Here is a 56,471-nt window from a genome sequence, read left to right on the forward strand (position 1 = left end):
CCAAACCCAGGGTGGTAGTCTGCCAGATCAGAGGTGGCTGGTTATTGGACGCCGATCACCCCTGAAACTGGCCCAGTGTTGCAAGCCGATGCACAGCCAGGGCGCTCGGCATCAAGCAGGAGGTCGCGTACCACTGGGTCCGCCGCGGCTGGTTGCCGACCGTTGAAGTGCCAGGAACGACGGCCGAACGGGGTGGACGGATCACGGAGGAGGCGCTCGTTTTGTTCCGCCGGGAATACGTTACCGCCCCCGATCTGCGCGGCACTAGGGGGTTGGGCACATCGAAGAAGCTGGCGCTCCAGTTGATCGATATGGGCGCGCGGCCGGTGTCGGGGCCCTCGGTGGACGGCGGGCGCCAGTTCCTGTTCCGACGCACCGAGATCGACGCCCTGCTCGCGCGGCGCCGGAGCGCGGGCCACGGAGCCGAGGACACGGACCAGCGGAAGGGCCGATGACGCGGATACGGAAAAGTGAGGACGACGATGCGCTTGAAAGACATCCCCTATGAGCGACTCCCGCTCAACGCCGACATCCACGGCGAGCTTCGCGACCGTATCGACGTGATGGCGATAGCCTTCGACCGGCTCGGCCACACGGACCTCGCCCGCGAGATGGATGCGGTCCGCGCCGCCCTGTACCGCGCCTGGAACGCCGTCGAGGCCAAGCGGCGGGCTGAAGCCGCATCCGGCGTGTGATGCGGACGAGTGCTGCTGATACCTGAAGATCCCGAATGGAGGCGACAATGACGGCAGAACGGCACGGGGACTTCCTGGTGATGCGCGATCTGGCAGGCTGCCGACGCGCCCTGCGCGTCACCGACATCTCCGAGGTGCGGGACCACGACGACACGTGCATGGAAGCCGCCGTCGTGACCCGCCGCGGGGAGGCCGTCATCCTGCCCGACGACTTCGATGAGGTGTTCCCGCTTGTGCTGGCACGATGGGATCGGCGGTGATCCGACGGCGGACCACACCCTGCTGAAGGCGCATATCCTGGACAAGAACGATACGGACAATCTGGCGTTGGCCTTTGCGATCACCTGCCACAAGGCCCAGGGCAGTTCGGTTGGGACCGTCGTGATCCCCGTGTACGACTCCAGAATCCGGCGCCTAGCCCGGTGTGCCTGTTGATGGGGTGAGGATCTCGCCGAGACGATACCGAGGATCCCAAACGTCGACGGGATGGCCGACGCGGACACCGTCCGGCACGTCACCGAACAGCATCCAGGAATGCCGCTTCAGGACGTTGTCCGGCCACCGCTCGGGGAAGAGGCTGAGCATCCCGGCGTCCACGACAAGCGCATCGAACGCCTCGATCATCGCATCGGCGTTCACCTGCGCCTCCCCATCGGAAGACCGCGGCCGGACCAAGAAGAGGCCATGCAGGTACGCGTCGCGGTCGAATGGCATCCATTCGCACGGGCGGTAGCGGAACGTCTGCATGGTGTCGATGCGGAGCGGCGTCCGGATGCCTCGGGCGGCCATGCCGACACAGAGAACAGGCACGAGGAGGCGATAGCGGTTCCAGAACCAGTCCATCGGCATCCTGTGCCCTAAGAGGGTTGCCGATGGACTGCCATCCCCTGGAATGCCGAGGGCGCGCATCGCGTCGGCGTCGAACGCTTTCCTGGCTTCGGCCGAAAGCGTCTTCAGGGCGGGGTCGCCGAACGAACATCCCACTTCCATCACAGCCCCCCACAACCGGACCGACCGAGGCAATCCCCGGTGCCACACGGTCCAGTGTAGGCCGGTGTGCAGGCGATTAGGTTCAGTTCACGTTAAGGGCACCAGCACCTAGCGCGCCGATGACCATCGCCTGGGCCGGGCCGGAGCGCAGGTCGAACGGGCTGATCGCCACCGCCACCGCGAACTCGAAGACATTCGAGGCACAGTTCTGAGAGTTGAGTCTCAGGCAAGAAGTTGGCAAAGTGTCAATTCAAAAGGGAGGTTTGGATGGTTGAGGTTCCTTCGGACAACCCATTAGATGTGCCGGAGATACGTGCCCCCAACAGGAATATGGAAAAAGGGGAGCTTGGCGAGGCTGCTATCCGGCTGGCATTGCAAAAAGAATACCCAGACTATTATTTTGCTCCAGTGAAAGATGACGGGGTCACTGGCCCAGATATCGTGATGGTTCCGTACGATCCATCCAAACCACTCAAAATCATAGAAGTTAAAGCGATTGATAATTCGTCACGCGCTGGAAATCCAACGCGCTATCTCAAAGATACGCGGGCGGGTAAGCAGGCCAGCAAACAATATAGTAAGGCTTGGGCCAAAAAAGTAATTGAGGGCAGGAGAAGCGAATGAAAAAACCTAAAACAGCGAGGGATACGGCTAAGCTCATACTGAGCACGCCAGATGTAAAAATTCAGAACAGCATGGTTATACTTGACCCTGTTACAGGGGTGATGCGCGAGTATTTCTTAAATGACGAGGCCACAAAAACTGTTGGCAGACCAAAAGACCTTCTTGACTTCCCGGAGTCTCGGCCTTTTGTAAAGCAAATTTTCAAGAAATAAGGGTGACAAATTCCTTTATTTTTGCGAACACCCGGCTGGGCGTTAAGGCTTTTGACCAGGGGCACTGCGCGTCACTGACGGCTACTGAGACGACGTGACCTGCACACCGCCGACCGCCCGAAACCGCGGCTCGGGAAACCCGAGCTTCCCAACCATCGACTGGCCGAGAAATCCGAGGGGGCAGGCGGCCAGTCCCAGCCATTCCGCGCAGAGGCAAAGCGTCGCGGTCAGGCAGCCGGAGTCCCGAAGCACCAACGTCCCCGCGTGTTCGTAGGCGGCGTCCGCCTTGTCCATATCGGCCAGCAGGCGAAGCGTGCATCCGCGTGTCGCGCCGACCACGGCGGTGAGGGCAGCGGCGTTCGCGGAGGCGACATGACCGCTGTCCACGTCGAGCGTCCGGAACGCATGCTCGCGCGGATCGTAGAGGAACACGCCGTCGGCGGACTCCGGGATGCACACGATGGAGATGGGATGCAGCGCCCCGGCGGACGGTACCGCGCGCCATTCCACCGGCAGTCCCGCCCGACCCTCCGGGGCATGTCCCTTGGTCGCCACCGCGTGCCAGAGGAGTTCGGCGACGCGATCGAGTTCCACCGCCCCGCCGACGGCGGATCGCCTCGACCGCAGCACGTCGATGAAACCGCGCGGTGCCGGATCGGCGGGGATCGGCAGCATCTCCACGCCGGTGCCGCGCGGTTGGAAGGGTGCCCATGGCAGCGGAACCGCGCGCGGCTGCGGCTCGTCAGTAGGGATCCAAGCCAAGGGCTTCCCACGTCCGGTAATGTTTGACGCATCCGCGGCAGCTTCCGCAGGCGAGGTTGCCGACGTGGCAGGAATGGGCCCACGCCAGGACCTCCCTGGGGATGCCGGACGCACGGACCAGTTCCGCCGCGTCCATCCCGATGGCGGGGGCGGACACCGTGATGCCGCCTTCCTGGAGGGACATGAGCCGGGAGATGGCGTCGACGAACTCAGGCCGCCCGTCGGCGTGCGCACCGTCGGTGACCAGGGCGCCGATCATCAGGTGCGTCACGCCGATCCGCACGGCCGCCATTCCCGCGAGTGTGAGGATCAACTGGTTGCGGAACGGCCACCATTCCGGCACCGGCGCCACCGCGGCCGGTGCCGTGCCCGCCATATCGCCCGACCCCAGCGCGGAGCAGTCCGCGCGCACCACCTCGTGCCGGATGCCCATGGCTTGGCAGGCGGCCGCGCTGGCGGTGATCTCGGCCTGCGCCGGACGTTGGCCGTAGTCCACCGTGATGGCGACCTCCGGACGCTTCCACCACGCGATGGAAACGGAGTCCATTCCGCCCGAAAGAAGGAGCCCGATCATGACACCGGCAACCTCCACACCGCGCGGTAGACCGCCGACGTGTAGTCATCCACCACCTCGCATCCGGTCCCGACCACCATTTTCAGGTCCTCCGGCTTGACGTTCTCGGCGAACGCCACCACCGGGATGCCGAGCTTCACCGCGTAGCCGACCTCGAAGACCGTGCCGGGATCCATACCGTTCAGGATCGCGAACACCACATCGCTGGCCTCCAGGCCCTCGATGTCGGCGGGGGCGACGACTTCGGCCCGACCTGGGCCGACCGCGTGTACGGGGGAGAAAACCTTCGCCCCCATGTCCAGCAGGACGGCGCGCGTCTCCTCGACCAGCCAACGCTGCGCCAGATCAAAGAACGGCCCGGCCAGGTAGATCGTCCCCTTCCCGGGCGTCACCGGCGGGTCCGGCAGCGCGGCCAGGTCGGCGGGCTGCCGGATCGGCAGCGTCCGACGGTTGCAGTAGTCGGCGGTGGCACGGGACGCGAGATCCGCGGCCTGGACGGGGTCCATTCCTTGGACGCCCCATAGGGCGGCGAAAGTGGCCGAGAACACGTCGCCCGAGCCGATCTTCCAAACGTATTCGGTGCTGTAGACAGGGACGGTTGCCGTTCCGCCCGGCCAAGCCACGAACGCGCCGTGCCCGCCCATCTTCAGGACGACAACCTCGGCGTTCTCGGTCCGCATCAACCGCTTCGCCACCTCGTCCGGCTCGTCGGTGCCGACCATCGACATGGCTTCGTAGCGGTTAAGCACGACCGCCAGCCGGTTCGCCTTGGAACCGTTCTCCGAGAACGGCTTCGCGCCGAACGCGGACTGCGGGTCGTGCACGGCGACCTGGGCATCGACCACCGCGTCCCCTTCGAGCATGCCGTAGCGCAGGACGACATCGCCTCGCACCAGCAAGGGGGCGTGCGTCACGATCCGGCCCGGAGACGGTCGGATGACGGGGGTCGCCAGGGGATGGAGGTAGGAAAAGGACACCGGGTGCTGCGCGTCGCGCGCGTCGAGGGTGAACCCGAAGCGCGCCGCCAAGTCGTCGGCGTCCACCCGCAAGCTGGCGTCGACATATGCCACGAGCGTCGTCGGCACCAGCGACGACACCGCGGCGGCGGCTCGGCCGCCGGACCCGAACACTTCGTTCCAGAGCGGTTGTATGCACTTCTCGGCATACAGCCCTCCGACGACGGTCAGGGAACCCATCAGATGGGTTCCACCCGGACTTCGTAGGCGCCGCCCGCGATCCTGACGATCACAGCACGGTAGGCGACACCGTGGTTTGTGATGCAGCCGATGACGTCGAGATACCCGCGGAACGTCAGGGAACCGGCGGCTCGCCCGCCGACACCGACCACCAGCACCGGCCTGGAACCGGAGGTGGCCACCCAAACGTCCAGAATGCTCCCGACCGTCAGCGTGGCGAGGATCGCCGGGTTCGGGCTGTTGATCGGACCTTGCCTTACGGTCAGGCAGGGATCGGGTTGTCCATCGCCTCCGCCGCCGAAGTCGCCATCCCCTCGTCCTCCCCCGCTTCCCGACATCGCGTCTGCTCCCTCCGTGGACGGTGTTTAACGTCCTGAAGCACGGAACCGGGGTCAACAAGAAAGTTGAGAAAGCTCGTGGATATCCTCCTCATTGTATCCCACATCACCGCATCCATGACGGATGCGCGTGCATGGGCTCGCATGCAAAACTGGAGGAAACGCTGCTCAAGCTCGGCATATCTCCGGGCTGGGTCCGCGTTCTCGGGAAACACGCCCATCACCCGGCAGGCCCGGACGACGTGGACGTCGAGGATGGCGACCTTGTCGCTGCCCCGCCGGTTGCGCACGATCCACGAGGCGGTCTTCGGACCGATCCCCGGCAGGGCCAACAGCGCATCCCGGAACCCCACGTCGTCAAGGGCCGACTCGTTCACGCCGTGTAGACCGCGGAGCGCTGCCGCGAGGTAGGACGACCGTTGGCGGGCGAACCTGTAGCGGACCGCGCGCCCTTTCACGGTCAAGGGGGCCGACAGCAGGCGCAGGAGATCGTCCTCCGGCAAAACCTCATCGGGGGCTTCCCGAAGTTCGTCGCGAACCCGGGCGAATGCCGCGAGACCGACTTCGGCGGGAAGGCCATGACCGCCGAGGATGCAGGCGGACACCTCCTCGGCCAGGGTGCCGCCGAGCCGGAAGCCGTGGTCGGGAACCTCGCCCTCCATCCAGGCGGCGGCCGACCAGAAGGCGGGGGTCAGGGGATGCTCGTGGCGGCCCCACCTCACGCCGGGCAGCAGCCACTCGTCCGGGTCGGGCAAGTCGAGGAACCTGTACCCATCGCCGAACGACGCGATCACCTGTTGCATGGCCGCCTTCCATATGGAATCCATATGGAAGATGCAATTCGGCGACTCGCGTGTCAATGACCGGTGACGATCTCCTGAAGGCGGTGAACGAACGCATGGCGCAGCTGCGCCTGCGCCAGGAGGATGTCGCCGCGGCGTGCGGATGCACCCAAGGACACCTCAGCAAGGTTCTGAAACATAAGGTGAAATTGGCCCGGAAGACCGAGGTGGCGCTGCGCGGTTGGCTGGGGAGCGCCGACGGCGGTGACGGCACCGACGACGCTCGGGAAGTCCGGGAGTTGGTGGACCGTCTTGTTCAGGGACCCGCCGAACGGCGCATACGGATTATGCAATTGCTGCGGATCATCGACGGCATGGCGAGGTGACCGGCTTCCGTGACGGAACCCGGCGGGAGCCGGACGAACACATCCCAGCCACTCCCCAGCCGATAACGAAGCCCCCCGGATGAGCCGTCGGCGGATGATGGCACGCGGACAGGCTTCCGCGACCGTCCTGAAACACATGCCGGGCCCCGGGCCGGGGGAAACCTACCGTTGGGTGCTGAATCCCACCGGGGCGGGCTGCCCCATACTGATCCCGGAGGGATGCCCTCCAGCGGAATGGGCGGGCACCCCGTCCTTGGGACGGGGTGCCCGCCGGTCCTTTACAGCCTGAACGGCCCGCTCGCGGCGAAGCCCTTCGGCTCGACCGTCTCCCGCGCGATGACCGGCAACAGATCCCTCCGGACGCATTCATCGGCTTGTCGGTGGACTGGGGCCACTCGCCTTCCTTCCGCTCCAGCCACCCGGAGGTGAACGCGTCGCCCGCGAGGAAGCCCGCGTTGGCGGTCCGGACGAACTCCGCCGCCCGCTCGGTCGGCCTCACGGCCACGCTCTCCCCCAACTCGCCAAAACCGGCGCCGCGGACGCTGGCGATCGCCGGGAGACCGGCGAAGTCGAAGCGGTAGACCCCCTCCCCGTCGCCCCAGCGGTTGTCGCCCGCGTCCAGGCTGAACAGCCCCCGATCCAGCCCGGTGTTGATGGCGGCGACCATCATGTTCCGTCACGCCGCCGTCCGGGTCGGCCCGCCCACGCTCTTTGCCAGCATGTCGCCGCCCCGGCTGCGCCGCGGCCTGTCCGTGGGGGCGATGTTCAGGAAGGCGTTCGGTCCGGTGCCGTCGCGCTTCACGGTGAACCCGAGGTGCAGCGCCGCCGCGATGAACATGCCGTTGCTCACGTAGCTGTCCGGCTCCCCGCGCTCGCGGTGGAACCGCTCCGCCACGTGCTTCCAGTCGTAGCTGATCAAGGTGCGGTTCACCGTGGCGCGCCTCGGGACCTGGGCGAGGAACTCGCAGGCCCGTACGAACTGGAGAACCCCATCGGCCGACGGCATCTCCTCGCGCAGGCGGCGGAACTCATCCTCCCTCTCCTGGCGGCTCTTGCGGAAGTCGTCCGTACGGAACCCGTTCATCGACAGGCCCGGCTCCGCGGCCATGACCGCCTCGACCGCTGAGCGCGCCTCGGCGAACTTGCACCGCACCACAGCCTCTTCCAGGGCGTCGTACCTGGCGGTCGGGAAGCCGTGTTCCTTCAGGTATTCCGAAAACGCCCGGTTATCTGGGGACCGCGTCAGCGGACCGGCCGCCAACTCGGTGCGTAGGGCGGCGTTGTTGCCCCAGCCAAGACCGCGGGCCATAGCCTCGACGCGGTGGGACGATTTGACGTCCGGCAGGATCTGAATGAGCTCATGCTTGAAGGACTCGACATCGTCGAGCGAGATCAACGTCTTCATGACGGTTCCCCGGTTCGGAAGTGGATGCCGCAGATCGCCGATTACCAGCGGCCCATCGAACGCAGGACCGTGAAGACTAAACCCAGTGCAGGTGGCGTCTGACTCGGCGACAAGTCACGGGTGCCACGGACCACGCCGGAGAGGTAATCGCTACATTTCAGCATGTCAACGGGAGGGGCGCGTTCTTCGAATCCGACCGGAGTGGGCCGGATCGATGCACGCGGGACGGATCGCCGCGCCTCAGGGTATTCGCTCGGGGGTTCCGTGGACCGCGTAGTCGCGCGGCGTGGTCGGCGTGCCGAAGCGCGTGTGAGCCGACCACCAGAACACACCGGACGCCCGGACCTTGAAGTGTCCGCGGACGATGTGCGCTCTGACTTCCCGCTCATCGACGCCGCCTCCGGACCGGCGGGCGGCGCGTAGCCGTCGGGACAGGTCGAGCGACACCGGCCGCAACGGCACCAAGCCGGGTTTCGCCTTGCGCTCGCGTGCGCGGTTCAGCTTGACGAGGTTCTCACCCTCGCCGACGTGAACGGCGTTCCGACTGTTGATCAGCAGCAGGATGGCGATGAGTTCACGGCAACGGATCAGCCGGGATGCGATCCGCTCCGACCCGCGCTCGGGATGGAGGGTGCCGTACTGGTCCACCGGGACCATGCGCAGCCGGTCATCCAGCCCGATGATGGCGGCGAAATCTTCGTCCGAAAACGAGCGGGTCAACGCCGCCGCGACATCGTTGTCGGCATCGGAACCGGGAGCGGCCTTCTCAAGAGCAGCCTTCAGTTTCGCCGGATCCGAAGCCGTTTCCTGGTGGTGAAGGACCATCTGCGCAATATCGGGGTCGGCGAGGAGGTCAGCCGCCCGGACTTCCCGGTCCCAGCCGATGTCGAGGGCGTATGCCTGGATCTTGATGGCGCCGTCCGGGCGACCGCTGGCAAACGGTATCGCAATGGCGCCATCCTCTTGTTCGAGGATGAGCCACCCCCGGCGCGACGCCGACCGGTCGTCCGGTGTGATCCACTCCACCCAGGTGAGCGGATGCGGCGCCCGAGCCCGGTGCAAGGCCGCCAACATGGAAGCGGGCTTGGTCGACATCACCTGATGCGCCGCTGCCAGCACGTCCGCGCCGATCTCGAAGCGCCCGCACCGTGGGTTGGACAGGGCCTCAAGGGCGACATGGAGCCACAGTCCCTGGCCGTCGCCGGTGCGCGGCGACAGCGCGATGCGCTTCCGGTGGCGGCCCAGGTCGCGATCCTCTGGGTGCGCCCTCAGATAACCGTCTATGAGCTCAATGGCGGTGTTGGCGAGATGCACGACGTCCTCACATGGCCCCAGCGGCGAATCCCTTGAGTCCGAGCCAGCCTCGGCTACGATCAGGGTTGCCAGAATATCCCACCCAGGCTGCGATCCCCATCAGCGGATACGGCATTCGGAACACCTAGAGTCCGATGTTCAGGGCGGCCGGGACGAATACGAATTCCCGCTTCGCCGCGCCGGGATCGGTGAGTTTGGGAAAGAAGGCGATGACGCCCACGTTCCACGCCCCGATGCGGGTGTCCGCCTCGTAGGTGGCGTGCAACGCGTTGTAGCCCCGGCGCTCGACGGCCCGAACGTCGGCCAGAAACGAAGTGTAGATATCACGCTTCTTCACCGTCTCGCCGGGGATGGAGAGGTCGCCCAGTGCGCACGAATAGAAGTTCAGGTTCCCTCGCAGGATGGCGACGGACTCCGCCACATCCTGCGTGCATCGGCCGTCATCGACCAAGTAGCAATGGCAGCCGAGCAAGGCTGCGGCCTGGGGCTGCGTCTTCAGCGGGGCGCAGGGCACGGCCACCTTCCCCACGAAGAACTCCGTCACATGCGCCAGGGCCTCTTCGAAGCTCCGCAGACGCCGAGGGCGATGGAAGTCGCCTACCTCGAACCGGAGCGCCACCGCCACGCGGTCCAGCGACTCGGCGCTCACCGCTTCGCCGCGCTCGATCCGTTCGATCGTGGACAGCGAGACGGCCGCGAACTGCGCCAACGTCTCCCGCTTCCAATTCAGCAGGCGACGCCAGGTGTTGACCAGCGCACCGATCTCCTGTGAGGTCGGAACATACAGCGCGCCGTGGTCTTTCATGCGGTCGGTGGAACCGGCGAAGTTCGGATCGTGGAAGCCCATTGTCATCTCCATGGTCATTCGGATGACGGGGATGATGACCTCGTCCGCCAAACCGAAGGAGGCCGAAAAACCCTTCAGCCATCCCCTACCGAGACTGCCGTCTGGTAGACCGTCGGGACCGCCGCGCCGACCACGCCGCCGACCATGGTGGGCCTGATCCACAGGAGCTTGGTCTCCGTCAAACCCTTACCATGGCGATGATGCCGCCAATGCCCGCGGCGCCAGTGCGCCGGTAGGGCGCCGCCAGCGCCGGGCTGGGCGCTCCGTTCCGCACGATAGCCGCAGAATTCGATCCAGCGCGCGCCGTCCTTCAGCGCATGGGCTTCGGCGGCGGCTCGGCCCTTGCGGGTGGACGCGCGTGCAACACGGGCGTGGGCGTGCGCATCGTTCAGACGCCGCTCCTGATCCCGGTCTGGCCAGTTCAGGTAGCACATCACGTTGAATACGAGCCGGACGACATCGTCGATGTGTTCAGGTCGACTGATCACATGGCGCAGGTCGTCCTCGCCATAGCTGTCCTCTTCATAATAGGTGTCAATCGGCAGCCCATGACGGCGCTCGTACTCAATGGCCTCGGACACCGTGTTGCGGTGAGAGGGAAAGCTCAACGCGAACCGCAGCCACGGCATGTCCAAGAGCTCGGCCGTGGACAACGGCGCCGGTCCGCGGCCCCGAGGCTTGAAGGTAAAATCGACTATGATCGACCAGAAGGGCGACCATCCCTTTTGGGCAGGATCAAGACCTTTGTCTGCCGCCTCGTCGAGAACGGTGTCCGGATCGCCCATGAACCGGTGGTACTCGCTCCAGGCTTCAGCGTTTTCCGCCAAGCGCCCAGCAAGGTGCGTCTCGTAGTCGGGGTACGGGTCCAGGCCGTACGAGCGTAGCCATTCGACCATCCGTGGGTCTGCCCACAGTTTTCGGGTGTCGGCGACGATCTCGTCATCTGGCGTCGGAGGCCGACGCATGCTGGTCGCCAAGTCGACCTCGCACTCGATGTAGAAGCCATCGATCTCGAAACGGGGATGGAAGTCAGGCAGGAAGGTTCCAGGAGGCAGGGCGACGTAGGAGGTGTCGTACGGCATCCTGAGCGTTTTCACCGGCAGGGCCATGACGTCGGTGCGGCCGAGCATCTCCAGCAGCGGTCGGCTGAAGGCGAACAAGGCCCTGCCGTCGCGCTGCCACTTCGACAGGAGGTATTCGAAGTGTTCCTCGCGGCGGATCACCTCCCACACCTGCCGCTCGGTGGAACCGTCCGGGAACGCGGCCTGGATGCGATCCTCGATGGGCTTCTGGATGCTCTGGTAGTATCGATCCGACGACAGCACGGAGTGATGGCGAGCCTCGTCGGCTTGTCGGTATCGGTCGAGCAGCCCTTGAATAGGCCGGAGTTCGACAGCGTGCCGCCGGAAATGCAGTTCCGAAAGCCGAATTTCAGGTACCGAGCGGGTTCGCATGCCTACCCTCCATCGGTACCAGAGTGCGCGCGGCATACGGCGGTTGCAATGCTGGAACTAATTTCTGGCAGAGACTTTCCGGGAACAGGAAGCGCAACGACCGTCGGCTATGGTCCCGCCCTGAAGCCGGTCTCGCGCCTGCCGCGTGCTTACCTTCTCCCACGCCCCTACCGAGGGGGTGCCGAGTCCTCCATCACGGCTACCCGGGATGGCCTGTTGCCGAGCGAACAAAAAGGGAACAAAATCCTGCCGAGGTCACGCCGGAGGAATTCCCGGCCACAGGCGGACGGCATTCCTTTTCAGAGGGGCCGCTCCGCCGTCCACCGACGAATGGGGGTGCCGATGACGGATCGGGACGATGATGGGCAGCCCGCTGACCTGGACATCGAGTCCCTGGAGGATGAAGGGCTGTCCGCCGTCGGAAGGCGCAGGGAGCGCCCCCGCCGCGCCGACGTGGTCGGCGCCGTCGCCTCGACGCTGGTCCGGCGGGTTCTGGACGGCATCCCGGGAGGTTGGCAGGCGCTCGCCCAAGCTGGGGGCGCGGTCGTCGTCGAGGTGCCGAACGCCGCGTGGGTCGGGCCGGTGGCGGACGCATGGGGCCGTGCGGTCTCCTCCATTGATCCGGAGGAGCACAACGGGGACGGCATCTCCCGGCCTTCCTCGTGGCGTCCGTCGTCCGACTCCACCTGGATCGGGTTCCGGCGCGACGGCATCCAAAAGGACCACAAACCCGACACCGGCAACGAGGCCGTGGCGGCCGGACTCGCCGCCGGGTGCGTCGTCGTCGGCTTCAGCCCCTGGCCGGAACGGCATCTGCCCCGCGCCCTGGTCCGCGCCGCCGACATCCGTGTCGCAACGCCCACGCCGGACGCCGCGGCGCTGGACGAGGCCCTGGAGATCCTCACCGGCCACCGCCCGTCGTCGCCGCTGCCGGTGGACCTGCACCGCCTGATCGCCGTTGAGGATCTGCGCCTCGCCTGGAGGCCGGACACCGACGCCGACGGCTACCTGGCCCGCCTGCGCCGACTGCTCGACGCCAAGGCGAAGCCGCCGCCCCTTACCCTCGACCACCTGCACGGCATGGACGAGGCGGTCGCTTGGGGCATGGCGCTGACGCGCGACCTGGACGAATACCGGCGCGGATCCCTGCCGTGGTCCGCCGTCGATCGGGGCGTGCTGCTCGCCGGTCCGTCGGGCACCGGCAAGACCACCTTCGCCAAGGCGCTCGCGGGGTCGTGCGGCGTGCCGCTGGTCGTCGGATCGCTCAGCCGGTGGCAGTCGACGGGACACCTGGGCGACCTGCTCAAGGCGATGCGCGCGACCTTCACCGAGGCCCGTGCGGTCGCGCCCGCCATCCTGTTCGTCGACGAGATCGACGCGTTCGGCGACCGGTCCGGGTTCACGCACGAGAACCGCGACTACAGCATCCAAGTGGTCAACGGCCTGCTGGAGGAACTGGACGGCGTTGAGGGACGCGAGGGCGTGGTCGTGGTGGGGGCCTGCAACGACCCCGGCCGTCTCGACCCGGCGATCGTCAGGTCGGGACGGCTCGACCGCACGATCCCGGTCCCGCTGCCGGACCGCGAGGCGCTGGCGGGGATCCTCCGCCACCATCTCGGCGCCGATCTCCCGGACGCCGACCTGTCGACCGCCGCGCTGCTGGCGCGCGGCGCCACGGGGGCCGACTGCGAGCGCTGGGTGCGTGGAGCGCGCCGCCGCGCGCGGCACGGCGGCCGCGGGATGACCATCGATGACCTGACCGAGGAAATCCGCGGCATGCGGAGGGAACGGACACCCGAGGAGACGTACCGTTACGCCGTCCACGAGGCGGGACACGCCTTGATGATCACGCTGGAGTTCCCGGGCACGCTGACCGGCGTCTCCATCCGCGAGACGGCCGATACGCTGGGCGGCACGTCCGCCGCCCTGGATCAACGGAAGCCCCTGACCCGGTCCGGCCTCGCCGGTCACCTGCGGGTGCTTCTGGCCGGACGGGCGGCCGAGGAGGCGGTGTTGGGCGACGTGTCGGCGGGTGCGGGCGGGGACGACCGAAGCGATTTGGCAAGGGCGACGGCCCTGGCCGCGGCGGCGCTGCACGCCTACGGCTTGGGCGACGGGGTCGACGGGCTGCTGTGGCGGGGCATGCCGACGTCGGACACTCTCGCGGCGACCATGGCGTTGAGGCCGGACGTGGGCAACCGGGTTTCCGCGCTGCTGGCGACCGCCTACGCGGAGGCGACGGCCGAGATCCTCCGATGCCGGGAGCGGTTGGAGGCCCTTGCCCGGCTGCTGGTCGAGCACGAGACCGTCGGCGGCGCGGACGCCGAGGCCGTGCTGACGGGTGGCGCCCCGCCTTCCGACCGGCCTCCGGACGCTCCCGGCTGATCTGCGGCACCGTATCCGGCCATGTCAGGCGACGACCGGTGCGGCCTGTCGTCCTTCCCGTGTGGCAGATTGACAAGCCGTAAGGGCGGTCGAACAGGTGCGCTGGAAGAGGCTCTGGTACTGCTGCTCCGCCTCAGCCCGGCGTCGGCTGAACGCCTTCTGGCCCTGCCCAATCGCCACAAGGATGCCCACTCCCCCGAGAATGGCCATGTAGAACAAGGTCCCGGTGGCCGCAACGCTGTTGTTGAATCCAATGATCTCTAAGCACACCAGTACCCACACCAGCAGTAGCCAGATACCGTAGCGCCCGAATTTCTCCAGTCGCGTATTCGGGATCATCGGGCATACCTGCTCAAATCGACCGAGGTAACTGACCTCACCGGTGGTGGTGTTAGCGACGCCGCAGTATTCCCACCTTCTGCCAACTTCCTCCTCGGCTACGACGAGGAGAAGGTCGTCGCCCGTGGACAGTCGGACCCGCCCGGGGAAGTCCAGGCTACTCGTGCTGCCGTCACCGAAACGCAGCCGGGCGCGCACGATGGTTTCGGTGCTGGACCAGACCCGGGCAGGTGCGACCCATCCCCCGTATCGGGCATCCACGTAACCGCCGCCGCCGGACGAATGGATGCTCGTCTCGGACCAAGTCTGCACGTCGGCAACAGTAGCGCCGATCGTCCTCATCACGATGCGTCGGCTGTCTATGCGGTCGTCCATGGGCTCTCCAGAGTGGGAGCGGCGCGGGACGAAGGTGCATGGTGCCCAGCGCCGTGGATCGGGTGTCATCCCGGCTCCAAATGCAACCCTAACTGACATAAATTATGTCAATATAGCAAGTAAGTATTTCTACTCCTGGCGGCCGGACGCGTGTTGACCGATCCGGGGGGGTATGTCCCAGATCGCCCCCCGACAGATCAGAGCAGCCCGCGCCCTCCTGGGCTGGTCCCAGGCCGAGCTCGCCGACAAGGCCATCGTCAGCTTGAGTAGCGTCATCAGGTTGGAAAAGGGACAGGGCACCACCACGGACATCTATTTCCGGGTCTGCCAAGCCCTGGAGGGTGCGGGCATCGTGTTCTTGCCCGCGGGCCGCCGGGGCGAAGGCGTACGTCTTTCGACGCCGGAAATGTGACCTTCACCCAGCTATGGCCGGGATGGCGCAGTGTCCGCCGTCGGCGGAGGGGCCCCTACCGTCGTGGTCTGCGACCTGGCGCCGCGAGGCTGGGAGCCCATGTCCGCTCGATCAACCGTCCCGATCCAGGGTCCGGCCTCGGGAGCCCCGCAGGACAGCCTCCCGATCCATCACTGCACCGTCCCGGTGCCCTCGGCACACGGCAGCGGACGCCCCTGGGCGGCGCGTACGGCGGCCAGCAACTGTGGCGCCACCTCCGACAGCATCTGCTGGGGAATGTTCGTGGCGACCGCCTCGGCCGTCGTGTCGTCGATCATCTCCGTGGCGGACTCGTAGACGCGTTTGAGCGGCTGCACGTTCACTTCGTAGATCGCCGGAGGACGCTCGTCTCGAAGCGGAAGGAGGGGACTTCGGGGCTCACGGCTCGTCCTCCTGGTCCGTTGCGGGCCGCTCGCCGCCGAGCGTGATGTCGCCGTCGGCGTCGCGGAAGATGTCGTAGTACCCGGCGGTCTCGCCGAGCGACTTGGCCAACCGCTCGTCCTCGGCGGTCGTGCGGTGGTGGCGGGCGTCGAGGACGCGTTCGTGGGTCCTCAGTCCGGCCCGCCCGAGGGCCTTCGCGGCGAAGGCGCGCTCCTCCGGGTCCGTCAGCCAGGCCAGGGCCAGCAGCGCCCGGCGCGGGCCGGGGGCCATGTCCATGACCAGGCGCTCCAGCCGGTCGAGATCCTCTGCGGGCAGCCGCTCCATGACGTCCTCCCTGACGACGATGCCGTTCAACGTCGCGCCGACGGGCAGATGCGCGCCGTCGGTGGGCCGCATCCAGATCCGGGGGCCCGGCACACCGCAGCGGCACGCGTCGACGCCCAGGCCCGGCGCGGTCGCGAAGTGGATCCATCCGCGGCCCCGGCACTCGACGAGACCATACATGCAATCCCCCTCAGCTTAGGGCTGCGGACTACAATCCGGGAACTAGGAGTTTTGGCGACAGTCGGAGCCATCGGACGCAGCCAGTCCGGTCGGAAGCCACTCCGTCCGGCTGCCTGGAGTTCGACGATCGACCTGCGGAATGGCGCCGCATGGGCGGCTGGACATCCCCGTACGGCCTTTCGTACCCTTTCACGAACATCCGGTTTCCGACGAAGGCTCCGGGTGGGCCGCCAGCAGCCGTTCGATGTGTCGCTTGCGCTCCGCCGGGGGCGGATGGGTCCGCGTCAGGCGCCAGACGGTGTGCCGTACCGCTTTCGCGCCGGGGATACACAAGAGGACATGGACGCCCATCCACAGACCGTCACCGATGCGTTCACCGATCCACTCGGCCAGGGACAACGCCCACCGGGCGCCTCGCGTGTCGCCGCACTGCGGCATGCGCCTTGGCACGATGCTGGTCAAGGCACCTGCGACTGTGCCGCGGCACCGCTCCCGCGTGACCGGGAACGGCCCTTCGCCGACCGCCCCCTCGATTTGGGCGATCCGGTCGATTCCTTGCTGGGCCACCTCGGCGCCCGCGATGCGGAACGCCATCTCGTCGGCCTTGAGTTCCTGTCGGCGCTCCACCCACAACCGGTAGAGGATCATGCAACCGCCGACAAGGGTGACTCCCACGGCAACAGTCACGACCCACTCCGCCTGCGAACGACGCGCAGATGTGAGGAGGACATCAGGAACTTCGGAGAGCGCCGCGAGCAGCATGTCGGCACTCCCTAAGGAGGCGGCCACGATGGCGATGGCCCCGACAAGTAACAGCGCGAACAAGATGGTCACGCCGAGCACAGCCAATGCCGACAATGCGCACAGGTAACCGAGAAACGACAGGAAGAAGACGACAAAAACATCTACGACCCCCCTGACGAACCCGTCCCGATGAAGGATGTGGGACAACTCGTGGCCGACGGCGAACCTGAGGACGTCGTCCGTCGTCTCTCGCAACCACGGCTCTGGGATGCCGACCCTGCCCTCGTCAGCTAGTCCGGCGTGGGCGAACGGACCCCAGTCGAAGACCTCCGGGTCGTAGATGTAGACGTCCGGAGCACGTGATATGCCAAACGACCGGCACTGGTCGATAACCTCCCGCAGCAACCAGTCCTCGACCACCCCCAGGCCGGGCTTCAGCAACGTCCCGTGTTCACGGAACCACGCCTCTACTCTCTGGCGACCGCTGTCGAGTCGTGTCAGGAGCATCAACAGGTATACGGCCGACGGCACGCCGGTGGCGATCAGCCATGGCGGAGGGGCGCTTGGCCATCCGGGGGTCGATACGGCGGCGACCGCCCATATCACGGTCACCAACGCTAGAATGGTCGTCAGCACGGCCGCCGAGACGATGAACAGGAGCGCGGGCCACGTCCTGGGCATGCTCGCCTGCACTTGGAAGGCATGAACGAATTCGCGCCACGGAGTGATGGTGTCGTCCGTTCGGCCAAGTGAAAGGTCGCTGCCCGCTTCCTGTTCGCTCGTCTTTGACATGGTTGCCCCGTTACGCCTGTGGGAATAGCCCCCGCTATCCACGGGGCCGTAGCGGCTCCTACATCCGCGGGCTGGGGTGCATCGGATTCGCATCTGCGCCGGGACCGATGAAAAACCAAGCCTCTCCGGCGCGGGAGCCCCTTGGGCTCCCGTGTTCGACGACCTAACGCGAAACGTACGAAACCCGAAGGCGCGACGGTGTGGGGCCGTTGCGCCTTCGTGATCGGGTACCTGAGACCGTCAAGCTACAAGCTGATATGGGGACCGGCTTGGCGAGGAGACCGTTGGACGCCGCGAACCGCCACGGTCGGCTACGCAGCCGACGCGTCGCCGGTCCGTCCCATGTCCGACCTTCCGCGGAGACCCACCCTTCACTCGCCCACGGGCATGATCACCACCTCGGGTGTCCACCCGTCGGGAAGAACCGGCCGGGACACCGATGGGATGTCGGCGAGGACGAGTTCCCGGATGATGGAGCGGTACGTTTCCGTGTCGCGCGCCCAATGCACGATGCCGTCGAACCGGTCGGAGAAGTGCCTGCTCAGGGCAACCGACGACCGGCCGTTCACGCCGACCGGGCTGCCGACCTGCACGATGGCGATCCGATCCCCGCCGACGAGATCGACGATGTCGGTCGGGAACTCGTGGATGAAGTCCTTCCGGCCGTTCCAGACGGTCAGCCGGATGGTCCGGTCGCCGCACGGCAGCCCGAAGATCCAGGGCTGCTCCTTGGGATCCGCCCCCGGCATGTCGTAGAACTTCGGAGGCGGGGGAGTCGCCCCCATGTCCGCCGCCTGCTGGCGAACCCGGCGGCGATCGTCTTCGGTAAGCCGCCGGATGCGGGCGCCGCGGGGGTCCTGGAGGACGATGTCCTCGGAGTAGAACATCTCGGCGGTCACGGCGTCGTAAGTGCGCGAATCGGAGAAGGCGAACACCAGAACCGTCCCGGTGAACGTCCTCAGGTGCCGCAGGACGATGTCCCACGCGATGTCTGCGTCCGAGATCGGAACCACGTGAAGGGCGGCGCTGCCCGCCTCGATCATGAGTCGTTCGACCACGGCAAGCCCGATCGCGCTGAACCGCTGGCCGTCTCCCACGCTGAACCCCACGAGGAACTCGTGCTCGCCCGAACGCGCCCGGAAGGCGTTGAGCGCGATCTTGGTCCCTGGCGGGATGGCGGACTCCCCGGTCAGTTCCCGGATGCGATCCGCTCCGACCCTGGGGTGCGGCGCCAACTGCCGGAGGTTCACCTGGCCCTCCCGCCGTTCCTCTTGGGGCCAAGGGACTCCCGCCGCCGCGGTCGACTTCTTACGCTTGGACTCGCCCATGGTATCTCCTCGATCGGGGCGGGCATCCTAGCTGAAGTCGTGACGCGTGTCTCCGGGCCGCAGTGGCGCAGGATGGGCGTTCCACACCCGCCGATTACAACGGAAACCAGATCGCCCCTCTTCCGGGAACATCCTTCGAACCTTTGCCGACAGCGACGGACTATCCGCTCCCTGGCGATGCGGCAAGGATTGCGTTCGCGACCATACGTTCTTGCGCAGGATACGGCATTCCACCACGGCAGTGGGCGTCGAGCTTCCGCTGGAAGTCCGGTGCCTGTCCAAGCCACGCGGGGAAACCGGCCCCCGCGGGTGTCAGGGATGGACCTGAAGTCGCCCAGGAACTTCCACGGCGTCCCGGCACGGTTGGAGCGCCGGGTCTTCGCTGGGCGTCGAGCGCCTGACACATGCCTTTGTTCAATGAGCATGCTGCCGTGCAGCATGTAGGCCGTCTAACCATGTTTGCGCAGCCCCGCAGTGGTCGGGCCGCTGGACAATCCCACCGATGCGCTTTCGGATAATACACTTGTTGCAGTTGGTGCAGTTACCATATAGACTGATAGACAGGCCGTACCAAGGAGGTTGCCATGCTGGTTGAGTTCGTCCAGGAAATTGACGATCACGATATCGCCAAAGCCCGCCGGGGCGTGGATGAATTGCGCACGCTTATCGGTAAGGCCCCCATTAAAGAGGGCGAGGTCACCGTGCAGATGGGGACCGGATTCGTGACTTTGGACATAAGCGCTCTTCGCAGTATGGCGGAACTTGTCTCCATCGTGTCGACGCATAGCCGGACAGCAGAAGGCGATGAGGAGATTAGCCCGCAGGATGCTGCCGAACTTCTTCGCATGTCCCGACCTTCAGTTATGAGACTGATCGAAAAGGGACTCTTGAAAGCGAGGAAGGTTGGGGCACATCATCGCCTTCTACGCGCGGAAGTGCTTTCCTACAAGCAGAATCAGGCATCCATTCGCCGTAATGGCTTGACAGAGGTTGCTAAAATTTCGGAGGAATACGACTTCTGAACGGATAGGTGAGCTTACCACATGGAATTGGCCGTACTTGATGCCTGTATCCTCTTTCGAGGCAAGCTCACCGATCTTCTGCTCTGTCTGGCTGAGCAAGAACTCTTTGAACCCGTATGGTCAGATGCCATTCATGCTGAATGGATCAGAAACGTCCATGCTCGCCACGGCATCCCGCTTGAGAAGCTTGAATATCGCCGGAGCGAAATGGAACGGTCCTTCCAAGCGGCGAATTGTGCGGCCGCCCCAGATGTTCTCGAAAAAATCAATGGGATGTGTCGTTCGGACAAGCAAAGAAAGGATGCTCATGTGATCGCCTCTGGCGTTTCTGCGGCAGCAACATTGATTGTAACAGATAACAGCCCAGATTTTCCAGAAGACATACTTAAGCATTTTGGAATGAGGAAAGCCAAACCAGATGCTTTCTGTCAAGATCTCTTTAATCAAAACCAATTTCTCGTGATACAAGCCGCTCGCGCACATCGTGCAAGCATGAAAAGACCTCCATACTCTCCTGATGAGTACCTTGACCTCCTACAAAGTCCAAAAATGGAACTTCCAAATTTTTCCAATCTTTTGCGTCAATATAGGCAATTTCTTTAGCTTAACTAACATTAGAATGTCAGGGATACGCAGATTTTCTCTTCCGGCAAACGCCCCAGGCTGGAGTGGTTGCCAGGGCAACTGTGCGTTGAACCTGCGAGCACGCTGGGAACGCGGCGGCTGTTCCGTCTTGACATTACGGTTTAGGAGTGAACGCGGAGTCCACAGGCCACAACCGGTCCGTCGGGGAGAACGGCGCCCTCCGCAGTGAGAAACCGGCACCACGCGCCGACCACCGTCGGAACGTCGCCCAGGAACTTCCACGACGCTCCGGTGCGGTCGCGCACGATCACTTCGACGCCGCCGAAGCCTGCTCGTAGTCGGCGGCCGCCTCCAGTACGTTGTGCCTGAAGTGTCCGACGGCGTTGTCAAGACTTCCGGTCATTCGGCTGATCTCCATTTCCTGGGGGATCGTAGCGCAAGGAAAGGCGCTGCGTGACCGACGGCTTCATGGCTGTGCGGAAGGGAGGTCCGGACTAGCCGTTAATGCCTGGTGAACCGGTGTGGTTCGCCTCGACCTAGACTCGGTTTCGTACGGGTTCGGTGTGAAGCCAACGGCGAGGTGGGGTATGGTGTTCGAAGCGGGTACCGATACGGCGGTGATCGGAAGGAAGCCTGAAGCCCGTCTGCCGATCTTCCTGAGGGGCATCAGGGTGCCGCATGAGTGGCTTGGTCTGCCGCATTGCCTTCTTCCAGCCGTCCTTGTCGCTGAAACTGGTACAGTTCCCGACGACCTAATCGAGGACGACGGCGCCGTGCTCGGTTGGCGAGTTGGCGACGCAAGGACATCTTGTCCAATACCGCCGCCGGACCTCGATGCGGCTGTGGATGCGATGCGTGCAGCACTTGGCTTGGCCGGTCAGGAGACGCTGTGGCTTGAAGAAGACGAACTCGTATGGCGGCTCCTGGAGTCGTTCCGCAGGCCAGAGTTCTCCTGGGACAATCCGGAGGGAGAGGGGAACTTCTCGAATCTGGAACGTTCAGGTGCCGCTTGGCGGACTCAGTCTTCCCATCCAGGAAGGTGCGCAAGCCCCTGAATGTGTGCAGCCGTGGCAACTCGACGCATTGAAGCCCGGCTGCTTGGCGTGGCGCCGTCCCAACTGTCGGCGATGAGGTTCCGAACGGCGTCGGATACGATGACGTGCCCTGCTGCGGCGGGATACCTGCTGACGAGCTTGTAGCTCGACTTTCTGAGGACGAGCAATTCTCCCATCGGGTCCGGTATGGACTGGGTCTGCCCTACGGCGTAGCTCGGCGTGAGAGCCTGAACGTGGTCGGATGCCCCGGACGCGTCGAGTTGCTGCCTTTCCTTCAGGGAACTCTGTTGCGCCTTCATTGCCTTAATGACGGCCCTCCAGAGTTCCTCGCTGCCGTCCGGCACCCATTCCCGGCTCCGGTACTTGGCGATCTTGGCCGTGATCTCTTCTTCCATGCCGCGCCCCGTTGATCAGGAGGCGGTATCCTTATCGGACGGAGCGGTTGTCGACAAGCGATGGTCCTCTTCATGGGATGGATACGGGGCAAGGCGACCTCACCCTGTTGCCTTGCCGCTTGGATTCCGCGGCCCCGTAAGTTCCCACGTGAGGTGCGCGGCGTGCCGTCGCGGCGGACGGCGGCGCGCAGACAAGGACAGACAGACCGCTTCCCACACCGCCCCGGCCCCGCGCCGGTCCAGGAGCGTATTCCCAGAAGGCCCGCCACCGAAAACCTCGCATTATCCGGCGGACCCGCGCGGGAACCTCGCATTACGCGACGGCGCGCCTCGGCTTATGTGGCGGAGCTTCCAGGCGGAATGCTGCCTTCAACCGGGGCGGCGTCTCGGGTTATCCGGCAGCCGACAGCAAGGTTCGGAAATGGCGGGGCCGAGGAAGCTCCGCCTTTCCTGCGACTCGAGGCAACCCGCTCCGCTTGAGGGAGGGGCGGACGGACCGGTTTGTCCCGCCGTGACGTCACGGCCGTTGAGACGGAGCCGGCTTGCGTGCGCTCACGCGCGTTCACAAGGATATGCCCGAGCTGGACGGTGACGAATTGACGGATTTCAAAGGGGAGTGGGACGATTCGGCCAACGCCGCACGCGATAAAGCAAGGATCGCATGGCAAGAAGCTCAGCCACAGGTCGGCGAGCGTCCACAGTGCATCATCGTCTTGAAGGAAAATGGTGGAGCCGAGGAGGATCGAACTCCCGACCTACGCATTGCGAACGCGTCGCTCTCCCAGCTGAGCTACGGCCCCACACCATGTCGCCCGGCGGGGTACCGCCCGGCGTGGCGCGGATATTGTCCATCGGCGGCCCCCCTGTCAAGCGATTGATTCACGAAAATTCGTAGATTGTCGAACGGGCCCGGCGGGGCCATTTCCAAGGCCCGCGGCACTGGACAGCCTTCGCCGCTTGTGCTTAGGGTGCCCGGAAAACGCTGGCGCCCGGCGGGGCAGCCGCAAAAAAACCGAAACGGAGCAGGCCCGGAATGATCGCGCTGTACATGCTCATCAACACCATCCTCGACCTGTTCTTTTGGGTCCTGATCATCTCGGCGGTGCTGAGCTGGCTGGTCGCCTTCAACGTGGTCAACACGCGCAACCGCGCGGTCTACGTCATCGGCGATTTCCTGTACCGGATCACCGAGCCGGTGCTCGCCCCGATCCGTCGGGTGCTGCCCAACATGGGCGGGCTCGACCTGTCGCCCATCGTGGTCCTGCTGCTGATCTCCTTCATCCAGAACCTGATGGCCCAGTACTGGCCGCGCTTCTGATGGCCTCGTCGCCGCCCTCCCCGCTGGAGCCGGTGGCCGACGGCCTGCGCCTGTCGCTGCGCGTGACGCCCAAGGCGTCGCGCAACGCCGTCGCCGGGCTGGCCGACACCGCCGAAGGCGGGCGGGTGCTGAAGGTGACGGTCACGGCCGTGCCGGAGAACGGCAAGGCGAACGAGGCGGTCATAAAACTGCTGTCGAAGGCGTGGAAACTGCCCAAGACCAGCCTGACGGTGGTGGCCGGCGCCACCGACCGGAACAAGATTCTGCATGTGGCCGGCGATCCGGCGGCGCTGATGCCGCGGCTGACGGCCTTGATCGAGGGTGGAGAGTGACATGGCGGACGCGACGATCATCGACGGCAAGGCCTACGCCGCCGGCCTGCGGGCGCGGGTGGCGGAGGGCGTGGCGGCGCTGAAGGCCAGCCACGGCGTCACCCCCGGTCTGGCCGTGGTGCTGGTGGGCGAGGATCCGGCGAGCCAGGTCTATGTCCGCTCCAAGGAGCGGGCGCTGGTCGAGCTGGGCATGAACAGCTTCGACCATCACGAATCGCCCGACATGGCCGAAGCCGACCTGCTGGCGCTGATCGACCGGCTGAACGCCGACCCGGCGGTGCACGGCATCCTCGTCCAGCTGCCGCTGCCCAGGCACATCGACAGCCAGAAGGTGCTGGCCCGCATCGCGCCGGAAAAGGACGCCGACGGCTTCCACGTCGTCAACGCAGGGCTGCTCGCCACCGGCCAGCCGGGCGCCATCGTGCCCTGCACGCCGCTGGGCAGCCTGCTGCTGATCCGCGACACGCTGGGCCGCGATCTGAAGGGCAAGCGGGCGCTGGTGCTCGGCCGCTCCAACATCGTCGGCAAGCCGATGGCGCAGCTGCTGCTCCAGGCCGACTGCACGGTGACGATGGCCCATTCCCGCACCGCCGATCTGCCGGAGGAATGCCGCCGCGCCGACATCCTCGTCGCCGCCGTCGGCCGTCCGGAAATGGTGCGCGGCGACTGGATCAAGCCCGGCGCCACCGTCATCGACGTCGGCATCAACCGCGTGCCCGGTTCGGAAGCCGGCAAGACCCGGCTGGTCGGCGACATCGCCTTCGACGAGGCGGTCAAGGTCGCCGGCGCCATCACCCCGGTGCCGGGCGGCGTCGGGCCGATGACCATCGCCTGCCTGATGCTGAACACGCTGGCCGCCGCCTGCCGCGCCGCCGGCGCTCCCGTGCCCGAAGAGGCCGCCCTTTGATCACCGTCCACGCCCGCGTCGACGGCCGCGTCGTCCGCCAGCCCCTGGCGCTGGACGAGCCCCTGCCGGCCGACGCGGTGTGGATCGACCTGCTGCGCCCGGACGAGGCGGAGCGCGCCCGCGTCGGCGCGCTGACCGGCTGCGACCTGCCGACGCGCGAGGAGATGAAGGAGATCGAGGCGTCGAGCCAGCTCTACACCGAGGGCGACGGCGTCTACATGACCTCGCCCATCATCTCGCGCGCCACCTCGCCCCACCCGGAGCAGGGCGAGCTGACCTTCGTGCTGACGCCGCGCCACCTGATCACGCTGCGCTACACCGAGCCGCTGCCGGTCATCACCTTCGCCGCCCGCAGCGTCCGCCAGCCGGAGCTGCTGGCCTCGGCGGAAAGCGCGCTGTTCGGTCTGCTCGACGCGGTGATCGACCGGGTCGCCGACGTGCTGGAGCTGGTCGGCGGCCGCATCGACGAGCTGTCGGCCCGCATCTTCGACGATTCGCTCGACGGCGGCGGCTTCGGCAAGGCGGCCAAGAAGCCGGACGAGTTGCAGGACGTGCTGCGCGGCATCGGGCGCGCCGGCGATTTGACCCACAAGGTGCGCGACAGCCTCGCCGGCCTCGACCGGCTGGTGGTGTTCCTGACCTCGGTCAGCGGCGGCCGGATGAACAAGGACCAGAAGACCGCGCTGAAGACGATGACGCGCGACTTGCGCTCCCTGAACGAGCACGCCGGCTTCCTGGCGCACGAGGCGAACTTCCTGCTCGACGCCACGCTGGGCCTGATCAACATCGAGCAGAACGCCATCATCAAGATCTTCTCGGTCGTCGCCGTGGCGCTGATGCCGCCGACGCTGATCGCGTCCGCCTACGGCATGAACTTCAAGCACATGCCGGAGCTGGACTGGGAGTTCGGCTACCCGATGGCGCTGGGGCTGATGGTGCTGTCGGCGGTTTTGCCCCTCTGGTACTTCCGCCGGCGCGGCTGGCTCTGACGCAAGGGAACATCGCCGATGATCGTCCTGCCCGACTCCGCCCTTGACGCGCTGCTGGCCCAGGACGTTCCCCACGGCGACCTGACCACCGACTCGCTCGGCATCGGCGGACGGCCCGCCACCATGCGTTTCGCCGCGCGCGGCGCCATGGTGCTGGCCGGGACCGAGGAGGCCGCCCGGCTGGTCGAGAAGGCCGGCGGGCGGGTCCTCCGCTTTTCCCCCAGCGGCACGGCCGTGGAGGCCGGAACGGTCTTCCTGGAGGCGGACGGCCCGGCCGGCGCGCTGCACCGCGCCTGGAAGGTGGCGCAGACGCTGGTCGAATACGCTTCCGGCATCGCCACCCGCGCCCGCCGGATCGTCGAGGCCGCGCCCGGTGTGACCGTCGCCTGCACCCGCAAGAACTTCCCCGGCGCCAAGGACATCAGCGTCAAGGCGGTGATGGCCGGCGGCGCCGTGATGCACCGGATGGGCCTGTCGGAAACCCTGCTGGTCTTCCCCGAGCACCGCGCCTTCCTGCCCGGCCCGCCCGAGGCCCCGGCAGCCGCGTGGATCGCCGAGCTGCGCCGCAGGGCCCCGGAAAAGAAGATCGTCGTCGAAGCCGATTCCGTCGAGGCGGCCATCGCCCTGGCCGAGGCCGGCGCCGACGTGATCCAGTTGGAGAAGCTGCCGCCCGAGGCCGCCCACGCGGTGATCGGGGCGACGCGCCACCTCACCCCCGCCCCGGCCGTCGCCCCGGCCGGCGGGGTGACCGAGGCCAACGCCGCCGCCTACGCCGCCGCCGGCTGCCGCCTGCTGGTGACGTCGGCGCCCTACTTCGGGCAACCCGCCGACGTCAAGGTGACGCTGCAACCGGCGTAGAGATTTCCCTCGAAAAGAGATATTCCGAACAATTCCACACCCATCACCCCAATTCATGGGTTTTTCCGCCACTTCCGCGCGCTCTAGAACAGGAGGCCGGACGGGATGACGGGTTGCGCGCCATCCCCGCCGCTCGCGGGGAACTTCGGGAATCCGCGCATCCTCGAAGTTCCCGGCCCCGATGCTGGAGATCGCCATGCCTCCCGTGACCGTCAGAACAGCGTTCGCCATCCCCCTTGTCCTGTCCGCTCTCGCGCTGCCCGCCCTTGCAACCGCACCGTCCGGCGCGGCGGCGAGCGGGTGTTCGTCGCTCCTCTATGGCTCCGACCTGCTCGGCCGGATGTACAACGTCAAGACCGGCAAGGTCGCGAGCGCCGATTCCGTGACCGGCATCCAGCTGTTCGACCTGAAGTGCCAGAGCACGAATTCCGCGACGCTCTATGGAACCACCTACGCCTACCCGGCCAGCCTGACGCTGACGCCGTCCGCCCAGACCACGGTGAACGACGCGGTTCAGTCGACCTACAGCTACGACGAGATCGACAACAATTTCGAGGTCGATCTCGGCGTGCAAGGGGTGTCCTCCACCTTCAGCGCCGAACTCGACGCCAGCGTCGCCCTGTCGTCCACCCATTCCGTCGCCACCTCCTACGTGCAGGCGAACGCCGGATCGGTCCTGGAATCCTACCGTCTGGCTCTGCCGGCGGGGGCGGCGGGACTGCGCGATCTGCTGATTCCCGGCGTCAAGGCCGACATCGACACGATGGAGCCGAACGCCCTGGTCGGCAAATACGGCACCCACTTCCTGAATTCGTCCGTCTTCGGGGGCCGCTGGCTGTTCTCCCAAAGCATCTCCAACTCCCAGACGACCGACACCCAGAGCATCGAAGGGGCGGTCCAGGCGAATTACAACGCCTACAGCGCCAACGTCTCGGCGGGGCAATCCACCAAGGACTACGACAGCAACACCCAGACGGCCGCCGTTTTCGTCGCGATCGGCGGGGCGCCCATCGCCGGCCAGACGACGCTGAGCCAATGGGCCGCCACCGTTCCCGGCAATTTCGGCCTGATCCAGTTCGACCGCCAGTCGGGCACCGCCTCCCTGCTGCCCCTGTCGGTGCTGGCGACGACCGCCCAGCGCGCCTCGGAGATCAACCAGGCGATCGTCGCCGCCCTTCAGCCCCCCCAGTTCAGCTTCTACAATCTGGTGTGGGACAACAGCGGCATCCCCACCACGATCGTCGGCGAGAAGAGCTACCAGCTGACCGACGTCGGCAAGATCATCGTCGGCATCGCCCTGAACGTCGAAGACAACAACGTCAGCCACATGGCCGTGCAGACCCGCGATCTCAACAGCGGAGACACCGCCTGGGTGGACGTCGAGGGGCGCCCCTTCAACCAGAACTCCTACGAGGCGATCTACAGCCTGGAAGACACCGGAAAGGGGCTCGCCGCGGTGGGCTACTGCTTCAGCGCCGACAAGAACGTCCCCAACACGATCGGGCTCTACCACCGCGCGGTGAACGCGACGAAGGACACGAGCGGCTTCCTTCAGGGCGACGTCGCTCTCGGCTACAACAAGGGTCCGAACTGCGAGCAATCCTTCAACCCCGGCAACGGCGCCCAGAAGGTTCTCGTCGGCATCGGCATCATCGTCCACGACAACGCCGTCGGCATCGTCAACGCCAGCTTCGCCCCGCTGAAGGCCTCGCCGGCCACGGTGCCGTCCGGCGCCGCCCCGCGCAGCCAGGAACCAGCGGCCGGGAAGACGGCAGCCGGGAAGATGGCGGCCAGCCGATAGCCTCCCGCGTCTGCGGAAACGGAACCGCCGGCCGGTCGTCCCGGCCGGCGGTTCGCTTTCCCGATGCGGCGCTACTCCGCCGCCAGACCGCCGCCCAGCTCGATCCGCACCTCGACGACGCCGGGCTCGTCCATGTTCTCCTTGCGGACGAAGCCCAGCGCGCGGCACATGCCCAGCATGTTGGTGTTCTCGCGCAGAACCTCGCCGTAGACCTCCCTGATGCCGCGCGAGCGGGCGTAGTCGAGGATCTTGTTCATCAGGATGTAGCCGAGCCCCTGCCCCTTCATGTCGGAGCGCACCATCACCGCGTATTCGGCGCGGCGGTTGTCGGGGTCGGCGTTGATGCGCACCACGCCGTACATGATGGTGTCGCCGGTCTCCGGGTCGGGGCCGACGGCGATCAGTCCCATCTCGCGGTCGTAATCGATCTGGGTCAGCCGCGCCGCCGCCTGGTGCGACAGCCGCTTCAGCGGCGCGAAGAAGCGCAGCCGCAGATCCTCGGCCGTCTGGTTCTCCACCAGATGATGCACCAGCGGCTCGTCCTCCGGCAGGATCGGGCGGACGACGAACTGCCGCCCGTCCTTGATGGTGATGCGGTCCTCCAGCGCCTTCGGGTAGGGGCGGATCGCCAGCCGGTTGGCCCCGGCCAGCGCCGGCACGCCCACCTTGATGCGGGCGTCGAGCGCCAGCACCCCGTCGGCGTCGGCCAGCAGCGGGTTGATGTCCAGCTCGGCGATCTCCGGGAAATCGACGATGAGCTGCGACAGCTTGTTCAGCGTCAGCGCCACCGCGTCGAGATCGACCGCCGCCCGCGAGCGGTAGCCCTGCAACTGCTTCCAGATGCGGGTGCGGCCCATCAGGTCGGCGGCCAGCTTCATGTTCAGCGGCGGCAGGGCGAGCGCGTAATCCTCCACCACCTCGACCCCGATGCCGCCCTCGCCGAACAGCAGGACCGGGCCGAACATCTCGTTCTCGGTCATGCCGACGATCAGCTCGTAGGCGTCGGGACGGACGGCCATCTCCTGGACGGTGAAGCCCTCGATGCGCGCGTCCGGCGCCAGTTCGTGCACGCGGGCGAGCATCGCCTCGGCCGCCGCCCGCACCTCCTCCGGAGTCGTGAGCCCCAGCGCCACGCCGCCGACGTCCGACTTGTGGGCGATGTCGTGCGAGAGGATCTTCAGCGCGATGGGGCCGCCGATGACGCGGGCCGCGGCGGCGGCGTCCTCCGGAGTCTCGGCGACGCGGGTGTCGACCACCGGGATGCCGTAGGCGGCCAGCACGCGCTTGGCCTCGTACTCGCTGAGCCAGTCGCGCTTTTCCGCCATGGCGCGGGCGATCACCCGCTTCACCGTGATGCCGTCGGGCTGGAAATCCTCGGCCACCGACGGCGGCGTCTCCATCAGCAGCTCCTGGCTGCGCCGGTAGCGCACCAGATGCATGAAGGCACGCACCGCGTTGGACGGCCCGTCGTAGGTCGGAATGCGGTTGGCGGCGAAGAGCTGGCGGGCGTCGGCCGCCGATTCGTCGCCGATCCAGCTGGTCAGCACCGGGTGGCGGCGCGCCTTGTTGGCCAGCACGGTGTCGGTGACGGCCTTGGCGATGGCGGCGCTGTCGGTCAGGGCCGACGGGCAGTGCAGCACCAGCACCGCGTCGTTGCTGCCGTCCTGCATCAGCGCGTTCAGCGCGTCGGCGTAGCGCTTGGGCGTGGCGTCGGCGCCGATGCGCAGCGGGTTGCCGCGCGGCCCTCCGCCGGGATTCGCCCCCAGCACCGCGGTCAGCGCCTCCTGCGTCTCGGCGGACAGGGTGGCGAGGCGGCCGCGGGCGTGGATCAGCTTGTCGGTCGCCATGACCCCCATGCCGCCGCCGTTGGTCAGGATGGCCAGCCGGTCGCCGGTGATCGGCACGCCGGTGCCCAGCGTCCCGGCGGCGTCGAACAGCTCGGCCAGATCGTTGACGCGCAGCACGCCGGCCCGGCGGAACACCGCGTCGTAGACGGCGTCCGACACCGCCAGCGCCCCGGTGTGGGAGGTCGCCGCCTCCTGCGCCTCGTCGGAGCGGCCGGCCTTGATGACGATGACCGGCTTCTGGCGGGCGGCGGAGCGCGCCGCCGACATGAATTTGCGGGCGTGGCTGATGCTCTCGATGTAGAGCAGGATGGCGCGCACGGTGACGTCGGAGGCCAGATAGTCGAGCAGATCGCCGAAATCCACGTCGCCACGGTCGCCCAGCGACACCAGATGCGAAAAGCCGATGCCGCGCGAGGTCGCCCAGTCGGCGATCGAGGTCACGACCATCGAGGACTGCGCCACCAGCGCGACGTCGCCCTTCTTGGGCGCCACCGGGCCGAAGCTGGCGTTCAGGCCGCGCCCCGGCACCATGGCGCCGAGGCTGTTCGGCCCCAGCACCCGCATCAGATAGGGCTTGGCGGCGTCGAGCATCGCCTGCGTCTGCTCGGCGTTCATCCCGCCGGTCATGACGATGGCGGCCTTGGTGCCGCGCTTGCCCAACGCGTCGATGGTCGCCACCACCTTGTCGGCCGGGGTGCAGATCACGCCGAGGTCGGGGGTGATCGGCAGGCCGTCCACCGTCTTGTAGGTCAGCACGCCCTCGACGGCGCGCTCGGTCGCGTTGACCGGCATCACCGGCCCGTCGAATCCGGCCTGGAACAGGTTGCGGGCGACCACCGCCCCCACCGTTCCCGGCTTGCGGCTGGCCCCGATCAGCGCGATCGAGGCGGGTTTGAACAGCTTGTCGAGGTTGCGAACGGTCATGACCCGGCCCGGTGCAGGAGAATTCGCCAGAGGCGCAGCATAGCGCGCCCGATCGGCGGTTTTGATGACGAACAGCGGCGGGCCGGACTTTCTTCCGTCCCATTTGCTGCGGCGCAACATTAAGGGTTGGTATGACCATCGGACAAGGGGGCGTTTCGTCGCGCGTCGCCAAAGGCACAAAATTGGCGTGGCAGCCTTGCACGGACGCTCCTCCGGCCGCAGGTTTGAAGGCTTGACGCTCTTGAAACCGGAAATGGCAAAAGGGAGGACACGGGCATGAAGGTCGGAATCGTCGGAGCGGGCTTCGTCGGCAGCACCGCCGCCTTCGCGATGGTCACCATGGGGGCGGCCAGCGAGATCGTGCTGGTCGACGCCAACGACGCGCTGGCCCAGGCCCAGGCCCAGGACATCGCCCACGCCGTTCCCTTCGCCCGCGCGGTCGCCGTCCAGGCCGGGCCCTACGCGGCGCTGGAGGGTGCCGGCGTGGTGGTGCTGTCGGCCGGCGTCGCCCAGAAGCCGGGCGAAACCCGGCTCGACCTGCTGGAGCGCAACGCCCGCGTCTTCGCCGAGGTGATTCCCGCCGTTCTCGCCGCCGCCCCCGACACGGTGCTGCTGATCGCGACCAACCCGGTCGACGTGATGACGCAGATCGCCACCCGCATCAGCGGCCTGCCGCGCCACCGGGTGATCGGCTCCGGCACCGTGCTGGACACCGCGCGCTTCCGCGCCCTGCTGGCCCGCAAGCTGGGGGTGACGCCGAAATCGGTCCACGCCCATGTCGTCGGCGAACATGGCGACTCGGAGGTGCTGCTGTGGTCCGGCGCCATGGTCGCCGGCGTGCCGGTGGAACGCGCCGCCGACCAGCTCGGCCGCCCCCTGACCGCCGGGGACCGCGCCGACATCGACGAGGGGGTGCGCCGCGCCGCCTACCGCATCATCAACGGCAAGGGCCACACGGCCTTCGGCATCGGCGGCGGGCTGGCCCGTCTGGTCGCCGCCATCGCCGGCGACGAGCGCATGGTGACGACCTGCGCCATGCTGAACGACAACGTCGTCGGCGTGCCCGAGGTGGTGCTGTCGCTGCCCCGGATCGTCGGGGCCGGCGGGGTGCTCGACACCATCCTGCCCGATCTCGCCCCCGACGAGGAAACCGCCCTGCGGCGCAGCGCCGACATCCTCAAGGAGGCGGCGGACGGGGTGGAGCGGCGGATGGGCTGGAAGGCCTGACGGCCGGTTCCGCGAACCGGAGAACGGTCGCTGGCGTCTAGTCGGCGGCCATCGGAACGAGGATGAGCCTGCCGATCAGCTCGGTCTTCGTCGAGGCGTGCTGGATATCGTAGCCGACCGGTTGGCCATCCTCCCCGTAATCCAGCATCACGTCCGGCTCGATCTCGACCGTCCGTCTGGAGGGAAGCGGCCGGACCTCGATGTGGAGGCTGTCGGTGCTTGGATCGTAACGTGTCTTCATGGCGTGTATTGGTCGTCCGGAAAGGCGTTGTGAACCGTCACGCCATCGGACAATAGCGCGACCCGCAAAAAGCGGCCGAGCGTTTCCGAATACCCATGGAGCCGGACACGGCCGTCGGGCTGCACGATCCGCGCTTCCGGTCGTGCAACGATGCGCTTGATTTCGATGGGATCCAGATCCGGCCGGCGCGGCAGCACATCGAACGCGAAATAGCGGGCGCGCCAGAATGGGGGCGGAGGCAGACGCTCGGGATCGGTCATGCTCACTCCGCGCCCTGTTCCCGGCCAAGCCGGAAGCCCCTTCCCCCACCGGCGGCGGAGGAAGGGGGAAAACAGCGGCTCGTCGATCAGACGATGACGCCGGGCTTGCCCTTGTTGGCGGCCGCGGCGCGGGCCAGACCTTCCTCGATCTTCTTGGCGGCCTCCTCGGCGTCGCCCCAGCGCAGGACCTTCACCCACTTGCCCTTCTCGAGATCCTTGTAGTGCTCGAAGAAGTGGGCGATCTGCTCGGTCAGGATGCTCGGCAGGTCGGTGTAGTTCTTCACGTCGCTGTAGAAGGGGTGCAGCTTGTCGACCGGAACGGCCAGCAGCTTCTCGTCCTCGCCGCCCTCGTCCTCCATGTACAGGACGCCGATCGGGCGCGAGCGCAGCACGGCGCCGGGGATGACCGGGGTGCGGCCGACGACGCAGACGTCCACCGGGTCGCCGTCGCCCGACAGGGTGTGCGGGATGAAGCCGTAGTTGCAGGGATAGAACATCGCCGTGTGCAGGAAGCGGTCGACGAACATCGCGCCCGATTCCTTGTCGACCTCGTACTTCACCGGGTCGCCGCCCACGGGGATCTCGATGACGACGTTCACATCCCAGGGCGCGTTCTTGCCCACGGCAACCTTGCTCAGATCCATAATCTCTCGTCCTTCGACTGGCGTAACGGGGCGTGTTCTTGTTCGGCGCCGATGCCGATGACCCAAGGCATGATGCCCCAAGGGCTCATGCCCCAGAGGCTCATGCCAGGACCGCACCGGCGCCGCGCGCGGCCGGAGTGTAGGCGAGAAGCGTGCGCAAGGCCAAGGCACTTGCGCGGCCTATTGCGCAGATGCGGCAAAGCGGCAACCTTGCGGGCATGACCCGGCTTCTCTTCTCCCTCGCGCTGCTCCTGCTGGCCGGCCCGGCCGCCGCGGACACCACCGGCCCCACCCATGGGATCGCGATGCACGGCGACCTCCGGCTGCCGCCGGGCTTCGCGGCGCTGCCCTACGTCAACCCGGCGGCGCCCAAGGGCGGCACCATCCGGCAGGCCGTCACCGGCAGCTTCGACACGCTGAACCCGCACATCGTGAAGGGCGTGCCGGCGCTGGGTCTCGGGCTGACCTTCGAGAGCCTGCTGACCCGCTCGTGGGACGAGCCCTTCTCGCTCTACGGCCTGCTGGCCGAAAGCCTGGAGGTCGCCGACGACCGCTCGGCCGTCACCTTCCGCATCAACCCGAAGGCGCGCTGGCACGACGGCACCCCGGTGACCGCCGACGACGTGCTGTTCTCGCTGGCGGTGCAGCGTGCCCACGGCACGCCGAACCGCCGCCTGTTCTACGCCAAGGTGACGACGGCGGAGGCGCCCGACCCGCGCACCGTGCGCTTCGCCTTCGCCGCCAACCCGGACGGCACGATCGACCGCGAGATGCCCCTGCTCATGGGGCTGATGCCGATCCATTCCAAGGCGTGGTGGGGCGACCGGCCGTTCGACCGCACCACCCTGGAGCCGATTCCGGGCAGCGGCCCCTACCGGGTGGCCTCGGTCGATCCCGGCCGCCGCATCACCTACGAGCGGGTGCCCGACTATTGGGGACGCGACCTGCCGATCCGGCTCGGCCAGTTCAACGCCGACCGGCTCGACTATGTCTATTACCGCGACGACTCGGTGGCGCTGGAGGCGTTCAAGGCCGGCGAGGGCGACGTGCGGCGCGAGATCGACCCGGCCAAATGGGCGACCGGCTACGACGGCCCGGCGCTGCGCGACGGCCGCATCCTGCGCGAGGAACTGCCGCACCGGCGCCCCGACTTCGCGCGCGGCCTGATCTTCAACACCCGCCGGCCGCTGTTCGCCGACGTCCGCGTGCGCCGGGCGCTGGGGATGGCGACCGACTTCGCCTGGATGGGACGGACCCTGTTCCACGGCGTCCTGGCGCGGACCGCCAGCTATTACCCGAACTCCGAGCTGGCCGCGCGGGGACTGCCCGAGGGGGAGGAGTTGCGCGTCCTCGCCGCCTTCGGCGACCGCTTGCCCCCGGAGCTGTTCACCCGGCCCTTCGCCCTGCCGCAAAGCGACGGCAGCGGCCCGGCGGGCTCGCGCGGCAACCTGCGCGAGGCGCTGCGGCTGCTGGCCGAGGCCGGTTGGCGGGTGCGCGACGGTCGGCTGACGGACTCCGGGGGCCGCCCCTTCGCCTTCGAGATCCTGCTGGCCGACCCGTCGGAGGAACGGATCGCGCTGGAGTTCGCCCGCTCGCTCGACCGGCTGGGGATCGCCGCCTCGGTGCGGGCGGTGGACAGCGCGCAGTTCCAGGCGCGGCTGGAGCGCTTCGACTTCGACATGACGCTGCGCTGGTGGATCTCCAGCCTCTCGCCGGGCAACGAGCAGCTCTATTACTACGGCTCCGAAGCCGCCGGGCAGGAGGGCAGCCGCAACCTCGCCGGCATCCGCGACCCGGTGGTGGACGCCATCGCCCGCTCCATCGCCGAGGCGACGACCCGCGCCGATCTGGTGGCGCGGGTGCGGGCGCTCGACCGGGTGCTGTCGTGGGGGCACTACATGGTGCCGCTGTTCCACAGCCCGGTGGACCGCCTGGCCCACTGGACCCGGCTGAAGCGGCCGGAGACGACGCCGCTCTACGGCCCGCTGATCGAGACCTGGTGGGTGGAGGACGGGCGGTAGGGGCAGGTGGCAGCCAAGAAAAAACCCCGCCGCGACCGCGACGGGGTTCCTTCGACGGGCCTGACCGCTCAGCGGCTCAGAGCGACGCCTCGAGCCACTGGATCAGCGCGCCCTTGGGCAGCGCGCCGATCTTGGTGGCGGCGACGTTGCCGTTCTTGAACAGCATCAGCGTCGGGATGCCGCGCACGCCATACTTGGTCGGGGTGCCGGGGTTCTCGTCGATGTTCAGCTTGGCAACCGTCACCTTGCCCTCGAACGAAACGGCGATGTCTTCCAGCGCCGGAGCGATCATCTTGCAGGGGCCGCACCATTCCGCCCAGAAATCGACCAGGACCGGGCCGGGGGCCTGGAGAACGTCCTGCTCGAAGTTGTCGTCGGTAACCTTGATGGTGGTGCTCATGTGACCTCTTGCCTGAATTCAGGGCCTTCGCCGGCCGCGAGCGCGGGGAGGCGAGGCATGGCCCTGTCCGTGGAATTGAGCAAAATGTAGGGCGGACCTGACGTGCCGGTCAAGTGACCCCATCTTTCGGGTCAGCCGCCGGCCCCGGCCGCGACCCCGGCCAATCCCGGAACGCCGGCCGCGTCGAGAAGTTCCGCCGGCAGTTCCATGGCGAACGGCCCGTCGGTCCACAACAGCACGCAGCGCACGCCCATGCCCGGATAGACCGCCTCCAGCGCCGCCCGGTAGGCGGCCATCTGGCGGCGGTAAACCGCTGGAACATCATCCAAAACCCGTGGCGGCGGACGGTTCGTCTTGTAATCGACGATCCACACCGTGTCTCCGCGAATCGTCAGCCGGTCGATGCGGCCGGCGATGGTCCGGTTGCCGACGACGCCGACCAGCGGCACCTCGGCCCGCGATCCCGCGCCGAACAGGTGCGCGAAGTCCGCATGGCTCAGCACCGCCAGCGTCTCGCGCGCGATGGCGTCCTGCTGCCCGGCGTCGAGCTTGTGGGCCGGGCGGGCGAGGAAGCGGCGGCAGGCGGCCTCCCGCGCGGCCTCCTCCAGCTCGGGCAGGGTCTGCAACAGCCGGTGCACCAGCAGCCCGCGCTTGAAGCGCTGGCCGTCGTCGGCGCCGAGCGGCGAGCGGACCGCCGGTTCCTCCCCGTCGGGGCGCGACGGGGTGAGCGGGCGCGACGGCTCCGGCTCGACCGGGGCCGGCGCGGTCAGCCAGGACGGCGCGCCATGGTCGGCGGCGGCGTCCTCCTCGGCGACGCAACGGGGCGGAACGGCGGTCTGCGGGCCGGCCAGACGCCAGCCGGGGCCGCTCCAGCCCTCCGGCCCGTGGTGGGTGAAGTCGAAGTCCTGCGGCACGCCGCTGTCGCTCAAGGCCGCCTCGACCAGCTTGTACCAGCAGCCCTCCGGCGGCTCGCGCTTGCCCTGGTAGCCGCAGACGTAGAGCCGGTCCTCGGCGCGGGTCAGCGCGACGTAGAGCAGGCGGCGGTATTCCTGGTCGCGCCGCCGGTTGGCCCGCGACCGCGCCTCGGCGCTCAGCGAATCCTCCTGGGTGCGGCGGGCGGCGAAGAGCGGCACCGGGCAGTCGTCGTCCGGCCACAGGATCGGCGGGCTCTGGGTCGGGTTGCCCAGCGTGTCGGGCAGGAAGACGATGGGCGCCTGCAAGCCCTTGGAGCCGTGCACCGTCATGATCCGCACGGTGCCGCCGCCCTGGTCCAGCTCGCGCTTGATCTCCGCCTCGCTGGCCGCCAGCCAGGCCAGGAAATTCTGCAACGAGGGCGGCTCGGTCTTCTCGAAGGCGAGGCACACCGCCAGGAATTCGTCGAGCGGGTCCTGGGCGTCGGGGCCGAGCCGTTTCAGGATGGCGCGCCGCCCCGACCGGGTGTCGGCCGGACAGGGCCGGTTGAGCAGCCCGGCGAACAGCTCGTAGGGAGCGGAGAAGTCGGTGCGCGCCAGCAGGTCGCCGAGGTAGCGCCGCGCCGGCCGCACGTCCGGGTCGGTCTCGGCCGCCGCCACCAGCGCGCGCCACAGCGTGCCGCGCCGGCCGTGCGCCAGCCGGAACAGCTCCTCCTCGGTCAACCCGATCAGCGGCCCCTTCAGCACGGTGGCGAGCGTCAGGTCGTCGTCGGGCAGCAACAGGAAATCGGCCAGCGCCATCAGATCCATGACGGCGAGCTGCTCGGTCAGCACCATGCGGTCGACGCCGGCCACCGGCACGCCGCGGTCCTTCAGCGCGCGGACCAGCTCGGTGACGAAGCCGGTGCGGCGGCGCACCAGCACCATCACGTCGCCGGGGCGCACCGGGCGGCCCTTGGCCTCCAGCAGCTCGCCGCGCTCCAGCCAGCCGCCGACCGTGCCGGCGATGATTGCGGCGAGCCGGGCCGACGGCGAATCGGCGGCCTCGCGCGCCACCGGCGGCGCCCAGGCCGGCGTCTCCATCGCCTCGGCGGGTTTGACCGGCGGCCACAGCTCGACCAGCCCGGCCTGCCCGCGCCGGAACGCGCGGTGGCGGATCACCGGGCTTGCGGCGGACGCCACGCCGTCGCGGGCAGCCTCGCTGGCGAAGACGGCGTCCACCGCCTCCAGCACGGCGGCGGTCGAGCGGAAGGAGATGTCGAGATCGACCGCCGCCCACACCCGCTCCGCCGCCTCGGCGCGCTCCTGGAAATGGCGGCGCATGCGGGCGAACTCGGCCGGATCGGCGCGCTGGAAGCTGAAGATCGACTGCTTCTCGTCGCCCACCGCGAAGACGGTGCGGGTGGTGGCGTCCCCGGCGCTCGCCGCCAGTTCGCTGAAGAACTCCCCGGCGATGGCGGCGACGATCTCCCACTGGTCGGGGTTGGTGTCCTGCGCCTCGTCGATCAGGATGTGGTCGAGGCCGCCGTCCAGCTTGAACAGCACCCAGGGCACCGCCGGCACGCCGTTCCTGCCACGCAGCAGCGTCATCGCCGCCAGGATCAGGTCGTCGTAGTCGAGCAGCGCGCGGGCCGCCTTGCGGGCGCGGTAGCTCTCCAGCATGGCTTCTGCCAGCGTCAGCAGCGCCGAGGTGGAGGCGGCGACCCCGGCGGCCTTGACCTTGCCCGCCACCTCGACCAGCCGCTCGGCCTCCGCCTGGAGCCCGGCGAGCGCGACGGCGCTGCCGGCCGCCGCCTTCTTGGTGATCAGCGTCTTGCGCGGCGCGCCCTCGGCGGTCAGGTAGAGCCGCTGGTAGGCCTGGAACGCCCGGATGCGGCTGTCGGCGGCGTCGAGCCAGCCCTGGATGCCGATGCCGCGCTCCTGGTCGCTGGCGCTGCCGGCGGAGAGCGCCCGGCAGGCCTCGCGCAGGGTGGGCGCGTCGAAGACGTCGTCGCGGCAGGCGTCCGTGAGCAGCGACGCCTCGGTGGTGCCGGGCGCGACCTTGAGGGCGTCGTGGACCGCGCCGACGATGCCGTCCAGGCTGCCGAACCGCTCGAACAGGCGCTGGATGCGCCCGCGCTCCGAGGCCAGCTCGGCCAGCAGGTCGGCGAACTCCTCGGCGTTGAGGTCGGCGGTCAGCCGGTTCATGGCGCGGCCGAGCGGGCTGTCCGGCTCCATCCGGCCGGCGTGGAGGACCTGATCGCGGGCCTCGGTCAGCAGGCCGGCGGCGGTGCGCTCGTCCATCACCTCGAAATGCGGGGCGAGCCGGGCCTCCAGCGGGAAGCGGCGGAGCAGCGACTGGCAGAAGGCGTGGATCGTCTGGATCTTCATGCCGCCGGGGCAATCGACCACCTGGGCGAACAGGCGCCGGGCGTTGGTCCTGGTTTCCGGCGACGGGCGCTCGCCGCACAGGTCGGCCAGACGGTCCTCCAGATCGGCGTCGGGCAGCGTCGCCCACAGGCCCAGCGTGTTGTTGACGCGGATCGCCATCTCGGCCGCCGCCGCCTTGGTGAAGGTCAGGCAGAGGATGCGGGCGGGCGGCGTGCCGGCCAGCATCTGGCGCAGCACGCGGTCGGTCAGAACCTTGGTCTTGCCCGAGCCGGCCGAGGCCCCCACCCACACCGAGGAGGCCGGGTCGGAGGCGCGGCGCTGGGCGACGTTGGGGTCGAGGGGCAGCGTGCGGGCGGAGGTGTCGGTCGTCATGCTCATCGCTGGATCCTCACCCTTCCCCGCCGTCGCCGCCGGCCGACCATTCCTGGATGCGGGCCAGATGCGCGTAATCGGTGTAGCGCGGCGCCATCGCCGGGCGCGGGCAGGAGCGGTAGGGGGTGGACGGGTCGTCGAACTGGCGGATCAGCTCCTCCAGCCCGGCGCGCGCCTCGGCGGCCAGCGTGGCGGGGTCGCCCTTGACCGGCTTTTCCTCGCCGGCCGGATCACCGCCGGCCAGACGCCAGAAGCTCAGCTCGGCGACGGCGCCCGCGTCGATGCCGTTGAAACCGCCGGCCTCGGCGATGGCGGCCTCCAGCGGCAATTGCGGGGCGAAGCCCAGCTCGATCTCGCGGGTCGAGGGCGGGGTGCCGGTCTTGTAGTCGATCACCACCAGCCCGTCCGGCCCCCTGTCGATGCGGTCGGCCTTGGCGGTCAGGGTGAAGGGGCCGCCGGGACCCTGGAGGGTCAGCGTGCCCGTCACCTCGGTCGCCAGCGTGCGCAGGCGCGGGCGGCGCTCGCGCTCCAGCGCGACGAACCATTCGGCGACCCGCTCGAAGCGCGGCCACCAGAAGGCCCAGACGTCGGGGTGGCTGCGCAGCAGCGGCCCGAAGGCGTCGCGGCCCAGCGCGAGCAGGCGCGGCAGCGCGTCCGGCGGCAGCGGGCCGGGGAACTCGCGGACGAAGGCGTCGAGCGTGGCGTGGATGATCTGGCCGCGGTCGGCCGCGCCGGGATCGGCGGCGATGGGGTCGAGCTTGGACAGCCGCAGCACGTAGCGGGCGTAGACCGCGTAGGGATCGCGCATCCAGGTCTCGACCGCCGTCACCGACAGCTTGCGCGGGCGGGCGGCCAGCGGCGGGCGCGGCTCGGGCGGCAGCACCGGACGGACCTGCTCCGGCTCGTCCAGCCGCTGCGCCCAGGCCAGCCAGCGGGCGCCGCGCTCCTCAATGCGTCCGTGCAGGTTGAGCGCCTTCAGCACGGTGTCCAGCCGCAGCAGCCAGCGCGACGGCACGGTCGGCGTGCCCTCCACCCGCTCGGCGCGGGTCAGCACCACCTCGGGCGCGCCGCAGGCGTGGGCGAAATCGTGCGCCGACATGCCGACCAGCCGTTCCGGGCTGGGCAGGCCGAAATCGCGGCGCATCGGCCGCGACATCCAGGGATCGGCCGACGGGCTGGGCGGCCATGTCCCCTCGTTCAGCCCGCCGAGGATGGTGAGGTCGAGATGCTGGAGGCGGGCCTCCATCGGCCCCAGGATGGACAGGCGCGGGTGCAGGCCGAAGCGGGGGCGCACCGCCCGCGCGCTCATCAGCGCGTCGAGCAGCGCCGGGTAGTCGGTCGCCGGGATGGCCGGGAAATCCTCGACGGCGTTCAGCAGGTCGTGGACGAAGCGCGCCGCCTCCTCGCCGTCCTCCTGGCGCCACAGGCGCTTGGGCCCCTCGGTCTCGTGGTCGTCGGCCAGCGACTCGGCGAAGGCGACGTGGGCGCGCAGCAGGTCGGCCAGCGGCGCCTCGCCCTGCATGACCTGGAGGAAGGGGGCGGCCCGGCGCGACACATCGTCGAGCCAGCCGCGCAGGATGCCCTGCTGCTCCTCATGGTCGAAGCGGGTCGCCGCGTTCAGCGCCGCCGTCACCCCGGCGAAGCCCTCGGCCGGGCGCGGGCCGCGCAGGACGGTGCGTTCCAGCGCGCGGGCGGCGGCGCGGAAATCCGCCGAGTCGCGGCCGCCAGCCGCCATCGGGTGCTTGGCCAGCGCCAGCAGCGCCAGCGGGTGGACGCGGGTCGCCGCCAGCTCCGCCGTCATGCGCAGGTAGGTGCCGACGGCGGTGTGGGCGAGCGGCTGCCCCCCGGAGTCGTTCACCGCGATGCCCCAGCGGGCCAGCGCCATGGCGACGCGGCGTCCGAGGTTGCGGTCCGGCGTGATCAGCGCCGCCGTGCGGGTCGGGATCTCCAGCGCCTCGCGCATCAGCAGGGCGATGACCTGCGCCTCCTCCTCCGAGGTCGCGGCGTCGATGCGGGTCAGCCCGTCCAGCGCACTTGCGTCAAGTCCCTCCAACCCGCGCCAGCCCTCGGTGGTGGCGGCCGGGCGCAGGGCCTCGGCGATCAGGCGGGCGCGGGGGCCGCGCGGCTCCGGCGTGTCGGCCCAGGGGGCGACCTCGGCTCGGGTGACGCCCAGCGCGCGGATGAGCTGCGACAGGCCGTGCTGCGGGTGGGCCTCGTCGGTCTCGATGTGATCCCAGATGTCGTCGCCGGCCCGCTGGTCGAGGCCGGGCAGCACCACCATCCCCTGCGGCAGCCGGGCGATGACGCCGAGCAGGTCGGTCGCCGCCGCGATCGAGCCGGTGGAGCCGGCGGCGATCACCACCCCCTTGGGCGGCACCGCGCGCCACAGCGCGGCCTGCGCCTCCAGCGCGAGGTTGCGGCGGTGGGCCGGGTCGGTCTCGCTGGTGGAGGCGAGGAGGACGGGCCAGACCTCGGTAATGATGGTCAGGAACTTCAGCGTGGTCTGCCAATGCTCGGCGTAGTCGGCGGGGACCAGCGATTCCAAACGGTCGAAGGCGACGCGCTCGGTCCACACCGCGTCGATCAGCCGGCCGAGGTCGGCGCCCAGCCGCACCGCCTGCGCGGTGGTGGCGGCCATGCCGTCGGCGTGCAGGATCAGCCGGGCCAGCGTCATCTGCCGGTTGAGGCCGGAAATGGCGCCCGGCAGGTCGAGCGGCACCTCGGGCAGTTCGTCCTCGGTCAAGGCGAGGTCACCGGCGTCGAGTTCGCCGAGCGGGCTGAAGCGCGGCAGCAGCATCGGCCGGCCGCCCGAGCGCCGCAGGAACGCCTGTTGCAGCGAGCGGCAGGCGCGGCGGGTCGGCAGCAGGACGGTGACCTCGGCCAGCGCCAGCGGATCCTCCCCCACCCGCGCCACGATGCCCTCCGCCAGCGTGTCCACGAAGCGCGCGCCGGAGGGGATGCTGTAGACCTTGGGCGGGGGGAGGGTCATCGGGGGTCCGGAAAAGGGGTGGTCATGCGAAGTCTTGCCCCCACCCCGGCCCTCCCTCAGCACGGGCGGGGGAAGGAGGGGGGAGCCTTGTCGAAGTGCGGCGGCAGTCCCCTCCCCCGCGAGAGTGGGGGAGGGTCAGGGTGGGGGCAAGTGGAGCCCCCCTCCCCTCACATCAATGCGCGATGGCCCGCACGCCGCCGATGGCGAGCAGCTCCTCGGCCTCCTTCAGCCCGTCGGGCGTGCCGATGTGGAACCACAGCCCGTCATGGGCGAGGCCGAACAGCCGGCCCGCCTCCTGCGCGCGGTCCCAGATCAGGTTGGTGGAGAAGGCCCCGTCGGGGGTGGACCGGCCGAACAGCTCCGGCTTGACGATCTGCACGCCGGCGAAGACGAAGGGGGCGAGTTCCAGCTCGGCCCGGCGGGTCAGGCGGCCCAGCGGGTCCATGTGGTAGTCGCCGCGCCCCTCGTAGCCGACCGACCGGGTCGTCGCCATCAGCAGGAGCAGCGCGTCCATCGTCTCCGGGTCCCAGTGCCGGGCCAGCCGCCGCAGGGCGGGCGTCGGGCCGTCGAGCCACAGGATGTCGGCGTTCACCGTGTAGACGGGGGCGGAGCCCAGCAGCGGCAGCGCCTTCTTCACCCCGCCGCCGGTCTCCAGCAGTGTCGCCTCGGGCGACGGGACGATGGCCGGCGCGGTCCGGCCGACAAGGTGGTCCTCGATCATGCGGCCGAGATAGTGGTTGTTCACCACCGCCCTCTCCACCCCCGCCTCGGCCAGCCGGTCGAGCGCGTGGTCGAGCATCGGCTTGCCGAGGATCGGGATCAGCGGCTTCGGCCGGTCGAGCGTCAGCGGGCGCATGCGCAGCCCCTGGCCGGCGGCCAGAACCATAGCCGTCTTGGGAATCGGAACACTCGCGGTCATGTCAGGTCGTCTCCGGAACGACGAAATCGGCGCGGGTGCCCGGCGGCAGATGCCGGGCGAACCAGCCGGCGACCGGGGCAAGCTCCGGCTTGGCCAGTTGGGACTCCAGCAGACGCCAGACCCGCCCCAGATGGACGAGGTAGCCGCGCCGGCCCTTCAGGGCCAGCCGCACGAAGATGGCGAGGATCCGCGCGTGGCGCACCGCCCCCAGCACCGCCATGGAACGGCGGAAGGCCGCCGCGTCCAGTTCGGGGAAAGCCGCCAGATAGCGGGCGACCATCGCCTCGGCCAGCTCGGGCGCGACGTCGCGGCGGGCGTCCTCCAGCAGGGACACCAGATCATAGGCGACCGGTCCGTGGCCGGCGTTCTGGAAGTCGATCAGCCCGGCCGCCCGCACGCCGTCGCGCGGCAGCCGCAGGACGTTGTCGACGTGGTAGTCGCGCAGCAGCAGCGACGCCGGCCCGGCGCAGGCCGGCTCCACCACCGCCCGCCATAGCGTTTCGAATTCGGAACGATCCTTGTCCGACAGGGGAGAGCCGCAGGCCGCCGGGACATAGACGTCGGCGAACAGCATGGTCTGCTCGACGAACAGGGCGGCATCGTAGACCGGCAGCCCCAGCCGTTCCGACTCACCCACCGGCCAGGAGCGGTGCAGCGCGACCAGCGCGTCGGTCGCCAGCGCGTAGAGCGCTTCCGGATCGGCACCCTCCGCCAGCAGTCGGGTGAAGGTTTCGTCCCCGAAATCATCCTGCAAGGCGAGGCCGCGCCCGGTGTCCGCCGCGTGGATGGCCGGCACCGACAGGCCGATGCCGGCGAGCGCCTCGCCGATCGCCATGAAGGGCAGCAGATCTTCGTCCGGCACCGGCGTGTCCACCAGGATCAGGGTCGAGCCGTCCGGCGTTCCCAGCCGCTCGTAGCGGCGGGACGAGGCATCGCCGGCCAGCGGCGTCCGCGCCGCGCCGGCCAGACCGTTCCGGGCGAGGAAGCTCCGGATTTCGGCATCGCGTTCCGTCATGGTCACAGCGTCCAGTCGGCGGCGGCCAGCCGGGCCGCCAGGGCGCCATGGCCGGTCAGGACGGCGCGGCGGGCGTCGGGGCCGTCGTGGAACAGCTCGACCTCCACCCGGTCGGCGGGCAGCAGCGGCCCCAGCCGGTCGGGCCATTCGACCAGCGCCACCGCCTCGGCCCGCGCGTCGTCCCAGCCCAGCTCGATCACCTCGTCGGGACCGGACAGGCGGTAGAGGTCGAAGTGCCAGAGCGGCCCGATGCCGGTGTCGTAGGTCTGCACCAGCGTGAAGGTGGGGGACGGCACCTCGGCGTCGGGCTCCGTGACGCCGCGGATCAGGGCGCGCGACAGGGCGGTCTTGCCGGCGCCGAGGTCGCCGCGCAGGGCCACGAGGTCGCCCGGCCGCAGCAGGGCGCCGAGCCGCAGGGCCAACCGTCCGGTCGCGGCCTCATCCGGCAAGGAAAGGGTCTGGGAAAAAGGGGTGTCCGACATGGGCCGGATACTGAGCGAACGGACCCGCGACCCGCAACCGGAAAGCGGCGGGTGCCGCCGAGTGTCCCAGGCTGTGTCCCCGACCGTGTCTCAGGCGCCGACCTTGCGCCGCGCTCCGGCCGCCCCGGCCTTCGGCCCGTTGGCCCCAGCCTTCGGCCCGTTGGCGGCCAGCGGGGCGACCATGCGCGGGGCCTTCTGGAAATTCATGGTGATCATCAGCGTCAGCGCGCCGTTGATCAGGTGCAGCGCCTTGTCCGAGGCCACCGGCAGGGGGATGCGCCGGCCCATGCAATAGGCGACCATGGCCGCCGCGACCTCCGTCTCCGACAGCAGCAGCTCGCGGGACTCGCCGGCGTCGCTGACGATCGTCAGGATGGTCTCGACCCCGTTGCCATGGCGGTGGCTCACCCCCTTGACCGTCCCGGTGGGCAGCGGCTCGCGCAGTCGCTGGCGACGGTCGAGAACGGCCTTGATCACCTCCGGCTCGGTGAAGACCAGGCAACGCAGTTCCTTCATGGCGGCCTCCACCGCGGCTGGGGCCGGAAACGCGGCCCGGTCCATTGTCCGGCACGGGCGGCGCGCCGCACAACAAACAAATTTAGACAAATCCCGCCCAAACCCCGCGCCATACCCCGCGCCATACCCCGCGCCAGATCCTGCGACGCAACGCCGTCCCCGGCCCTTCCCGCCATCGCCACAGCCGGGTTGGGGTTGACCCGGCGGCGAAATGCGGACAATGGAAGGACTGTCGTTCCCCCGCACCCGGTTTCAAGGAATCGCCTTCCATGTCGCAGACCCCTCATCGCACCGACGTCGTCATCGTCGGGGCCGGCCCCGTCGGACTGTTCGCCGTGTTCGAATGCGGGATGCTGAAAATGCGCTGTCACGTCGTCGACGCGCTGGACATGGTGGGCGGGCAGTGCACGGCGCTCTATCCGGAGAAGCCGATCTACGACATCCCGGCGCACCCCTCGATCGAGGCCGCCGACCTGATCGACCGGCTGGCCGAGCAGGCCGCCCCCTTCGCGCCGACCTACCATCTGGGCCAGCAGGTCGTGAAGCTGACCCGCACCGACGAGGGGCGCTGGCTGGTCGAGACCAGCATCGGCACGCAAATCGACGCCCAGGCGGTGATCCTCGCCGCCGGCGCCGGCGCCTTCGGCCCCAACCGCCCGCCCCTGGAAGGGCTGGAGCAGTATGAGGGCCATGGCGTCCACTACATGGTCCGCCGCAAGCAGGATTTCGCCGGCAAGCGCGTGGTCATCGCCGGCGGCGGCGATTCGGCGGTCGACTGGACCCTGTCGCTGGCAGACGTCGCCGAGAAGGTCTACGTCGTCCACCGCCGGCCGAAGTTCCGCGCCGCGCCGGAAAGCGTCGCCCGCATGGACGCGCTGGCCCGCGAGGGACGCATCGAGATGGTGGTGCCCTACCAGCTCTCCGGCCTGGACGGGACGGACGGCACGCTTTCCGCCGTGCGGGTCGCCACGCTGGACGGCGAGGAAAAGGCTCTGCCGGCCGACGCGCTGCTGGCCTTCTTCGGCCTGTCGATGAATCTCGGCCCGATCGCCGACTGGGGCCTGAACCTGGAGCGCAGCCACATCGCCGTGTCGCAGCCCGGCTGCGCCACCAACACGCCCGGCATCTTCGCCATCGGCGACATCGCGACCTACCCCGGCAAGCTGAAGCTGATCCTCTGCGGCTTCGCCGAGGCGGCGCAGGCGGCCCACGCCATCCACCCGATGGTGCATCCGGGCGAGGCGCTGCATTTCGAGTACTCGACCTCGAAGGGCGTGCCGGGCGCCGCCTGACACCGCCCCCTGGAAGGCGCGGGCTGAAAACGGCACGGGCCGCCGGAGGGGGGATCCGGCGGCCCGCGTCTTGCGGCGACTCCTTGGGGGGCTTGGGAAATCAGCCGCCGCAAACCCGATCTGCGATCAGATCACCGCTGATACGTCAGCCGCCGCGCGACTCCTGCGGCTTGCCGTCGGGACCGGGGCGGCCGGGGCCGGGGCCATGGTCATGCCCCGGGCCGCCGTGATGCCCGCCATGCATCCCCTTGCCGCCCATGCGCGGACCGCCCTGGTTCAGCAGATGGTCGGCGGTCTTCTGCTGGTCCGGCGTCAGCTGGGCGTACAGCTCGGTCAGGGCCGGGCGCACGGTCTGGAGCTGCTGGAGATGGGCCTGCATCATCGTCTCGGCGCGCTCCAGGCGCTGCGGCAGGGCGGCCGGGCGCGGCTGGTCCTTGAACCTGACGCACAGGTCCTGGGTCGGCTTCAGGCTGGCCCGCGCGCTGTCGGCGAACTTGTTCCAGGCGGCGCGCTGCTGCTCGGTGATCTTCAGCTTCTTCTCGGCGAAGGCGAGCTTGCCGGCGAGCCGGGCGTCCTGGTCCTCGCACATGCGGCCGAAGTGACGGTCCGGCCCGCCCGGTCCGCCCATGGGGCCGCCCGGCTCGGGCTGGGCGAAGACCGGCAGGGCGAAGCCGAGGCCGGCGACCAGCATGGCGGAGGTCAGAAGGGCGCGTTTCATGTGGGAAACTCCTGGTTGGTTAGGAGGCGATCTCGTTGGGGTGCGGCGGCGCCGCGTTCCCGATGAGCCAGACAATGGGCCCCGAACTTTGCCGGACGATGTCCGCAAACCCGTCACTTGGTAACAGTGTGTAACCGCCGCCGCTCCCGTAACCGGCCGTTACACATTTCCCCTTCACCCCAAGGCCGTCGCGCCCGATCATGCGCGGCATGGACCGCATCCCCCACCTTCTGGTCGTCGACGACGACCGCGAGATCCGCTCGCTCGTGGCCCAGTTCCTGACCAGGCACGGCTTCCGTGTCACCGGGGTCAAGGACGGGGCGGAGATGATGCGCACGCTGGACGGCGCGCGCGTCGACCTGATCGTGCTCGACCTGATGCTGCCGGGGGAGGACGGGCTGTCGCTCTGCCGCCGGCTGCGGGCGTCGCCGCCGACCGCCCAGACGCCGGTCATCATGCTGACCGCCATGGGCGAGGAGACCGACCGCATCGTCGGGCTGGAGATGGGCGCCGACGATTATCTGGCGAAGCCCTTCAGCCCGCGCGAGCTGCTGGCCCGCATCAAGGCGGTGCTGCGCCGCGCCTCGGCCCCGCCGGTGGCCGGCACCAGCGCCGGGGGCGCGGTGCTGCGCTTCGAGGGCTGGTCGCTCGACGTCACCAAGCGCGAGCTGCGCTCGCCCGACGGGGCGCTGGTCCAGCTCTCGGCCGGGGAGTACGACCTGCTGGTCGCCTTCGCCGAGCATCCCCAGCGGGTGCTGAACCGCGACCAGCTCCTCGATCTGGCGCGCGGCCGCTCGGCGGTGCCCTTCGACCGCTCGGTCGATGTCCAGGTCAGCCGGCTGCGCCGCAAGATCGAGCCCGACCCGGCGGAGCCGACCCTGATCAAGACGGTGCGCGGCGGCGGCTATCTGTTCACGCCGTCGGTCGGTGTGGGATCGTGAGGCTCCGGCGCTTCGCCTTCCCCGACAGCATCGCCGCGCGCATGGTGCTGACCGTGGTGCTGGCGCTGTTCCTGACCCAGGGGATCAGCACGCTGGTCTATCTGACCGACCGCAGCGAGGGGCCGCCGATCCACGGGCCGGGCGTGCTGGTCCAGCGCGTCACCGCCATCGTGCAGCTCGTCGGCAGCACGCCCGCGGCCGACCGCGAGCGGCTGGTCAAGGCGATCGACGACCCGGTGCTGCGCGTCGAATGGCACCCCGACCAGCCGCCGGAGCTGAGCGACTACACCGGCGTGCGCTTCGACGGGTTGCGCCGCCGGCTGCGCGAGACGCTGAACATCCCGTCCCGCGCCATCGTCTTCGAGGTCGAGCGGCGCGACGGCGACAACCGCCACGAGGGGGGCCGCCACCGTCCGCCGCCGCCGCCCTTCGCCGGCGACGACGACCGGCGCTGGGGGCCGCACATCCGGCTGTCGATCCAGCTCGGCGACGGATCCTGGCTGACCTTCACCGGCGGCGACCCGCTGGAGGGACCGTTCCGCGTCATCCGCTTCGTGCTGTGGATGGGGGCGCTGGTCGCGGTGATCCTGGTCTCGTCGCTGTGGGCGGCCCGCCGCTTCACCGCGCCGCTGGCCGGCTTCGCCGCCGCCGCCGAGCGGCTGGGGGTGGACGCCGAGGCGCCGCCCCTGCCCGAGGCCGGCCCGCGCGAGCTGCGCGCCGCCACCCGCGCCTTCAACCGGATGCAGGCCCGCCTCGCCCGCTTCGTCGCCGACCGCACCCAGATGCTGGCGGCGATCAGCCACGACCTGCGCACGCCGCTGACCCGGCTGCGGCTGCGCGCCGAGCTGGTCGAGGATCCGGAGATGCAGCGCAAGATGCTGGCCGACCTCGACGAGATGGAGGCGATGATCGCCGCCACCATGGCCTTCGCCCGCGACGACGCCAAGCGCGAGCCGCGCGGCCGCCTCGACCTCGCCGACCTGTTGCAGAGCCTGTGCGACGACCGGGTGGATTCCGGCCACGACGCCGTCTACGACGGCCCGGCCCACGCGGTGGCGGAGGGGCGGCCGGTGGCGCTGCGCCGCGCCTTCGCCAACCTGATGGACAACGCCATCGCCTATGGCGGCGGCTTCGCCGTGCGGCTGGAGCCGGAGGAGGGGCAGTGCCGCGTCCATGTCGACGACCGCGGCCCCGGCATCCCGGAGGACGAGTTCGAGAAGGTCTTCGCCCCCTTCTACCGGCTGGAGCGCTCGCGCTCGCGCGACACCGGCGGGGTCGGGCTCGGGCTGTCGACGGCGCGGACGATCATCCGCGGCCATGGCGGCGACATCGCACTGGCCAACCGGCCGGAAGGCGGCCTGCGCGTGACGGTGACGCTGCCGCGCTAGAGCGGATCGCGCAAAACCGGAATCGGTTTGAAGCGTGAATCCGCTCGTCATCAAAAGGGTAGAGTTTCATGCGTTTCCTATTAAACGCATGAAACTCTGAAACGCCCGCTTCCCGAATCACCGCCCCCCGCCCCGCCGGGCGGGAAGGGTCAGGGTGGGGGCAGGTGGGCGTCCACATGCCCGCCGTTGACCGGCGCCCGCACCGGCATGACGCACCGCACATGGGCGCCCCGCCCGGTCATCTCGTCCAGCTCCAACCGGCCGCCATGCAGCTCCACCACGTTGCGGGCCAGCGACAGCCCGAGCGCCGCCGCCCCCTGGCCGTCGCCGCCGTCGGGGGTGGCGGCGCCGCTGACCGACAGGGTGACGGTGCCGTTCAGCCGCTCGCCGGACAGGCGGATGCGGCGGTCGGCCGGCGGGTTGCGGATGGCGCCGACCACCAGCGTGAACAGGGCCTGCTTCAGCCGCTTGCCGTCGCCCTCCATCTCGCCCAGGCCCGAGGGGGCGACGACGTCCAGCTTCAGCCCCTCGCGCCGCGCCCATTCGCGGGTCAGCCCGGCCACCGAGTCGAGCAGGTCCGGCACGTCCACCGGGCCGCGCTCCAGCGTCGTCACCCCGGCGCCCAGGCTGGTCAGGTCGACCACGTCGTCGATCAGCTCCAGCAGCCGCTCGCCGGCGTTCAGCGTGCCCTTGACGTATTCCATCTGGCGCGGGTTCAGCTCGCCGAAATACTGGTTCGCCAGCACCTCGGCGAAGCCGATGATGCCGTTCAGCGGCGTGCGCAGATGGTGCGAGACGTTGGCGATGAACTCGCTCTTCAACTGGTCCGCCGCCTCCAGCGCGGCGTTGGAGGCGCGCAGCGCCGCCTCCAGCCGGGCGCCGTCGGTGACGTCGAGGTAGCTGTTCAGCACCGCCCCGTCGGGCAGCGGCAGGGTGGAGAACTCGACCACCGAGCCGTCGCTGCGCTCGACCCGGCCCGACCGCACGGTGCGCTCCAGCGTGGCGCCGATCAGCTCCTCCTTCAGCGCGTCCCAGCCCTCGCCGGTCGTGTCGTCGGCGTGGGCCAGCAGCGGGCGCATGCGGTCGATGACCTCGGCGATGTGCGGCTCGCCCTGGAGATCCTCGTCGGCCATGTCCCAGACGCGGGCGAAGGCCGGGTTGGACAGCTTCAGCCGGCCGTCGCCGCCGAAGACGGCGATGCCCTCCGCCAGATTGTCCAGCGTCTCCTGCTGGACCGCGATCAGCGTGTTGTAGGAGGATTCCAGCGCCAGCGTGTTGGTCACGTCCTCCAGGATGGTGATCAGGCCGCCCAGCGGGTGGGGCGCCGCCAGATGGCGCAGCGTGGTGCCGTCGGGGAGGTGCAGCAGCTCCTCCATCGGCTCCACCAGGTGGGTGTAGCGGGTCAGCCGCTCGCGCTTGAAGGTCTGGTAGTCGGCGTATTCCGGCAGCCGCCGGCGGGCGCGCAGCTCCTCCAGAAGCTCGGCGTTGGTCGGCTCGTTGCGCAGCCAGGATTCGTCGAGATCCCACAGCCGGGCGTAGGCCTGGTTGAAGAATCTCAGCCGCGTGTCGGGGCCGAAGATGGCGATGGCGGTGCCCAGCCGCTCCAGCACCTCGGCGTGGGCCGAGAGATGGCGGTCCAGCTCGCCGCGCAGCTCCTCCAGCGGGGTGAGGTCGAGCGCGTAGCCGACCACCAGCGTGCCGCCGCTCCCGCCACCCTCCTTGTCGAAGGGGAGCGGCGCCTCGGTCACCTCCAGCATGCGGCGTTCGGTGCCGATGACCACGGGCACCCGTTCGGACTGGGCGAAGCCGCCGCTGCGCGCCCGTTCGGCCAGCGCCCGGCGGGACGGCCCCTGCGTCAGTTCCCTCTGGCCGTCCAGCACGGCGGCGGGCTCCGCGTCCACGGCGCGGGCGTAGGCCCGGTTGCACCAGGACAGGCCGAGGTCGCGGTCGCGCAGCCAGACCGGGACCGGCAGGGCGTCGACCGCGGCGCGCAGCGCGGCGAGGCCGGACTCGGCGGCGTCAAGGGCGGACTTGCGGTCGCTGGTTTCCGCCAGGGCGGCGGTGACGTCCTCCACCCAGACCACGTCGCAGCGTTCGGCCTGCTCCCCGGCACCCGCCCCGCCCCGCCGCCCGGTCAGGACGAGGCGGCGGCCGTCGCGGGTGGCGGCCGCGCAGCGAAAGGGCTCGCCGTCGCGGCGCAGGCGGTCGAGGGCCGCCGGCAGCTCGGGCGCCGTGACGGCGGAGACGAGGTCGTCGGCGCTGCGGATGCCGAGCAGGGACGCCGCGTCGGCCGACAGCCGCCCCTCCCCGCTGCGGTCCCAGGCGCACCAGGGATGCGGGGCCGCCGCCAGCAGGGCCTCCAGCCGGTCGCGGTCGGCCGTCGCGCGGTCGGCGCGGCGCCGGGTTTCCTTCGCGTTCCAGAACAATCCGCCGAAGCCGGCCACGCTCACCACCCCCGCCGGCCCGGGCACAACCGAGGCCCCGGCCACTCTGGTCTGGAGACTGAATTCACGCGAGGGAGAGTAGTTCAGGCATCCCAGGGCGACAAGCAACGCGCGCGCCGCATGCGGTTTTTCCTACGCCACCGTCCGAATGGCGAAGCCGATAGGCCCGCAAGGGTTAGGCGACACCCTCTTTTGCGCAGCGCAGCGCCCGGACGGCGGCTTCGACCGCGGGATAGGCGGCGTCCATCGCCGCCGCCTGCCGTTGCGCCTCTTCGAGGCGATTCGCCAGGATCGCGTTCTCCAGGGCGGAACAATGGGCGGCCAGCGCCTTCGCACCCGCCGTGCGGGCGGCCCCGGCGGCGGAATGGGCAGCGGCGCGCGCCGCCTCCGGATCGCCCGCCGCCAGCGCCGCCAGCGCCTGGTCGAGCGTGGGACGGGTCGTCTCCAGGAAGAAATCCATCATGTCGGCGGTCCCCGCGTCCAGCGACCCGAAGGTCTCGCGCACATGGTCGAGGTCGAGCACCGGCAGGTCGGGCGGCAGGTCGGGCGGCGGGTCCGAAGGCGGGGACTCGGGGGACGACGACCCGGAGGACGAGGACCCGGAGGACGAGGACTGGGGCGGTGCGGGCAGGGAAACCGGGCCGGAGGGCACGGCGGCGGATCGGGGCGGCGGATCGCCCAGCCAGCGGGACAGCGCGGCGGACAGGTGCGCCAGGGTGACGGGTTTGGCGAGGTAGTCGTCCATGCCGGCGGCGACGCAGCGCTCCCGCTCGCCCGACAGGGCGTTGGCGGTCATCGCGATGATGGGAATGCGGCTCTCCCCGCCGGCCTCCGCCTCGCGGATGCGGCGGGCCAGCTCGTAGCCGTCCATGCGCGGCATGTGGCAGTCGGTGATCAGCAGCCGGTGACCGCCGCCACGCCACGCCGCCAGCGCGACGGCGCCATCCTCCGCCAGCTCGGCCTCGAAACCGAGCTGGCGGAGTTGACGCAACACGACCTGCCGGTTGGTCGGGTGGTCCTCGGCGACCAGGATCGTTCCATGCTCCGGACGTCCCGGCCCGGCGAGCGGGTGCGGAGTCGGCGCGTCCCCGGACATACCGGGACTGGGGCCGGGATTGGGGCCGGAATTGGCGGGCGGGACGGCGGCGCCCCGGCCCAGCAGACGGGCGGCCGCCGCGATCAGGGCGGAGCGGTGGACCGGTTGCGTCAACCCGGTGACCACCGGCCATGGTGCCGGCGGCGGTGGCGGGGAATGGGGGCCCGCCGGCCCGCCGCCGACCAGCAGGAGCGGCGGCGTTGCCCGATCGTCCGGCGCGGTGACCCGGCCGGCCATCGCGGTCGTCGTCACCAGCAGATCCGCCCCGCCCGCGCGCAGCAGCGCCGACGCCTCGTCCCCGTCGCCGGTTTCGGCCACCGCCGCCCCGGCATGGGCCAGATAGCGGGCCAGAACGCCGCGCTGGGTGTCGTCCGCGTCGGCCACCAGCACGGACAGGCCCGCCAGCGCCGTGGCCACCCCGTCCGGCCCGGCCTCCCCGGCGCGCGCCAGCTCCACCGTGAACCAGAAGGTCGAGCCGTGGCCGGGCACCGAATCGACGCCGATCCGGCCGCCCATCCGCTCGACCAGCCGGGTGCAGATCGCCAGCCCCAGCCCGGTCCCGCCGAACCGCCGGGTGGTCGAACTGTCGGCCTGGCTGAAGGGCTGGAACAGCCGGGCCTGCCCCTCCGCCCCGATGCCGATGCCGGTGTCCTCGACGCTGACATGCAGGCGGACCCGGCCGAGGGAGGGGCCGGGAACCGCCGGACCGGCGGCGTGGACCCTCAGCACGACCCGGCCCCGGTCGGTGAACTTGATGGCGTTGCCGGTCAGGTTGAACAGGACTTGACGCAAGCGGCCGGCGTCGCCGCGCAGCAGCGGCGGCACCGACCCGTCGATGTCGCAGACCAGCGCCAGATTCTTGTGGTGGGCCTGCGGGGCCAGCAGGTCGGCCACCCCCTCCACCAGCTCGGCCGGGCGGAGATCCTGCTCCTCCAGCTCCAGCTTGCCGGCCTCGATCTTCGACAGGTCGAGAATGTCGTCGATGATCCGCAGCAGGGAGCCGGCGCTCTCGCGCATCGTGGTGACCAGCGTGCGCTGCTCGGCGTCCAGCGACGTCAGGGCGATCAGCTCCAGCAGGCCGAGCACGCCGTTCATCGGCGTGCGGATCTCGTGGCTCATCGTCGCCAGGAACTCGGACTTGGAGCGGGCGGCGACCTCCGCCTGCTCCTTGGCGGCGCGCAGCGCCTCCTCGGCGCGCTTGCGCTCGGTGATGTCGTAGCTCCAGGCCAGCACCGCCGGCTTGCCTTCGAACTCGGTGCGCTGGAGCGTCTGGAGCGCCCAGACCCGCCGCCCGTCCGGGCGGTCCACCGCGACCTCGACGTCGCGGGCGACGACATCGCCGTCGCTGCCGCCGGCGGGGCCCGGCGCGGACTCGGCGCCGGCCGCCGCCGGACGGCGACCGTGGATGGTGGCGCCCGGCAGGGCCAGCGCGTGGCGGCTGCCGACGAAGGCGCCGAGGTCGAGCCCGGCCAGTTCGGCGGCGCGGGCGTTGGCGAAGGCGACGCTGCCGTCGGTCCGCCCGATCGAGACGCCGACCGGGCTCTGCTCCAGGATGGCGCGCAGCCGGCGCTCGCTGTCGCTGAGCGCGCTCTCGCGGGCGCGGATGGTGCCGACGAAATAGGCCAGCGCGCGGGCCATCTCGCCGATCTCGTCGCGCCCCTGGGTGGGGATGGCGACCGGCGAGCCGGTCTGGTAGGCGACCATCGCCGCCTGGAGCGCGCGCAGCCGCCGCACCACGTTGCGGTGGATGTAGACGAAGATCGCGGCGGCCCCCAGGATCGACAGCAGCGCCATGGCGATCACCGCGCGCTCGCCGTCCTGGATGACGCGCTCGAACTCCGACGACCGGCGGGCGACGTCCCGCTCCACCGCCAGGAAATAGTCGGAGACGGAGGCGACCAGCCGGTCCGACACCGTCTGGTTCCGCGCCGCCGCGCCCTTGACCGCCCGTTGCAGCGACAGCTCGGCCGCCCGCGCCGCGAACAGCGGGTCGGGGCCGAAGGCGGCGGCGGAAAGCGCGTCCTGCAACGCCGCCAGCGGCGCCGCGCGGTCGGGCGGCAGCAGGGCCAGCGCCGCCGCGGCGCGATCGAGACGGACGCCGGTGTCGGCCCTCAGCCGGTCCAGCTGGGCCTCGTGGCCGGCGCGCAGCGCCGCCAGCAGGATGGTCAGCGCCTCCCCGGCGTCGCGCTGCCAGCGGTGGATGGCCGCGTGGTCGGCCGGCGGAACGGCCCCGTCCTCCGTCAGCGCCTCCGTGGCGCGCAGGCGGGCGGCCAGCCCGGCCAGGGCCAGGGCGCGGGCGTCGGTGTCGGCGGTCTGCGCCAGTTGCCGCTCGACCTGCACGTTCAGGGTCAGCAGGTTGGCGACCAGCTCGTTCTTGCGGCGTTCCAGCTCGGTCAGGTCGCCCAGCCCCTCGCCGCGGGCGGCAAGGCGGGCCATCAGCTCCTCCAGCATGACGATCTGGTCGCCGAGCCGGGCCATCACCGCCTCGCGCGCCGGCTGGTCCTGCACCGCGACCAGCGCCGGGGCGATGGCGGCGACGGTGCCGCTCTGCTGGGCGAGCTGCGACGCGGCGACCAGCCCCGGCACCTTGGCGGTGGCGACCTGCTGGAACCCCTGGTGGAAGCGCGAGAACAGGGACACGGCGACGACGCTGGTGGCGGCGGCGAGTCCGCCGATCACCGTCAAGCCCGCCAGGATGCGGAACGCCACGCTTCGCCGGGGAATCCGCATTGCAGCCCCTGCCCCTTCAGCCGGCCGCCTCTCGCGGCTTCGTGACATACCATGCCGCGCAAGGCCGGTGCAATTCACCCGGTTGACGCGTCGGCGGAGGGGGTGGATCCTGTTTCACGTGGAACGGCGCGGGCGCGCTCCACGAAGCGGAGGGCGGCGGCCATGGGCGGATGGATGAGGGCGGTCACCGTCGGCGTGGCGCTGGCCGCCGGCGCCCTGCTGGCCGCCGAAGCCGCCCGCGCCGGGACGCTGGAGCGGGTGCGCGAGGCCGGAGTCCTGCGCTGCGGCGTCATCCCCAGCGGGACCGGCGTGGCGACGATGGACGGGGCGGGCAACTGGACCGGCTTCTTTCCCGAGATGTGCCGGGCGCTGGCCGCCGCCACGCTGGGCCGGGCCGGCAGCGTCGCCTTCGTCGAGGTCGGGGTCGAGAACCGTTTCACCGCGCTGCGCAACGGCGCGATCGACGTGGTGATGGAAACCTCGACCTGGACGCAGGAGCGCGAGCTGACCATGGGGCTGGCCTTCCCCGCCGTCTATCTGTTCGACGGCCAGGGCTTCCTCGCCCACCGCTCGCTGGCCGCCGC

The 56,471-nt window shown here is 69.3% G+C and carries 51 protein-coding genes and 1 tRNA gene (1 of these 52 running past the window's edge); 21 read left to right on the forward strand and 31 right to left on the reverse strand.

Annotation, left to right across the window (positions count from 1 at the left end; translation table 11 throughout):
* Window positions 1–152: 152 nt before the first annotated feature.
* From J2847_RS14770 to J2847_RS14780, 3 genes are read left to right on the forward strand one after another with little or no spacing between them, the layout of a single operon-like run.
* The gene (locus tag J2847_RS14770; RefSeq protein WP_209779705.1) at window positions 153–455 is read left to right on the forward strand and encodes a hypothetical protein; all 303 of its coding nucleotides are present in this window, start codon (window positions 153–155) and stop codon (window positions 453–455) included.
* A 27-nt stretch (window positions 456–482) separates the two neighbouring features.
* Window positions 483–695: a hypothetical protein gene (locus J2847_RS14775; RefSeq protein ID WP_200775265.1), complete on the forward strand. Its 213-nt coding sequence runs from the start codon at window positions 483–485 to the stop codon at window positions 693–695.
* Between the two features lie 47 nt (window positions 696–742).
* Window positions 743–955 (forward strand): hypothetical protein, encoded by a 213-nt coding sequence (locus J2847_RS14780; RefSeq protein ID WP_209779706.1) that lies wholly within the window; start codon window positions 743–745, stop codon window positions 953–955.
* A gap of 154 nt (window positions 956–1,109) precedes the next feature.
* Here J2847_RS14780 and J2847_RS14785 read toward each other — a convergent pair whose 3' ends face one another.
* A complete protein-coding gene (locus J2847_RS14785) occupies window positions 1,110–1,685 on the reverse strand; it encodes a hypothetical protein (protein WP_209779707.1) in 576 nt (191 codons plus the stop codon).
* A gap of 267 nt (window positions 1,686–1,952) precedes the next feature.
* On the opposite strand from J2847_RS14785, the gene J2847_RS14790 reads away from it, so the two are divergent.
* Entirely contained in the window at window positions 1,953–2,309 is a 357-nt protein-coding gene (locus J2847_RS14790) for a hypothetical protein (RefSeq protein WP_209779708.1), read from the forward strand.
* A 293-nt stretch (window positions 2,310–2,602) separates the two neighbouring features.
* Here the strand turns inward: J2847_RS14790 and J2847_RS14795 are convergent, their stop codons facing one another.
* The 5 genes from J2847_RS14795 to J2847_RS14815 all read right to left on the reverse strand — a co-directional run bounded on the left by J2847_RS14795 (window position 2,603) and on the right by J2847_RS14815 (window position 6,194).
* Complete coding sequence (locus J2847_RS14795; RefSeq protein ID WP_209779709.1) at window positions 2,603–3,196, reverse strand: nitroreductase family protein; 594 nt, start codon at window positions 3,194–3,196, stop codon at window positions 2,603–2,605.
* Between the two features lie 67 nt (window positions 3,197–3,263).
* Window positions 3,264–3,857, reverse strand: a complete 594-nt coding sequence (locus J2847_RS14800; RefSeq protein WP_233474549.1) for a 7-cyano-7-deazaguanine synthase — start codon at window positions 3,855–3,857, stop codon at window positions 3,264–3,266.
* Window positions 3,854–5,053, reverse strand: a complete 1,200-nt coding sequence (locus tag J2847_RS14805; protein WP_209779710.1) for a PfkB family carbohydrate kinase — start codon at window positions 5,051–5,053, stop codon at window positions 3,854–3,856. Before J2847_RS14805 ends, J2847_RS14800 begins: the two co-directional genes overlap by 4 nt.
* Window positions 5,053–5,235 carry a hypothetical protein gene (locus tag J2847_RS14810; protein WP_209779711.1) on the reverse strand — a complete coding sequence of 61 codons (183 nt, stop codon included), beginning with the start codon at window positions 5,233–5,235 and terminating at the stop codon, window positions 5,053–5,055. The genes J2847_RS14805 and J2847_RS14810 overlap by 1 nt, the downstream gene beginning before the upstream one ends.
* Window positions 5,236–5,315: 80 nt before the next feature.
* Window positions 5,316–6,194, reverse strand: coding sequence for an endonuclease III domain-containing protein (locus J2847_RS14815; RefSeq protein ID WP_209779712.1), 879 nt, complete (start codon window positions 6,192–6,194; stop codon window positions 5,316–5,318).
* Between the two features lie 56 nt (window positions 6,195–6,250).
* On the opposite strand from J2847_RS14815, the gene J2847_RS14820 reads away from it, so the two are divergent.
* Window positions 6,251–6,559, forward strand: a complete 309-nt coding sequence (locus J2847_RS14820; protein ID WP_209779713.1) for a hypothetical protein — start codon at window positions 6,251–6,253, stop codon at window positions 6,557–6,559.
* A 676-nt stretch (window positions 6,560–7,235) separates the two neighbouring features.
* Here J2847_RS14820 and J2847_RS14825 read toward each other — a convergent pair.
* From J2847_RS14825 to J2847_RS14840, 4 genes are all read right to left on the reverse strand, one after another.
* The gene (locus J2847_RS14825; RefSeq protein ID WP_209779714.1) at window positions 7,236–7,964 is read right to left on the reverse strand and encodes a hypothetical protein; all 729 of its coding nucleotides are present in this window, start codon (window positions 7,962–7,964) and stop codon (window positions 7,236–7,238) included.
* A gap of 240 nt (window positions 7,965–8,204) precedes the next feature.
* Window positions 8,205–9,278, reverse strand: coding sequence for a hypothetical protein (locus J2847_RS14830; protein WP_209779715.1), 1,074 nt, complete (start codon window positions 9,276–9,278; stop codon window positions 8,205–8,207).
* Window positions 9,279–9,402: 124 nt separating this feature from the next.
* Window positions 9,403–10,176, reverse strand: coding sequence for a helix-turn-helix domain-containing protein (locus J2847_RS14835; protein WP_209779716.1), 774 nt, complete (start codon window positions 10,174–10,176; stop codon window positions 9,403–9,405).
* 23 nt (window positions 10,177–10,199) lie between these two features.
* Window positions 10,200–11,579 carry a hypothetical protein gene (locus J2847_RS14840; protein ID WP_209779717.1) on the reverse strand — a complete coding sequence of 460 codons (1,380 nt, stop codon included), beginning with the start codon at window positions 11,577–11,579 and terminating at the stop codon, window positions 10,200–10,202.
* Window positions 11,580–11,921: 342 nt separating this feature from the next.
* On the opposite strand from J2847_RS14840, the gene J2847_RS14845 reads away from it, so the two are divergent.
* Window positions 11,922–13,964 (forward strand): AAA family ATPase, encoded by a 2,043-nt coding sequence (locus tag J2847_RS14845; RefSeq protein WP_209779718.1) that lies wholly within the window; start codon window positions 11,922–11,924, stop codon window positions 13,962–13,964.
* 24 nt (window positions 13,965–13,988) lie between these two features.
* Here the strand turns inward: J2847_RS14845 and J2847_RS14850 are convergent, their stop codons facing one another.
* Complete coding sequence (locus J2847_RS14850; protein ID WP_209779719.1) at window positions 13,989–14,678, reverse strand: hypothetical protein; 690 nt, start codon at window positions 14,676–14,678, stop codon at window positions 13,989–13,991.
* A gap of 172 nt (window positions 14,679–14,850) precedes the next feature.
* On the opposite strand from J2847_RS14850, the gene J2847_RS14855 reads away from it, so the two are divergent.
* Window positions 14,851–15,090, forward strand: a complete 240-nt coding sequence (locus J2847_RS14855) for a helix-turn-helix transcriptional regulator (RefSeq protein ID WP_209779720.1) — start codon at window positions 14,851–14,853, stop codon at window positions 15,088–15,090.
* Between the two features lie 170 nt (window positions 15,091–15,260).
* On the opposite strand, the gene J2847_RS14860 is transcribed toward J2847_RS14855, so the two are convergent.
* From J2847_RS14860 to J2847_RS14875, 4 genes are all read right to left on the reverse strand, one after another.
* The gene (locus J2847_RS14860; protein ID WP_209779721.1) at window positions 15,261–15,446 is read right to left on the reverse strand and encodes a hypothetical protein; all 186 of its coding nucleotides are present in this window, start codon (window positions 15,444–15,446) and stop codon (window positions 15,261–15,263) included.
* Window positions 15,447–15,507: 61 nt separating this feature from the next.
* Entirely contained in the window at window positions 15,508–15,906 is a 399-nt protein-coding gene (locus tag J2847_RS14865) for a hypothetical protein (protein WP_209779722.1), read from the reverse strand.
* 297 nt (window positions 15,907–16,203) lie between these two features.
* Window positions 16,204–17,550, reverse strand: coding sequence for a M48 family metalloprotease (locus J2847_RS14870; RefSeq protein ID WP_209779723.1), 1,347 nt, complete (start codon window positions 17,548–17,550; stop codon window positions 16,204–16,206).
* A 371-nt stretch (window positions 17,551–17,921) separates the two neighbouring features.
* Window positions 17,922–18,878, reverse strand: a complete 957-nt coding sequence (locus J2847_RS14875) for a hypothetical protein (protein ID WP_209779724.1) — start codon at window positions 18,876–18,878, stop codon at window positions 17,922–17,924.
* Between the two features lie 584 nt (window positions 18,879–19,462).
* On the opposite strand from J2847_RS14875, the gene J2847_RS14880 reads away from it, so the two are divergent.
* Together J2847_RS14880 and J2847_RS14885 are read left to right on the forward strand one after the other, a co-directional pair.
* Window positions 19,463–19,900, forward strand: coding sequence for a helix-turn-helix domain-containing protein (locus J2847_RS14880; protein ID WP_209779725.1), 438 nt, complete (start codon window positions 19,463–19,465; stop codon window positions 19,898–19,900).
* Window positions 19,901–19,921: 21 nt separating this feature from the next.
* Complete coding sequence (locus tag J2847_RS14885) at window positions 19,922–20,503, forward strand: PIN domain-containing protein (protein ID WP_209779726.1); 582 nt, start codon at window positions 19,922–19,924, stop codon at window positions 20,501–20,503.
* 1,000 nt (window positions 20,504–21,503) lie between these two features.
* On the opposite strand, the gene J2847_RS14890 is transcribed toward J2847_RS14885, so the two are convergent.
* A complete protein-coding gene (locus J2847_RS14890; protein WP_209779727.1) occupies window positions 21,504–21,935 on the reverse strand; it encodes a hypothetical protein in 432 nt (143 codons plus the stop codon).
* Window positions 21,936–22,659: 724 nt separating this feature from the next.
* A tRNA-Ala gene (locus tag J2847_RS14895) sits at window positions 22,660–22,735 on the reverse strand.
* Window positions 22,736–22,968: 233 nt separating this feature from the next.
* Here J2847_RS14895 and J2847_RS14900 point away from each other — a divergent pair.
* From J2847_RS14900 to J2847_RS14925, 6 genes are all read left to right on the forward strand, one after another.
* Window positions 22,969–23,253, forward strand: a complete 285-nt coding sequence (locus tag J2847_RS14900; RefSeq protein ID WP_085555438.1) for a YggT family protein — start codon at window positions 22,969–22,971, stop codon at window positions 23,251–23,253.
* Window positions 23,253–23,585 (forward strand): DUF167 family protein, encoded by a 333-nt coding sequence (locus J2847_RS14905; RefSeq protein WP_209779728.1) that lies wholly within the window; start codon window positions 23,253–23,255, stop codon window positions 23,583–23,585. Before J2847_RS14900 ends, J2847_RS14905 begins: the two co-directional genes overlap by 1 nt.
* A gap of 1 nt (window position 23,586) precedes the next feature.
* Window positions 23,587–24,492 (forward strand): bifunctional methylenetetrahydrofolate dehydrogenase/methenyltetrahydrofolate cyclohydrolase FolD, encoded by a 906-nt coding sequence (gene folD, locus J2847_RS14910; RefSeq protein WP_209779729.1) that lies wholly within the window; start codon window positions 23,587–23,589, stop codon window positions 24,490–24,492.
* Complete coding sequence (locus J2847_RS14915) at window positions 24,489–25,481, forward strand: magnesium transporter CorA family protein (RefSeq protein WP_209779730.1); 993 nt, start codon at window positions 24,489–24,491, stop codon at window positions 25,479–25,481. Before folD ends, J2847_RS14915 begins: the two co-directional genes overlap by 4 nt.
* A gap of 18 nt (window positions 25,482–25,499) precedes the next feature.
* Window positions 25,500–26,339: a ModD protein gene (gene modD / locus J2847_RS14920; RefSeq protein ID WP_209779731.1), complete on the forward strand. Its 840-nt coding sequence runs from the start codon at window positions 25,500–25,502 to the stop codon at window positions 26,337–26,339.
* A gap of 196 nt (window positions 26,340–26,535) precedes the next feature.
* On the forward strand, window positions 26,536–28,140 hold the full coding sequence (locus J2847_RS14925; RefSeq protein ID WP_209779732.1) for an MAC/perforin domain-containing protein: 1,605 nt from the start codon (window positions 26,536–26,538) through the stop codon (window positions 28,138–28,140).
* 71 nt (window positions 28,141–28,211) lie between these two features.
* Here J2847_RS14925 and J2847_RS14930 read toward each other — a convergent pair whose 3' ends face one another.
* The gene (locus J2847_RS14930) at window positions 28,212–30,911 is read right to left on the reverse strand and encodes a bifunctional acetate--CoA ligase family protein/GNAT family N-acetyltransferase (protein WP_209779733.1); all 2,700 of its coding nucleotides are present in this window, start codon (window positions 30,909–30,911) and stop codon (window positions 28,212–28,214) included.
* Window positions 30,912–31,187: 276 nt separating this feature from the next.
* Between J2847_RS14930 and J2847_RS14935 the strand changes: the two genes are divergently transcribed.
* Window positions 31,188–32,138, forward strand: coding sequence for an L-lactate dehydrogenase (locus tag J2847_RS14935; protein WP_209779734.1), 951 nt, complete (start codon window positions 31,188–31,190; stop codon window positions 32,136–32,138).
* Window positions 32,139–32,175: 37 nt separating this feature from the next.
* On the opposite strand, the gene J2847_RS14940 is transcribed toward J2847_RS14935, so the two are convergent.
* From J2847_RS14940 to ppa, 3 genes are all read right to left on the reverse strand, one after another.
* Window positions 32,176–32,379, reverse strand: coding sequence for a DUF2283 domain-containing protein (locus J2847_RS14940; RefSeq protein ID WP_209779735.1), 204 nt, complete (start codon window positions 32,377–32,379; stop codon window positions 32,176–32,178).
* Complete coding sequence (locus J2847_RS14945) at window positions 32,376–32,639, reverse strand: hypothetical protein (RefSeq protein WP_209779736.1); 264 nt, start codon at window positions 32,637–32,639, stop codon at window positions 32,376–32,378. The genes J2847_RS14940 and J2847_RS14945 overlap by 4 nt, the downstream gene beginning before the upstream one ends.
* An 86-nt stretch (window positions 32,640–32,725) precedes the next feature.
* The gene (gene ppa / locus J2847_RS14950; protein ID WP_085555445.1) at window positions 32,726–33,283 is read right to left on the reverse strand and encodes an inorganic diphosphatase; all 558 of its coding nucleotides are present in this window, start codon (window positions 33,281–33,283) and stop codon (window positions 32,726–32,728) included.
* 218 nt (window positions 33,284–33,501) lie between these two features.
* On the opposite strand from ppa, the gene J2847_RS14955 reads away from it, so the two are divergent.
* Window positions 33,502–35,304 (forward strand): extracellular solute-binding protein, encoded by a 1,803-nt coding sequence (locus J2847_RS14955; protein ID WP_209779737.1) that lies wholly within the window; start codon window positions 33,502–33,504, stop codon window positions 35,302–35,304.
* Window positions 35,305–35,380: 76 nt separating this feature from the next.
* On the opposite strand, the gene trxA is transcribed toward J2847_RS14955, so the two are convergent.
* The 7 genes from trxA to J2847_RS14990 all read right to left on the reverse strand — a co-directional run bounded on the left by trxA (window position 35,381) and on the right by J2847_RS14990 (window position 45,278).
* On the reverse strand, window positions 35,381–35,704 hold the full coding sequence (trxA, locus tag J2847_RS14960) for a thioredoxin TrxA (RefSeq protein ID WP_085555446.1): 324 nt from the start codon (window positions 35,702–35,704) through the stop codon (window positions 35,381–35,383).
* Between the two features lie 131 nt (window positions 35,705–35,835).
* A complete protein-coding gene (gene addA / locus J2847_RS14965) occupies window positions 35,836–39,363 on the reverse strand; it encodes a double-strand break repair helicase AddA (protein WP_209779738.1) in 3,528 nt (1,175 codons plus the stop codon).
* A 10-nt stretch (window positions 39,364–39,373) separates the two neighbouring features.
* Window positions 39,374–42,346 carry a double-strand break repair protein AddB gene (gene addB, locus J2847_RS14970; protein WP_209779739.1) on the reverse strand — a complete coding sequence of 991 codons (2,973 nt, stop codon included), beginning with the start codon at window positions 42,344–42,346 and terminating at the stop codon, window positions 39,374–39,376.
* A 172-nt stretch (window positions 42,347–42,518) separates the two neighbouring features.
* Window positions 42,519–43,265 (reverse strand): nucleotidyltransferase family protein, encoded by a 747-nt coding sequence (locus J2847_RS14975; protein ID WP_209779740.1) that lies wholly within the window; start codon window positions 43,263–43,265, stop codon window positions 42,519–42,521.
* Between the two features lies 1 nt (window position 43,266).
* Window positions 43,267–44,280: an aminoglycoside phosphotransferase family protein gene (locus tag J2847_RS14980; protein ID WP_209779741.1), complete on the reverse strand. Its 1,014-nt coding sequence runs from the start codon at window positions 44,278–44,280 to the stop codon at window positions 43,267–43,269.
* 2 nt (window positions 44,281–44,282) lie between these two features.
* Window positions 44,283–44,762 (reverse strand): tRNA (adenosine(37)-N6)-threonylcarbamoyltransferase complex ATPase subunit type 1 TsaE, encoded by a 480-nt coding sequence (tsaE, locus tag J2847_RS14985; protein WP_209779742.1) that lies wholly within the window; start codon window positions 44,760–44,762, stop codon window positions 44,283–44,285.
* A gap of 90 nt (window positions 44,763–44,852) precedes the next feature.
* Window positions 44,853–45,278 (reverse strand): hypothetical protein, encoded by a 426-nt coding sequence (locus tag J2847_RS14990; protein WP_209779743.1) that lies wholly within the window; start codon window positions 45,276–45,278, stop codon window positions 44,853–44,855.
* Window positions 45,279–45,547: 269 nt separating this feature from the next.
* On the opposite strand from J2847_RS14990, the gene J2847_RS14995 reads away from it, so the two are divergent.
* Entirely contained in the window at window positions 45,548–46,570 is a 1,023-nt protein-coding gene (locus tag J2847_RS14995) for an NAD(P)/FAD-dependent oxidoreductase (RefSeq protein WP_209779744.1), read from the forward strand.
* A 145-nt stretch (window positions 46,571–46,715) separates the two neighbouring features.
* On the opposite strand, the gene J2847_RS15000 is transcribed toward J2847_RS14995, so the two are convergent.
* Window positions 46,716–47,288 carry a Spy/CpxP family protein refolding chaperone gene (locus tag J2847_RS15000; protein WP_209779745.1) on the reverse strand — a complete coding sequence of 191 codons (573 nt, stop codon included), beginning with the start codon at window positions 47,286–47,288 and terminating at the stop codon, window positions 46,716–46,718.
* Window positions 47,289–47,497: 209 nt separating this feature from the next.
* Here J2847_RS15000 and J2847_RS15005 point away from each other — a divergent pair, with 209 nt between their 5' ends.
* Window positions 47,498–48,229, forward strand: coding sequence for a response regulator (locus J2847_RS15005; protein ID WP_209779746.1), 732 nt, complete (start codon window positions 47,498–47,500; stop codon window positions 48,227–48,229).
* On the forward strand, window positions 48,226–49,617 hold the full coding sequence (locus J2847_RS15010; protein WP_325169415.1) for an ATP-binding protein: 1,392 nt from the start codon (window positions 48,226–48,228) through the stop codon (window positions 49,615–49,617). The genes J2847_RS15005 and J2847_RS15010 overlap by 4 nt, the downstream gene beginning before the upstream one ends.
* 149 nt (window positions 49,618–49,766) lie before the next feature.
* On the opposite strand, the gene J2847_RS15015 is transcribed toward J2847_RS15010, so the two are convergent.
* Entirely contained in the window at window positions 49,767–52,061 is a 2,295-nt protein-coding gene (locus J2847_RS15015; protein WP_325169416.1) for a PAS domain-containing sensor histidine kinase, read from the reverse strand.
* Window positions 52,062–52,236: 175 nt separating this feature from the next.
* Window positions 52,237–55,866 carry a response regulator gene (locus tag J2847_RS15020; RefSeq protein WP_325169417.1) on the reverse strand — a complete coding sequence of 1,210 codons (3,630 nt, stop codon included), beginning with the start codon at window positions 55,864–55,866 and terminating at the stop codon, window positions 52,237–52,239.
* Between the two features lie 183 nt (window positions 55,867–56,049).
* Between J2847_RS15020 and J2847_RS15025 the strand changes: the two genes are divergently transcribed.
* A protein-coding gene (locus J2847_RS15025; protein WP_209779748.1) for an amino acid ABC transporter substrate-binding protein crosses the window boundary here: on the forward strand, window positions 56,050–56,471 show its start. The gene runs 613 nt beyond the window's last position; the window shows 422 of its 1,035 coding nt (coding positions 1–422); its start codon is at window positions 56,050–56,052; its stop codon lies beyond the right edge, outside the window.

Origin of the sequence: Azospirillum agricola (genome assembly GCF_017876095.1) — a bacterium.
In the GTDB taxonomy this organism is placed as follows: domain Bacteria; phylum Pseudomonadota; class Alphaproteobacteria; order Azospirillales; family Azospirillaceae; genus Azospirillum; species Azospirillum agricola.

Excerpts from the sequence above, each read along its gene's own strand:
- J2847_RS14775 (WP_200775265.1), top strand. The coding sequence starts at position 483 with ATGCGCTTGAAAGACATCCCCTATGAGCGACTCCCGCTCAACGCCGAC.
- J2847_RS14780 (WP_209779706.1), top strand. The coding sequence starts at position 743 with ATGACGGCAGAACGGCACGGGGACTTCCTGGTGATGCGCGATCTGGCA.
- J2847_RS14785 (WP_209779707.1), bottom strand. The coding sequence starts at position 1,685 with ATGGAAGTGGGATGTTCGTTCGGCGACCCCGCCCTGAAGACGCTTTCG.
- J2847_RS14790 (WP_209779708.1), top strand. The coding sequence starts at position 1,953 with ATGGTTGAGGTTCCTTCGGACAACCCATTAGATGTGCCGGAGATACGT.
- J2847_RS14795 (WP_209779709.1), bottom strand. The coding sequence starts at position 3,196 with ATGCTGCCGATCCCCGCCGATCCGGCACCGCGCGGTTTCATCGACGTG.
- J2847_RS14800 (WP_233474549.1), bottom strand. The coding sequence starts at position 3,857 with ATGATCGGGCTCCTTCTTTCGGGCGGAATGGACTCCGTTTCCATCGCG.
- J2847_RS14805 (WP_209779710.1), bottom strand. The coding sequence starts at position 5,053 with ATGGGTTCCCTGACCGTCGTCGGAGGGCTGTATGCCGAGAAGTGCATA.
- J2847_RS14815 (WP_209779712.1), bottom strand. The coding sequence starts at position 6,194 with ATGCAACAGGTGATCGCGTCGTTCGGCGATGGGTACAGGTTCCTCGAC.
- J2847_RS14820 (WP_209779713.1), top strand. The coding sequence starts at position 6,251 with ATGACCGGTGACGATCTCCTGAAGGCGGTGAACGAACGCATGGCGCAG.
- J2847_RS14825 (WP_209779714.1), bottom strand. The coding sequence starts at position 7,964 with ATGAAGACGTTGATCTCGCTCGACGATGTCGAGTCCTTCAAGCATGAG.
- J2847_RS14840 (WP_209779717.1), bottom strand. The coding sequence starts at position 11,579 with ATGCGAACCCGCTCGGTACCTGAAATTCGGCTTTCGGAACTGCATTTC.
- J2847_RS14845 (WP_209779718.1), top strand. The coding sequence starts at position 11,922 with ATGACGGATCGGGACGATGATGGGCAGCCCGCTGACCTGGACATCGAG.
- J2847_RS14850 (WP_209779719.1), bottom strand. The coding sequence starts at position 14,678 with ATGGACGACCGCATAGACAGCCGACGCATCGTGATGAGGACGATCGGC.
- J2847_RS14855 (WP_209779720.1), top strand. The coding sequence starts at position 14,851 with ATGTCCCAGATCGCCCCCCGACAGATCAGAGCAGCCCGCGCCCTCCTG.
- J2847_RS14865 (WP_209779722.1), bottom strand. The coding sequence starts at position 15,906 with ATGCGGCCCACCGACGGCGCGCATCTGCCCGTCGGCGCGACGTTGAAC.
- J2847_RS14870 (WP_209779723.1), bottom strand. The coding sequence starts at position 17,550 with ATGTCAAAGACGAGCGAACAGGAAGCGGGCAGCGACCTTTCACTTGGC.
- J2847_RS14875 (WP_209779724.1), bottom strand. The coding sequence starts at position 18,878 with ATGGGCGAGTCCAAGCGTAAGAAGTCGACCGCGGCGGCGGGAGTCCCT.
- J2847_RS14880 (WP_209779725.1), top strand. The coding sequence starts at position 19,463 with ATGCTGGTTGAGTTCGTCCAGGAAATTGACGATCACGATATCGCCAAA.
- J2847_RS14885 (WP_209779726.1), top strand. The coding sequence starts at position 19,922 with ATGGAATTGGCCGTACTTGATGCCTGTATCCTCTTTCGAGGCAAGCTC.
- J2847_RS14890 (WP_209779727.1), bottom strand. The coding sequence starts at position 21,935 with ATGGAAGAAGAGATCACGGCCAAGATCGCCAAGTACCGGAGCCGGGAA.
- J2847_RS14900 (WP_085555438.1), top strand. The coding sequence starts at position 22,969 with ATGATCGCGCTGTACATGCTCATCAACACCATCCTCGACCTGTTCTTT.
- J2847_RS14905 (WP_209779728.1), top strand. The coding sequence starts at position 23,253 with ATGGCCTCGTCGCCGCCCTCCCCGCTGGAGCCGGTGGCCGACGGCCTG.
- folD (WP_209779729.1), top strand. The coding sequence starts at position 23,587 with ATGGCGGACGCGACGATCATCGACGGCAAGGCCTACGCCGCCGGCCTG.
- modD (WP_209779731.1), top strand. The coding sequence starts at position 25,500 with ATGATCGTCCTGCCCGACTCCGCCCTTGACGCGCTGCTGGCCCAGGAC.
- J2847_RS14925 (WP_209779732.1), top strand. The coding sequence starts at position 26,536 with ATGCCTCCCGTGACCGTCAGAACAGCGTTCGCCATCCCCCTTGTCCTG.
- J2847_RS14930 (WP_209779733.1), bottom strand. The coding sequence starts at position 30,911 with ATGACCGTTCGCAACCTCGACAAGCTGTTCAAACCCGCCTCGATCGCG.
- J2847_RS14935 (WP_209779734.1), top strand. The coding sequence starts at position 31,188 with ATGAAGGTCGGAATCGTCGGAGCGGGCTTCGTCGGCAGCACCGCCGCC.
- J2847_RS14940 (WP_209779735.1), bottom strand. The coding sequence starts at position 32,379 with ATGAAGACACGTTACGATCCAAGCACCGACAGCCTCCACATCGAGGTC.
- J2847_RS14945 (WP_209779736.1), bottom strand. The coding sequence starts at position 32,639 with ATGACCGATCCCGAGCGTCTGCCTCCGCCCCCATTCTGGCGCGCCCGC.
- ppa (WP_085555445.1), bottom strand. The coding sequence starts at position 33,283 with ATGGATCTGAGCAAGGTTGCCGTGGGCAAGAACGCGCCCTGGGATGTG.
- J2847_RS14955 (WP_209779737.1), top strand. The coding sequence starts at position 33,502 with ATGACCCGGCTTCTCTTCTCCCTCGCGCTGCTCCTGCTGGCCGGCCCG.
- trxA (WP_085555446.1), bottom strand. The coding sequence starts at position 35,704 with ATGAGCACCACCATCAAGGTTACCGACGACAACTTCGAGCAGGACGTT.
- addA (WP_209779738.1), bottom strand. The coding sequence starts at position 39,363 with ATGAGCATGACGACCGACACCTCCGCCCGCACGCTGCCCCTCGACCCC.
- addB (WP_209779739.1), bottom strand. The coding sequence starts at position 42,346 with ATGACCCTCCCCCCGCCCAAGGTCTACAGCATCCCCTCCGGCGCGCGC.
- J2847_RS14975 (WP_209779740.1), bottom strand. The coding sequence starts at position 43,265 with ATGACCGCGAGTGTTCCGATTCCCAAGACGGCTATGGTTCTGGCCGCC.
- J2847_RS14980 (WP_209779741.1), bottom strand. The coding sequence starts at position 44,280 with ATGACGGAACGCGATGCCGAAATCCGGAGCTTCCTCGCCCGGAACGGT.
- tsaE (WP_209779742.1), bottom strand. The coding sequence starts at position 44,762 with ATGTCGGACACCCCTTTTTCCCAGACCCTTTCCTTGCCGGATGAGGCC.
- J2847_RS14990 (WP_209779743.1), bottom strand. The coding sequence starts at position 45,278 with ATGAAGGAACTGCGTTGCCTGGTCTTCACCGAGCCGGAGGTGATCAAG.
- J2847_RS14995 (WP_209779744.1), top strand. The coding sequence starts at position 45,548 with ATGTCGCAGACCCCTCATCGCACCGACGTCGTCATCGTCGGGGCCGGC.
- J2847_RS15000 (WP_209779745.1), bottom strand. The coding sequence starts at position 47,288 with ATGAAACGCGCCCTTCTGACCTCCGCCATGCTGGTCGCCGGCCTCGGC.
- J2847_RS15005 (WP_209779746.1), top strand. The coding sequence starts at position 47,498 with ATGGACCGCATCCCCCACCTTCTGGTCGTCGACGACGACCGCGAGATC.